General features: G+C 71.9%; 50 protein-coding genes, 2 pseudogenes and 1 riboswitch (2 of these 53 cut by a window edge). Of the genes and pseudogenes, 17 read left to right on the forward strand and 35 right to left on the reverse strand.

Annotation, left to right across the window (positions count from 1 at the left end):
• The 3 genes in view from D2L64_RS05020 to D2L64_RS05030 are tightly spaced (at most 8 nt apart) and all read left to right on the forward strand, a layout consistent with a single transcriptional unit that may run on beyond the window.
• Nucleotides 1-1147 carry the 3' portion of an ABC transporter substrate-binding protein gene (locus D2L64_RS05020; protein WP_119573516.1) on the forward strand. Its footprint begins 134 nt before the window's first position, so the window shows 1147 of its 1281 coding nt (coding positions 135-1281); the start codon falls outside the window, past its left edge; the stop codon is at nt 1145-1147.
• An 8-nt stretch (nt 1148-1155) separates the two neighbouring features.
• The gene (locus D2L64_RS05025; RefSeq protein WP_119573517.1) at nt 1156-2103 is read left to right on the forward strand and encodes a carbohydrate ABC transporter permease; all 948 of its coding nucleotides are present in this window, start codon (nt 1156-1158) and stop codon (nt 2101-2103) included.
• On the forward strand, nt 2093-2935 hold the full coding sequence (locus tag D2L64_RS05030; RefSeq protein WP_119573518.1) for a carbohydrate ABC transporter permease: 843 nt from the start codon (nt 2093-2095) through the stop codon (nt 2933-2935). Before D2L64_RS05025 ends, D2L64_RS05030 begins: the two co-directional genes overlap by 11 nt.
• On the opposite strand, the gene D2L64_RS05035 is transcribed toward D2L64_RS05030, so the two are convergent.
• The 5 genes from D2L64_RS05035 to D2L64_RS05055 all read right to left on the reverse strand — a co-directional run bounded on the left by D2L64_RS05035 (nt 2925) and on the right by D2L64_RS05055 (nt 8295).
• Nucleotides 2925-3245: an amidohydrolase family protein gene (locus D2L64_RS05035; RefSeq protein WP_119573519.1), complete on the reverse strand. Its 321-nt coding sequence runs from the start codon at nt 3243-3245 to the stop codon at nt 2925-2927. The genes D2L64_RS05030 and D2L64_RS05035 overlap by 11 nt on opposite strands.
• A 157-nt stretch (nt 3246-3402) precedes the next feature.
• Nucleotides 3403-4410, reverse strand: coding sequence for a glycoside hydrolase family protein (locus tag D2L64_RS05040; protein ID WP_119573520.1), 1008 nt, complete (start codon nt 4408-4410; stop codon nt 3403-3405).
• Between the two features lie 401 nt (nt 4411-4811).
• Nucleotides 4812-5873, reverse strand: a complete 1062-nt coding sequence (locus D2L64_RS05045; RefSeq protein WP_158603447.1) for a hypothetical protein — start codon at nt 5871-5873, stop codon at nt 4812-4814.
• 193 nt (nt 5874-6066) lie between these two features.
• A complete protein-coding gene (locus D2L64_RS05050; protein ID WP_119573522.1) occupies nt 6067-7131 on the reverse strand; it encodes a hypothetical protein in 1065 nt (354 codons plus the stop codon).
• 174 nt (nt 7132-7305) lie between these two features.
• Nucleotides 7306-8295, reverse strand: a complete 990-nt coding sequence (locus D2L64_RS05055; protein WP_119573523.1) for a glycoside hydrolase family 11 protein — start codon at nt 8293-8295, stop codon at nt 7306-7308.
• 549 nt (nt 8296-8844) lie between these two features.
• On the opposite strand from D2L64_RS05055, the gene D2L64_RS05060 reads away from it, so the two are divergent.
• From D2L64_RS05060 to D2L64_RS05075, 4 genes are all read left to right on the forward strand, one after another.
• Entirely contained in the window at nt 8845-10029 is a 1185-nt protein-coding gene (locus D2L64_RS05060) for an AbfB domain-containing protein (RefSeq protein WP_147376183.1), read from the forward strand.
• A gap of 175 nt (nt 10030-10204) precedes the next feature.
• A complete protein-coding gene (locus D2L64_RS05065) occupies nt 10205-10423 on the forward strand; it encodes a hypothetical protein (RefSeq protein ID WP_119573525.1) in 219 nt (72 codons plus the stop codon).
• A gap of 227 nt (nt 10424-10650) precedes the next feature.
• Nucleotides 10651-12123, forward strand: coding sequence for a DEAD/DEAH box helicase (locus D2L64_RS05070; protein ID WP_119573526.1), 1473 nt, complete (start codon nt 10651-10653; stop codon nt 12121-12123).
• 152 nt (nt 12124-12275) lie between these two features.
• The gene (locus D2L64_RS05075) at nt 12276-13679 is read left to right on the forward strand and encodes a serine hydrolase domain-containing protein (RefSeq protein WP_233558773.1); all 1404 of its coding nucleotides are present in this window, start codon (nt 12276-12278) and stop codon (nt 13677-13679) included.
• 8 nt (nt 13680-13687) lie between these two features.
• On the opposite strand, the gene D2L64_RS05080 is transcribed toward D2L64_RS05075, so the two are convergent.
• The 4 genes from D2L64_RS05080 to D2L64_RS05090 all read right to left on the reverse strand — a co-directional run bounded on the left by D2L64_RS05080 (nt 13688) and on the right by D2L64_RS05090 (nt 15989).
• Nucleotides 13688-14326 carry a class I SAM-dependent DNA methyltransferase gene (locus tag D2L64_RS05080; RefSeq protein ID WP_119573528.1) on the reverse strand — a complete coding sequence of 213 codons (639 nt, stop codon included), beginning with the start codon at nt 14324-14326 and terminating at the stop codon, nt 13688-13690.
• Between the two features lie 65 nt (nt 14327-14391).
• Nucleotides 14392-14817, reverse strand: coding sequence for an arsenate reductase ArsC (locus tag D2L64_RS27805; RefSeq protein WP_233558774.1), 426 nt, complete (start codon nt 14815-14817; stop codon nt 14392-14394).
• 51 nt (nt 14818-14868) lie between these two features.
• A complete protein-coding gene (locus D2L64_RS27810) occupies nt 14869-15618 on the reverse strand; it encodes an aquaporin (RefSeq protein WP_233558775.1) in 750 nt (249 codons plus the stop codon).
• Nucleotides 15615-15989, reverse strand: a complete 375-nt coding sequence (locus D2L64_RS05090) for an ArsR/SmtB family transcription factor (protein ID WP_119573529.1) — start codon at nt 15987-15989, stop codon at nt 15615-15617. The genes D2L64_RS27810 and D2L64_RS05090 overlap by 4 nt, the downstream gene beginning before the upstream one ends.
• Nucleotides 15990-16065: 76 nt before the next feature.
• Here D2L64_RS05090 and D2L64_RS05095 point away from each other — a divergent pair, with 76 nt between their 5' ends.
• Nucleotides 16066-16566 carry an ArsI/CadI family heavy metal resistance metalloenzyme gene (locus D2L64_RS05095; protein ID WP_119573530.1) on the forward strand — a complete coding sequence of 167 codons (501 nt, stop codon included), beginning with the start codon at nt 16066-16068 and terminating at the stop codon, nt 16564-16566.
• 109 nt (nt 16567-16675) lie between these two features.
• Here D2L64_RS05095 and D2L64_RS05100 read toward each other — a convergent pair whose 3' ends face one another.
• Entirely contained in the window at nt 16676-17038 is a 363-nt protein-coding gene (locus D2L64_RS05100) for a GntR family transcriptional regulator (RefSeq protein ID WP_119573531.1), read from the reverse strand.
• Nucleotides 17039-17332: 294 nt separating this feature from the next.
• The gene (locus D2L64_RS05110) at nt 17333-17701 is read right to left on the reverse strand and encodes a hypothetical protein (RefSeq protein ID WP_147376184.1); all 369 of its coding nucleotides are present in this window, start codon (nt 17699-17701) and stop codon (nt 17333-17335) included.
• A gap of 439 nt (nt 17702-18140) precedes the next feature.
• Here D2L64_RS05110 and D2L64_RS05115 point away from each other — a divergent pair, with 439 nt between their 5' ends.
• Complete coding sequence (locus tag D2L64_RS05115; protein WP_119573533.1) at nt 18141-18725, forward strand: hypothetical protein; 585 nt, start codon at nt 18141-18143, stop codon at nt 18723-18725.
• 71 nt (nt 18726-18796) lie between these two features.
• Here D2L64_RS05115 and metE read toward each other — a convergent pair whose 3' ends face one another.
• A complete protein-coding gene (gene metE, locus D2L64_RS05120; RefSeq protein ID WP_119573534.1) occupies nt 18797-21034 on the reverse strand; it encodes a 5-methyltetrahydropteroyltriglutamate--homocysteine S-methyltransferase in 2238 nt (745 codons plus the stop codon).
• Nucleotides 21035-21146: 112 nt separating this feature from the next.
• Nucleotides 21147-21357: riboswitch (cobalamin riboswitch) on the reverse strand.
• Between the two features lie 75 nt (nt 21358-21432).
• On the opposite strand from metE, the pseudogene D2L64_RS05125 reads away from it, so the two are divergent.
• A pseudogene (locus D2L64_RS05125) lies at nt 21433-21651 on the forward strand (VOC family protein); the annotation flags it as partial.
• A gap of 30 nt (nt 21652-21681) precedes the next feature.
• Here the strand turns inward: D2L64_RS05125 and D2L64_RS28455 are convergent.
• From D2L64_RS28455 to D2L64_RS05140, 3 genes and pseudogenes are all read right to left on the reverse strand, one after another.
• Nucleotides 21682-22401 carry a DinB family protein gene (locus D2L64_RS28455; protein WP_119573680.1) on the reverse strand — a complete coding sequence of 240 codons (720 nt, stop codon included), beginning with the start codon at nt 22399-22401 and terminating at the stop codon, nt 21682-21684.
• A gap of 141 nt (nt 22402-22542) precedes the next feature.
• Nucleotides 22543-23070, reverse strand: a pseudogene (locus D2L64_RS28460) (AAA family ATPase); the annotation flags it as partial.
• A gap of 9 nt (nt 23071-23079) precedes the next feature.
• Nucleotides 23080-25140: an ATP-binding cassette domain-containing protein gene (locus D2L64_RS05140; protein WP_119573535.1), complete on the reverse strand. Its 2061-nt coding sequence runs from the start codon at nt 25138-25140 to the stop codon at nt 23080-23082.
• Nucleotides 25141-25545: 405 nt separating this feature from the next.
• Here D2L64_RS05140 and D2L64_RS05145 point away from each other — a divergent pair, with 405 nt between their 5' ends.
• Together D2L64_RS05145 and D2L64_RS05150 are read left to right on the forward strand one after the other, a co-directional pair.
• A complete protein-coding gene (locus tag D2L64_RS05145) occupies nt 25546-26046 on the forward strand; it encodes a hypothetical protein (RefSeq protein WP_233558776.1) in 501 nt (166 codons plus the stop codon).
• Between the two features lie 202 nt (nt 26047-26248).
• Nucleotides 26249-26611 carry an ArsR/SmtB family transcription factor gene (locus D2L64_RS05150; protein WP_119573536.1) on the forward strand — a complete coding sequence of 121 codons (363 nt, stop codon included), beginning with the start codon at nt 26249-26251 and terminating at the stop codon, nt 26609-26611.
• A gap of 165 nt (nt 26612-26776) precedes the next feature.
• Here the strand turns inward: D2L64_RS05150 and D2L64_RS05155 are convergent, their stop codons facing one another.
• The 4 genes from D2L64_RS05155 to D2L64_RS27035 all read right to left on the reverse strand — a co-directional run bounded on the left by D2L64_RS05155 (nt 26777) and on the right by D2L64_RS27035 (nt 30550).
• The gene (locus D2L64_RS05155; RefSeq protein WP_119573537.1) at nt 26777-28930 is read right to left on the reverse strand and encodes an APC family permease; all 2154 of its coding nucleotides are present in this window, start codon (nt 28928-28930) and stop codon (nt 26777-26779) included.
• A 123-nt stretch (nt 28931-29053) separates the two neighbouring features.
• Entirely contained in the window at nt 29054-30067 is a 1014-nt protein-coding gene (locus tag D2L64_RS05160) for a cupin-like domain-containing protein (protein WP_199714417.1), read from the reverse strand.
• Complete coding sequence (locus D2L64_RS27205; RefSeq protein ID WP_158603448.1) at nt 30064-30222, reverse strand: hypothetical protein; 159 nt, start codon at nt 30220-30222, stop codon at nt 30064-30066. Before D2L64_RS27205 ends, D2L64_RS05160 begins: the two co-directional genes overlap by 4 nt.
• 118 nt (nt 30223-30340) lie before the next feature.
• Nucleotides 30341-30550: a hypothetical protein gene (locus D2L64_RS27035; protein ID WP_147376185.1), complete on the reverse strand. Its 210-nt coding sequence runs from the start codon at nt 30548-30550 to the stop codon at nt 30341-30343.
• A 217-nt stretch (nt 30551-30767) separates the two neighbouring features.
• Here D2L64_RS27035 and nhaA point away from each other — a divergent pair, with 217 nt between their 5' ends.
• Nucleotides 30768-32012 carry a Na+/H+ antiporter NhaA gene (nhaA, locus tag D2L64_RS05165; protein WP_199714418.1) on the forward strand — a complete coding sequence of 415 codons (1245 nt, stop codon included), beginning with the start codon at nt 30768-30770 and terminating at the stop codon, nt 32010-32012.
• A 36-nt stretch (nt 32013-32048) separates the two neighbouring features.
• Here the strand turns inward: nhaA and D2L64_RS05170 are convergent, their stop codons facing one another.
• Genes D2L64_RS05170 through D2L64_RS05195 form a run of 6 tightly spaced genes read right to left on the reverse strand, consistent with a single transcriptional unit; the run spans nt 32049 to nt 37740 of the window.
• Nucleotides 32049-32411, reverse strand: coding sequence for a cation:proton antiporter (locus D2L64_RS05170; RefSeq protein WP_119573538.1), 363 nt, complete (start codon nt 32409-32411; stop codon nt 32049-32051).
• Complete coding sequence (locus D2L64_RS05175) at nt 32408-32665, reverse strand: monovalent cation/H+ antiporter complex subunit F (RefSeq protein WP_119573539.1); 258 nt, start codon at nt 32663-32665, stop codon at nt 32408-32410. Before D2L64_RS05175 ends, D2L64_RS05170 begins: the two co-directional genes overlap by 4 nt.
• Nucleotides 32662-33021 carry a Na+/H+ antiporter subunit E gene (locus tag D2L64_RS05180; protein WP_119573540.1) on the reverse strand — a complete coding sequence of 120 codons (360 nt, stop codon included), beginning with the start codon at nt 33019-33021 and terminating at the stop codon, nt 32662-32664. The genes D2L64_RS05175 and D2L64_RS05180 overlap by 4 nt, the downstream gene beginning before the upstream one ends.
• A complete protein-coding gene (locus D2L64_RS05185) occupies nt 33018-34532 on the reverse strand; it encodes a monovalent cation/H+ antiporter subunit D family protein (RefSeq protein WP_119573541.1) in 1515 nt (504 codons plus the stop codon). The genes D2L64_RS05180 and D2L64_RS05185 overlap by 4 nt, the downstream gene beginning before the upstream one ends.
• Nucleotides 34529-34939, reverse strand: a complete 411-nt coding sequence (locus D2L64_RS05190) for a sodium:proton antiporter (RefSeq protein ID WP_119573542.1) — start codon at nt 34937-34939, stop codon at nt 34529-34531. The genes D2L64_RS05185 and D2L64_RS05190 overlap by 4 nt, the downstream gene beginning before the upstream one ends.
• Complete coding sequence (locus D2L64_RS05195) at nt 34936-37740, reverse strand: DUF4040 family protein (RefSeq protein ID WP_119573543.1); 2805 nt, start codon at nt 37738-37740, stop codon at nt 34936-34938. The genes D2L64_RS05190 and D2L64_RS05195 overlap by 4 nt, the downstream gene beginning before the upstream one ends.
• A 388-nt stretch (nt 37741-38128) precedes the next feature.
• Here D2L64_RS05195 and D2L64_RS05200 point away from each other — a divergent pair, with 388 nt between their 5' ends.
• Nucleotides 38129-38530 (forward strand): YciI family protein, encoded by a 402-nt coding sequence (locus tag D2L64_RS05200; RefSeq protein ID WP_119573544.1) that lies wholly within the window; start codon nt 38129-38131, stop codon nt 38528-38530.
• Nucleotides 38527-39768 (forward strand): RNA polymerase sigma factor, encoded by a 1242-nt coding sequence (locus tag D2L64_RS05205; protein ID WP_119573545.1) that lies wholly within the window; start codon nt 38527-38529, stop codon nt 39766-39768. Before D2L64_RS05200 ends, D2L64_RS05205 begins: the two co-directional genes overlap by 4 nt.
• Nucleotides 39769-39783: 15 nt before the next feature.
• Here the strand turns inward: D2L64_RS05205 and D2L64_RS05210 are convergent, their stop codons facing one another.
• Nucleotides 39784-40281, reverse strand: coding sequence for a YcxB family protein (locus tag D2L64_RS05210; RefSeq protein ID WP_119573546.1), 498 nt, complete (start codon nt 40279-40281; stop codon nt 39784-39786).
• A gap of 93 nt (nt 40282-40374) precedes the next feature.
• Here D2L64_RS05210 and D2L64_RS05215 point away from each other — a divergent pair, with 93 nt between their 5' ends.
• Nucleotides 40375-40914, forward strand: coding sequence for a hypothetical protein (locus D2L64_RS05215; RefSeq protein WP_147376186.1), 540 nt, complete (start codon nt 40375-40377; stop codon nt 40912-40914).
• A gap of 19 nt (nt 40915-40933) precedes the next feature.
• On the opposite strand, the gene D2L64_RS05220 is transcribed toward D2L64_RS05215, so the two are convergent.
• Both D2L64_RS05220 and D2L64_RS05225 read right to left on the reverse strand, forming a co-directional pair.
• Entirely contained in the window at nt 40934-41530 is a 597-nt protein-coding gene (locus D2L64_RS05220) for a YdeI/OmpD-associated family protein (protein ID WP_119573548.1), read from the reverse strand.
• A gap of 163 nt (nt 41531-41693) precedes the next feature.
• Nucleotides 41694-42497 (reverse strand): spermidine synthase, encoded by an 804-nt coding sequence (locus tag D2L64_RS05225; protein ID WP_233558777.1) that lies wholly within the window; start codon nt 42495-42497, stop codon nt 41694-41696.
• 223 nt (nt 42498-42720) lie between these two features.
• Here D2L64_RS05225 and D2L64_RS05230 point away from each other — a divergent pair, with 223 nt between their 5' ends.
• Nucleotides 42721-44607 carry an Ig-like domain repeat protein gene (locus tag D2L64_RS05230; protein WP_119573550.1) on the forward strand — a complete coding sequence of 629 codons (1887 nt, stop codon included), beginning with the start codon at nt 42721-42723 and terminating at the stop codon, nt 44605-44607.
• Nucleotides 44608-44847: 240 nt separating this feature from the next.
• Here D2L64_RS05230 and hemA read toward each other — a convergent pair whose 3' ends face one another.
• The 7 genes from hemA to D2L64_RS05265 all read right to left on the reverse strand — a co-directional run.
• A complete protein-coding gene (gene hemA / locus D2L64_RS05235; RefSeq protein ID WP_119573551.1) occupies nt 44848-46146 on the reverse strand; it encodes a glutamyl-tRNA reductase in 1299 nt (432 codons plus the stop codon).
• A 78-nt stretch (nt 46147-46224) separates the two neighbouring features.
• Nucleotides 46225-47274, reverse strand: coding sequence for an enediyne biosynthesis protein (locus tag D2L64_RS05240; RefSeq protein ID WP_119573552.1), 1050 nt, complete (start codon nt 47272-47274; stop codon nt 46225-46227).
• Complete coding sequence (locus D2L64_RS05245) at nt 47271-49175, reverse strand: CRTAC1 family protein (protein ID WP_233558793.1); 1905 nt, start codon at nt 49173-49175, stop codon at nt 47271-47273. Before D2L64_RS05245 ends, D2L64_RS05240 begins: the two co-directional genes overlap by 4 nt.
• A 404-nt stretch (nt 49176-49579) precedes the next feature.
• Nucleotides 49580-50929 (reverse strand): cytochrome P450, encoded by a 1350-nt coding sequence (locus D2L64_RS05250; RefSeq protein ID WP_119573553.1) that lies wholly within the window; start codon nt 50927-50929, stop codon nt 49580-49582.
• 2 nt (nt 50930-50931) lie between these two features.
• Nucleotides 50932-51465: a flavin reductase family protein gene (locus D2L64_RS05255; protein WP_119573554.1), complete on the reverse strand. Its 534-nt coding sequence runs from the start codon at nt 51463-51465 to the stop codon at nt 50932-50934.
• A 22-nt stretch (nt 51466-51487) separates the two neighbouring features.
• Nucleotides 51488-51928 (reverse strand): acyl-CoA thioesterase, encoded by a 441-nt coding sequence (locus tag D2L64_RS05260; protein ID WP_119573684.1) that lies wholly within the window; start codon nt 51926-51928, stop codon nt 51488-51490.
• A 5-nt stretch (nt 51929-51933) separates the two neighbouring features.
• Nucleotides 51934-57671 carry the 3' portion of a type I polyketide synthase gene (locus tag D2L64_RS05265; RefSeq protein ID WP_119573555.1) on the reverse strand. The gene runs 64 nt beyond the window's last position, so the window shows 5738 of its 5802 coding nt (coding positions 65-5802); its start codon lies beyond the right edge, outside the window; it ends in the stop codon at nt 51934-51936.

The following is a 57671-nucleotide window of genomic DNA, read 5'->3' on the forward strand; positions in this document are numbered from 1 at the left end:
GGCGCATCTCAAGCTGTTCAACGAGATCGCCGACGAGTACCGCCAGAACAACCCGGACGTCACGGCGATCACCTTCGACCCGTTGCCGTTCGAGAACTACACCACCACGTTGACCACCCAGATCGCCGGCGGCAACGCGCCCGACCTGGCCTGGGTGTTCGAGAGTTCCGCGCCGGACTTCGTCGCCTCGGGCGCGCTGGTGCCGCTGGACGAGACGCTGAAGAAGACCGAGGGTTACGAGTACGACGACCTCTCCCCCGCCACGCTCAAGCTCTGGCAGCACGACGGGCAGTTGTACGCCTACCCCTTCTCCACCTCGCCGTTCGGGGTCTTCGTCAACACCGACCTGCTCAAGCGGGCCGGGCAGAAGACGCCGGCCGAGCTGATCGACGCTGGCCAGTGGACCTGGGAGACCGTGTTCGCCGCCGCCGGGGCCACCCAGGCCGCGACCGGCAAGGCCGGCCTGGTGATCCGCGACTTCGACTACAAGGGCTGGGACTACCTGTCCACCTACTGGACCGGGTGGGGCGCCGAGGCGTGGAGCGAGGACGGCAAGACCTGCGGCTTCGCCAGCCCCGAGATGGTCGAGGCGATGACCACCCTGCACCGCGCCATCTTCACCGGCAAGGCGTTGCCCGGCCCGGGCACGACCGCGGACTTCTTCGCCGGTGACGCGGCGATGACGGTCACCCAGATCTCGCGGGCCTCGCTGCTGGAGGACGACGGCTTCGCCTGGGATCTGGTCCCCCTGCCGGTGGGGCCGAAGGGGCCGTACGCGGTGGTCGGGCAGGCCGGCATCGGGGTGCTCAAGAGCAGCCCGCACGCCGAGGCCGCCGCCGACTTCCTGGCGTTCCTCACCAACCCCACCAACTCCGCCAAGCTCGCCCAGTTCTTCCCGCCGCCGCGCCAGTCGCAGCTGACCGCGCAGACCCTGGCGAAGACGAACCCGAAGCTCAAGCCCGAGCAGCTGCAGAGGGTGGTGATCGACGGGATCGCCAGCGGCGTGGTCAAGCCCAGCCACACCGGGCAGGCGGAGATCAGCCAGCAGGTCCGCGCCGGGCTGGACCCGCTGTGGACGCCGAACGCGAACGTCAGGGGCGTCCTGGACGACGTCTGCGCCAAGATCCAGCCACTGCTGGCGAAGTAAGGCGACCCATGACCCGTACGGACACCAGGGTGGGCCCGGCCACGGCCCGGCCCACCCTGGGCCGGCGGCGGCCGTACTGGACCGGCCGCCGCCGCGACCAGCTGACCGGTTACCTGTTCATCGCACCGCAGCTAGTCGGCAGCGCCGTCTTCGTGATCCTGCCGCTGGCCCTCGTGGTCTGGTACAGCCTGCACGAGTGGAACGTGCTCGCCGGCACCTTCACCTTCGTCGGCGCCGACAACTACGCCACGCTCGCCGACGACCCGAACCTCGGGTCGGTGCTGCGGGCCACCGGCCTGTTCTCCGTCGGACTGGTGGTGCTCAACCTCGCCCTGGCGTTGCTGTTGGCCGTGCTGCTGAACCAGAAGCTGCGCGGCACCACCCTGTTCCGCACCCTGTTCTTCTCCCCCGTCGTGGTGTCGCTGGTGGCCTGGACCATCGTGTGGGGCTTCCTGCTCCAGGACAACGGGGGCATCAACGGGCTGTTGGACACCATCGGTGTGGCCGGCCCCAACTGGCTGCGCGGCGAGGGCACCGCCATGTTCTCGGTGGTCGTCGTGCAGGTGTTCAAGAACGTCGGCCTGAACATGGTGCTGTTCCTGGCCGCGTTGCAGGCCGTACCCGGCGAGTTGTACGAGGCCGCCGAGGTCGACGGGGCCAGCCGGATGCGCCAGTTCTGGCGGATCACCGTCCCGCTGATCAGCCCGACGATCCTGCTCACCTCGATCATCACGGTGGTCGGTTCGCTGCAGGTCTTCGCGCAGATCGCGGTGCTCACCCAGGGCGGCCCGGGCACCTCGACCACGGTGCTCGTCTACTACCTCTACCAACAGGCGTTCCAGTTCCATCACTTCGGCTACGGCGCCACCCTGTCGATCGTGTTGTTCGGCATCGTCCTCGCCCTGACCGTGCTGCAGTGGCAGCTGCGCAAGAGGTGGGTCTTCCATGAGTCGTGACCTGTCGCCGCGGACCAAGCTGGTGCTCTACGGGGTGCTGCTGGTGCTGTCGGTCCCGTTCGTCTTCCCGACCTGGTGGATGGTCACCTCGTCACTGAAGCCGGTGTCGGAGATCTTCTCCTTCCCGCCGCAACTGCTGCCGCTCAACCCGCGGTTCGGCGCCTACCAGCGGGTGTTCGACCTGCAACCGTTCGGCCAGCAGTACGTCAACAGCCTCTACATCGCGCTGCTGGTCACCGTCGGCACGTTGGCGGTGTCGGCGCTGGCTGGGTACGCCTTCGCGCGAATCCGGTTCCGCGGCCAGAACGTACTGTTCCTGGTCGTGCTGGCCGGCCTGCTCATCCCGAGCGAGGTGACGATCGTGCCGCTGTTCCAGATGTTCTTCAAGCTCGGCCTGATCGACACCCACTGGCCGTTGATCCTGGTGCCGATCCTCGGCGCACCGAGCGTGCTGGCGACGTTCATCATGCGCCAGTTCTTCCTCGGCCTGCCCGGGGAGTTGGAGGAGGCGGCCCGGGTCGACGGGCTGGGCCGGTTCGCCACCTTCTGGAAGATCGCCCTGCCGTTGTCCCGGCCCGCGCTCGGCGCGGTGGCCATCTTCACCTTCCTGCACAGCTGGAACCTCTACCTGGAGCCGATCGTGTTCCTCTCCTCGCCGGAGAAGTTCACCCTGCCCCAGGCGCTCACCCAGTTCGTCGACGCCTACGGCGGTCCGATGTGGGACGTCCAGCTGGCCGCCGCATCGATGACGGCGCTGCCGGTGCTGGTGGTCTTCGTCATCGCGCAGAAGCAGTTCGTCGAGGGCCTGGCCCACACCGGCCTCAAGGGGTGAGTGCGCGCCCGTTGCGGCGGTACGGCGGCGTCCGGCTGGGCAGGTAGCCCCCGTACCGCCGCGACGGTGGCCGGCAGAGTTCGACCAGGTCCGCGGCGGCACCGCCGCGCGGTACACCGGCCTGGTCGGCGACGCCCAACGCCTCGGCGGCGGTGCGGGTGTACGCCGCGAGGGCCGCCTCGACGGTCAGCGCCTCGTCGGGATGGACGATCGCACCGCCGGCAACCCGGAGGGTCACCGCGGCCTGGACCCCGACCACCCGTACGCCCGCGTCGACGAGTCGACGCGCGGTGGTGGCATCGGCGACCATGGCGTGCTCGACGCGAACGGGACGTGGGATCGCCGATCTCGGCGGCACCGACGCGGGGGCAAGCTCGGTCCTCGCCGACGGTCGGGACGGACGGCACCATGGCTACCGTCCGTCCCGACCCTGGAGCACCCGACGGCGTACGCCGGGAGGCCGGCGACTAGACCGCGCGGGCCACGCAGATCCGGGCGTTGAGGCGGGGGCCGGCCTCGTAGAGCATGTACGACACGCCGCCGTCGGTGCCGAACGTCGGCGACGCCACCCGGCCGTTGTCCGAGGCGATCGGCCGATGGAACACGCCGAGGTGGACCTCGCGGTCGAAGTTGTTGCCGACCTCGGTGAGGTACATGTTGCCGTTGTTGCCGTGGTAGGCCACGTAGGTGGTGCCGTTGCGCTTCAACAGGTGCGGTGCCGAGATGTCGGTGAGCCCGTCACCGGCGGGCGACACCAGCGGGTTCGGGGCGAACTGCCAGTCGCTCCAGCCGTTCGGCGACCAGCCCCAGAAGATCTTCCGGGTGCCCGGCCCGATGGTGTGCGCGCCCATGAACACCATCACGTAGCGGTTCCCCTTACCGGCCACCGAGTGCTCGAACACCCGGGCGTACGAGGTCTCGGTGGTGTTGGGCACCAGCCGCGTGGACAGGATCGGCGTCTCGTTGGTGAAGCGGACACCGTCGGTCGAGCGGGCCACCCGGGTGGTGTGGTTCTCGCCGTGGAAGTACAGGTAGAACTGCCGACTCGGGGCGTCCCAGACGACGTGCGGGGACGACACGTGGCTCACCGTGGTGGTCGGCAGCACCCGGTCGACGACCGGATTGCCGGTGTACTCGGTGTACGGCCCCTCCAACCGGTTGGCGTAGGCGAGGCAGATGCCGCCGGGCGCGTCGTGTGGCGCGTAGTACAGGTAGTAGCGGCCGAGGTAGCTGCCGATCTTGTCGTAGACGCCGCGGACACACGGGAAGATGAACTCGCCGGTCGGGTTGTAGCGCAGCGGTCCGGCGAGCGCGTCGCGGACGTACCGGTAGTTGGGGAAGCCGGCCGGGGCGGCGAGGGCCGGAGCCCCCGCGGCGGTCAGGCCGGCGCCGGTGGTCGCGGTCGCCAGGCCGGCGGCCGCCGCGCCACGGAGCAGGGCGCGTCGGGAGAAGGGACTTTCCGGGGTACGACTCATCGTGTTCCCTCCGTTCGGGGACGGTCGACGGGGAGGGCAGGCGTGACCGGGCTCGCCGGACCATCGGAGGCGGCGCCTCCTCCGAGTTGGACACCGGACGCGGACCGGTTCGTTGATCGATGAGTCTGGGTGCGCCGCGAGGTCGGCGTCAAGACGCTAATACGGATTATCAAGGAGTTTCGCGCTGGGCGACCGACCCGGCACACGCCAGGTCGACCTGGCGTATGCCGGGTCGGTCCACCCGGGGCCGGGGCCGGGCGGGGGTCTGGGCATGGGCAGCACCCCGTCCAGCGGCTGGATGTAGTCCTTGGTCTGCGTCACGAGCAATCCACCCGGCAACGCCGTGCAGAGGCAGCGGTGGGTCCGGTATCAGGGGCTGGCCCTGATACCGGACCTGCCACCTACTTGCGCTTGGGGCTCTGACCGGACCGTCGCGAACTCTCACCGGCGGTCCGCCGCGAACTCTCACCGGCGGTCCGCCGCGAACTCTCACCGGCGGCTCGCCGCGAACTCTCACCGGCGGTCCGCCGCGAACTCTCACCGGCGGTCCGCCGCGAACTCTCACCGGCGGCTCGCCGCGAACTCTCGCCAGCGGCTCGCCGGGAACCCTCGCCGGTGGATCGCCGGGAAGTGGAGCCGCCGGTGCGCTGACGCAATTCCGAGTCACGACGAGACTGACCCGATGCGCTACTAGTTCGCCGGGCCTCCTGGGCGAGCGAAAGGTTGGACACTGCGGCTTCCAGGTCTCGCTCGCCACCAGCCGTCCTCGACGGCTGCGACCGACCCGCCGACGGCAGCAGGCTACTTGTGAACTGAGCGATGCCCGCGGCTGCGGCACCGTACCCGGAGGCCTGCGGGTTCGAGGGCGTCAGGCCGCCGTACGCGGCCTGGGCGGCCATGTTGGCCAGCGCGACCACGGCCTGCGGATAGTCCGGAAGGGCATGGGACCGCGACGGATCCCGCTGTACCTGCCAACGGTTCCAGGCCGCGGTCAAGACGGTGTTCAGCGCCTGGGCCCCACCGAAACCGACACCGGCAGCGTAGGCATTCGTACTGCCCGCCAGCAGCCCGCCCGCCTGCATGATGAAGGAGGTGCCGCTGAGAATCTGGCCACGCCTCTGCTCATCGAGAACGCTGGCACGCGCGTTGTCGCGCAACCAGAGCAGGTCGAAGCCCCGCCGCCCACCGGTTCGGTCAGCAAGCGCCAGCGTCATCCGCTCGCCCGTCCGGGCAAGCTGGATGTCCCAGGTGCCGCCTTCGAAGACCTCCGCCAACCGCTGAAGATTCGGGTCGTCCATCAGCTCGCTTACCGTGTTCTCGTACGCCTGCTCTTCCTCGCTGCCACTGCCGTTGCCGCTGTCACCGCCGGAGCCGCCGCCGGAGCCGCCGCCGGAGCCGCCGCCGCTGAAGCGGCTGCGTGCGCTCTCCCACTCACTGCTGTTGGGGCTGTCTGATGAAGACATCTCCGCTCCTGTCCACTCGACGAGATGCCCGCTCTACGGCATATACCGGCCGTTGGTTCGACCGTTCCCGCGAAAACTTTCGCGACGGTGCGCGACGGTTCACCGAGCAACCTCCCGCACGCTGCCCCGTTGGCCGCCCGACGCGTCGGGCGCATTGCCCGGTGGCCCGGTCCGCCGACCCACGCGGCCCTGCTCAGCGCCGGCCGCGGCGGGGGCTCGGGCTGCCCGAACGCGTGGATTCGGGCCGATCGACCGACGGCGACCTCGGGCTGGCCGGCGACGGCGAGCGGGTATCGCCGTCGCGTACCGAGGCCACCCGGCGCGAGCTGGTCAGCCCGGCGGCCGTCGTCCGATTCGACGTGGTCGACGAAGCCACCGACGGCGATGGGCTCACACTCCGCTCCCGCGGATCCGGCCGCGACGACTCGCGCGTACTTCCGGTCGTCGCCCGCGACGGCTCCAGATAATACGTGGACACCCGTTGGAGGTCGCCGCGTTGCCACAGTCGTCGCAGGTCCGGGTCGCTCGTCAGTACCTCACGCAGCCGCTCGGCCACCAGGCTGCGCTGGATGGCCGTCATCACCTCCGGCGACACGTCCGACTGCGGTCGGTCGACCTGCGGCTGCCGGCCCGCGCCGAAGTCGTACCCGCCCTGCGCCGCCCGGTAGCCACCGGGAGCCTGACCGAACCCGCCCTGGCCCATGTTCTGTCCGACCGAAGTCGGGGCGTACCCACCGGGGGCCGCGCCGTACCCCCGGTCGTGGTTCACGTCGGCGGCGCCGGCGGTGGGTTCGGGGTCGATCCGGCGGAGCGCCTGGCGGAGCATCCACGCCGTCAGACGGGTCGCAGTGCTCCGTCGCGCCCCGTCCGCCTGGCCCGGTGCCGCGCCGTACCCCCGGTCGTGGTTCACGTCGACGGCGCCGGCGGTGGGTTCGGGGTCGATCCGGCGGAGCGCCCGGCGGAGCAGCCACGCCGTCAGGCGGCTGACGATGCTCCGTTGCGCCCCGTCCGCCCGGCCCGGCGCCTCCTGCTGCGGCGCCACCCACCGAGTGGCGTCCGGCTGAGGTGCCCGATGCAGCTCGCGGAGGTGCGAGTCGACGTACCGGGTCGCCCGCTCTCGCTCGATACGCATCGGGTCGCCGTTGCGGCTGGCGTTGCGATCGAGTTGGGCCAGGTCCTGCCGGAGGATCTGATAGACCAGCCGGTCCAGATCGCGTTCCGCCGCACCGGAATTGCCGGGTGCAACCAACTCGGGCACGACACACCTCCGAAAGAGAAACCTCGGTCACCCGCTGTCCGTGGCTCTACGGCGGCCACCACCCCGCGGTTCACCCGAATCTCAACCCCGGCAGATCTCGTGCACGAACCGCCCCGGGCGGTTTCGCGGTGGGGTGCCGACGGTCGCCGGCACCCCACTGGTGGCTCTCGGGGGTCAGCCCGTCGAGCAGGTCGCGGTCGGTGTGGTGTTGTTGCCGTTCTTGTAGAGCGTGATACCGAAGTTGTTGCCGTTGCCGTTCGGGCGTGCCGTGAGCGTGCCACTGGTACCGCTGATGGAGGCGTTCCAGCTGTTCTGCAGGCTCTGGCCGCCGTTGGTACGGATGCTGACGACCCAGTTGTTGGTGCCGCTGACCGAGAAGTTCACGTTGAAGCGGTCGCTCCAGTCCTCGGCCCGACTGACGCTGACCGAGCAGTTGCCACCGGTGGGCGGCGGGTTGCTGGTGCCGCCGCTGTTGACCGTGATGTTGGAGCTGCCACTGCTCTGGTACCCCTCGGTGGCCATGATCTGGTAGTAGTGGTTGCCGAGGTTCATCCCCCGGCTGGCCCACGCGTCGAAGTGGTTGCCCGTGGTGATGGTGCCGCCGACCCGCTTCGAGGTCCGGACGCTCCAGTACTGGTAGAAGGTCGCGGTCCCGTCGATGGAGGGCTGGTTGACCCGCTGGGTGCGGTAGATGTCGTAGGTGCCGCCGTCGGTGTTGACGGTGCCCATGGAGTTCGCGCCCGGCGGCCGCCAACTGCCCCAGCTGTCCACGATGTAGTACTCGACGAGCGGGCTCCTGGTCCACCCGTAGAGGGTCAGGTACGAGTTGCCGTTCGGGTTGTAGGTGCCGGAGTAGCTGACCGTCCGGCGAGTACCCGGGTTCCAGCCCTTACCGGCGACGAAGTTGTTGACGTTGCTCCACTGGGTGCTGTACTGGCCGCCGTTCCCCATGGTCATGGAGACGTTGCCGCTGTCCTTCCAGAACGAGAAGAAGAACCCGTTGTGGTTGCCCTCCTGGTTGGACGTCACGGTCTGGGCGTGGGCGGGGCTGGCCAGGATCGCCGTGGTGCCGGTCGTCGCCAGTGCCACGGCGCAGGCGGCCCCGATGAGCGACCTGAGGCGTACGCGCCCGCGTCGTCTCAGCTGGACGAGTCCCTGGTTCATACTTCCTCCTCATGACGGCTGGCCGGGGCCAGCGGCGCTACGAGCCGGCGAGGTCACGGTGGCCGGGCGACCGCCGTCGACAGTCGGCGTCGTACCGCGGGTGGTGGGATGGCCGATCGATGTCTGTGGTGACCGGCGGTGTGGGTCGCGTTGGTCGACAATCGAGCTACGTCGATGGGCACAGTATTGGCCTGTCACGGTCGGGCCGTCAACAACTTCCGGAAATACTCCCGAAACCTTTGAGGGGACAGGGCCAGCAGGCGGCAGAGCGTTGCTGCTGCTCAACATCTGCGACTGGGCGGCGGGTTCGGGCTGGCGTCATGCCGATTGCCGCCGGGCGACCATTGCTCGATGGGTTGACGAGCGGAAGTTTCCAGGACTCTTTCCGGTGGATTCCGTCGACCGTCCCCCGGCGACGCCGAAGCCGAGAAATGTTCGCCACGTGGCGTGGGTACTGGCGCCGGAGGAACGGAGGTGGGAACGTATGCGCCGCAATCTTTGATCATCTGTCCGGGCGGGCGCGTGCGCTGGAAGCAGCAGGAGACCACCATGTCCCAAGGCAACGACCAGTCTCGCCTGCGGGTCGGAGGCTGGATCTCCGAGTCCGGCAGGCTCGGTTCGGACGCCGCCGCCCCGGCGACCGACCAGCCGGAGAACGGCACCCTGCGCCGCCGTCCCGCCGGCCTCCTCCGGCGGACCGCGTCGTCGACACCGCTGACCACGGTCGCCCCGCCGTCGCCCGCACGTCACCCGGGCGGATCCATCGAGGCGGGCCGTACCATCGCCCCCGACGCCGCGAGCGACCCTGCCACCTTCGGCCGGCCCTACCGGCACACCACCCCGCACCGTACTCCGGACGACCTCGGCGAGCCGACCGACCGGCCGGGCCCCCGACGCGCGTTGCTGCTCGGCGGCGTGGCCCTGGTCACCGTCACCGCCCTCGGCGGGGTGCTGGCACTACGCGGCGGCACCGCGCAGGAGACGATCCACGGCGAGTTCGTGGCCGCGGTGCCACGCCCCGGTTACCCGGCGGACGGCCCCGGCGACACCGACGTGCCGCCCTTGGTGGACGGCACCGGGTCGGCGGCCGCCCCCAACGGCGGTGTCGCGCCGCCGGCCCAGCGCGGCAACCCGGTCGCCCTACCCGGTCTCAACCCCCGCGCCGAGGGCGCCGGCGGCTCCGGTACCGCCCCGCCCGCCAGCACCCCGACCGGTGGCGGTGGCAACGCTCCAGCACCGACCGGCGCCACCCCGACGACGCCCGGTTCCGTGCCGCAAACCCCCGCCGGCACAGCGTTGGTTCCCGGCGCCCGGATCGGTCTGGAGGTCGCGGGCCGACCCGGTCATCGGGTCCGACACTTCGACTTCCAGGCCCAGGTGGCACCGGTGAACGCCGCAAGCGGTAGCGACACGAAGGCGGACGCGGCGTTCACCGTCCGTCCCGGGTTGACGGGTACCGGCTGCGTGGCCTTCGAGTCGGTCAACTTCCCCGGCCACTACCTGCGCCACTCCGGCTTCCGGGTGTTCCTGCACCGGGCCGAGAGCGACGCCCTGTTCCGCGCCGACGCCACGTTCTGTCCGGTCACCGGCCTCACCGGTGCGCACACCTCGCTGCGTTCGTACAACTACCCGGACCACTACCTTCGACACGACGGGCCCAGACAGATGCAACTCTCCCCGGTCGGTGACGTCGTCCCCGCGTCGGCCACCTTCGTCGTCCGCCCCGCACTGTGACCGCCTGTTGCCGGGCGGCACGAGTCGACATTCCTCGCGTTGGTGGACGACGGACAACGTAACGGGCATCGGCGCGGGGCCTCGACGACGACGTACCCAGGCCACAGCTGCCCGGGTCGCGACGATCAAGATCGTCGACGTTTCCCACAGCGAGCTGGTGCTATACGGTCGGGGGGTGAAAACCGAGCGCCACTGGTGGAACGGCAACCGCACCGTACGAGGCCGCCGCGACGTATACATCCGCACCGACGGCGAGTCGTGGGAGGTGGAGGCCCGAGCCGGCGGCGACGCCGGCCGGTCGAAGATCTACCCGTGCCCCGGCCGCCAGTCGGCGGAGATCCTGGCCCGGGCATGGATGGACGGGCAGAGCCGTTGGCAGGTCATGACACCGTGACCGACAGGTCATGACACCCGGACCGGCCGCTGCCCGGCACCGTCCGGTCCACCGCCCTGCCGCGCGCAGCGGGATCCGGCGGCGGGTTGGAGTAGACTGACAACACGGTCCGCCCCTAATGGCGGCCCGGTTCGATGTCCACGTCACGCGCCGCGGGCCCTACGCCACGCGCCGCGACCGAAGCGGTCAGCGCCGGGCGAGACATCCCTTCGACGTTCGGAGCCTTCATGGCGGCACGCCGCCCAAGCCAGACCATCTCGTCAGACTCTCTCACCTTCGCCGACCTCGGCGTGCCCGACACGCTGAACCGCGCGCTGGCCGCGGCCGGGGTGGACCGGCCGTTCCCCATCCAGGCCGCGACCCTGCCCGACGCACTCGCCGGACGCGACGTGCTGGGCCGGGGCCGTACCGGCTCGGGCAAGACCTACGCCTTCGTGTTGGCGGTGCTGACCCGGTTGGCCGCCAGCCGCACGTCACGGCGGGCCGGTCGTCCCCGGGCGCTGATCCTCGCCCCCACCCGCGAACTGGCCACCCAGATCGACAGTGTGATGGCGCCGCTGGCGCAGGCGCTGTCGCTGCGGACGATGACCGTCTTCGGTGGTGTCGCCGCCCGGCCACAGATCGCCGGGTTGCGGGCCGGGGTCGACATCCTGGTGGCCTGCCCGGGTCGGCTCGCCGACCACGTCGAGACCGGCCACGCCCACCTGGACGCCGTCGAGATCACCGTGCTCGACGAGGCCGACCACATGGCCGACCTCGGCTTCCTGCCCACCGTGCGGCGACTGCTGGACCAGACCCCTCGCGGCGGGCAACGGCTGCTCTTCTCCGCCACCCTGGACGCCGGGGTCGACGTGCTGGTGCGGCGCTTCCTCACCGACCCGGTCGTGCACAGCGTCGACTCGACACTGTCGCCGGTCGCCGCGATGGCGCACCACGTCCTGCACGTGAACGCCGACGAACGGTTCGCCGTGCTGGTCGAGCTGACCGCGGCGCCGGGCCGGACGGTGGTGTTCACGCGTACCAAGCGGGGGGCGAAGACGCTCACCCGCCGCCTGGTCGCGGCCGGCGTGACCGCCGTCGAACTGCACGGCAACCTGGCCCAGGCCGCCCGCACCCGGAACCTACAGGCGTTCTCCGACGGTGCGGCGCAGACCCTGGTCGCCACCGACATCGCCGCCCGGGGCATCCACGTCGACGACGTGACCCTGGTCGTGCACGCCGACCCACCCGTGGAGCACAAGGCCTACCTGCACCGCTCGGGTCGTACCGCTCGGGCCGGGGCGGCCGGAACCGTGGTCACGTTGATGACCGACGGGCAGGTGCCCGAGGTTCGGGAACTCACCCGCAAGGCGGGCATCAAGGCCACCACCACTCGGCTGCGTCCGGGTGACGCGCTGCTGCGCGAACTCGCACCGGGCGAACGGACCCTGGTCCCCCAGCCCGTGCCACGCGCGGCCGGGACCCGGCGCGAAACCCAGCCCACCGGGACGCGACGCGAGGCGCAGCCCACCGGGACGCGACGCGAGGCGCAGCCCACCGGCACGAGGCACGAGGCGCAGCCCACGCAGGGCGGCCGAGGCCGCCGCGGCGGCGGGAAGTCCACGCCGGCGGCTTCGACGACACGATCCGCACCAGCCCGATCCGGGGCGGCTGCCTTCTCCGCCCGGGCCCGGCCCGGCGCCCGGCGCGGCGGGCGCTGACCGCTCCCCGGACGCGCGGGTGGCCGGCGGCGACGGCTTCGGCCGGTTCGTGTCCGATCAGGCGTTTCCGGTAACCCGCGAGCCGCGCTGTCGAGGAATCGGCCGGGGTGCCGAGCTGTGCCCGGCGGGGTTGGCCTGTCATGATGCGGCCCATGTCACTGCACCGTCGTACCGTGCTCGGCGCCGGCCTGGCAGCCGCTGCCGCGGTCGTCACCGGCTGTCAGGCCCCGCCGCCGGTGGTGGGCGCCGACGGTACCGGCGCGCCGACGACCGGACCGGTGCCATCGGGTGGGGCGGGTGCCGGGCCGTCGGCCAGTGCTCCGGCGGTCTCCCCGTCCGCCGTCGAGGCGTTCGGTGCCGCACCGGGCACCTCGGCCAGCGCGTCGGCCGGCGGCGCCACCAGGCCGACCGGTGCCGAAGGGTCGCCGCTGGGCCGGGCGCTCACCGCCGAACTCACCCGCCATCTCAAACCCACACCGCAGAACCCGAAGCACCCCGGATACGCCGGCGCGGTGGCGTACTGCCAGGTCGACGGCGAGCTGTCCGCCCGCGCCACGGTCGGCAAGGCCCTGCGCTACGGCGCCGGCCCGGTCCTGCTGCCCGAATCCAGGCAGGTCGCGATGCGGGCCGACTCGATCTTCGACACCGCCTCGCTGACCAAGGTCTTCACCGCGATCCTCACGCTGCAACAGGTCGACAGAGGGCGGATCGCCCTCGACACCCCGGTGGTGGAGCACCTGCCCGGCTTCGCCGGTCCCGGCAAGGACAAGATCACGGTTGCCATGCTGTTGGCCCACACCAGCGGCCTACCCGTCGGCGCCAAGGTCACCGGGCTGCCCGACGACGCCGCCCGCCGGGCCGCCGTCCTCGCCACCCCACTGGTCAAGGGCGCCACCCCGGGCACCGTCTTTCGGTACTCCAGCGTGGGACTCATGGTCGCCGCCCAACTCGTCGAGAAACTCACCGGCCAGCGTCTCGACAAGGCCCTCAAGAACGGCATCACCGGTCCGCTCGGCCTGCGCGACACCGGCTTCAACCCGAAGACCTGGCTCGCCAACGCCGACCAGGCCCGCCGGCTCGTCGCCACCGACGCCCGATCCTCCCGCGGGCTGCTGCGCGGCACCGTCCACGACGACGTCGCCAACCACCTCGGCGGCATCGCCGGACACGCCGGCATCTTCTCCACCGCCGCCGACCTCACCGTCATCGGTCAACTGCTGTTGAACGGCGGTACCTACCGGGGCACACGGGTGCTCTCCGAGACCATCACCAAGCGGATGCTCACCAACGTCAACCGGGGTCTGCCCGCGGTCGACGCCGAACGTCCCAACCGGACCTCCGATCACGGCCTCGGCGTCGTACTCAACCAGCCGTGGTTCATGGGCCGGCTCGCCACCGGCAAGACCTTCGGCCACACCGGTTTCTCGGGCACGTCCCTGCTGGTGCACCCCGGACGCAGGATGGTCGTGGTGCTGCTCACCAACCGGGCCCACCCCAACTGGAGCTGGGCCAACCCCGACCCGGTCCGGGTCGCCGTCGCCAACCTCTGCGCCTGAGACACCGCTCACCGGTGGGCGAAGACGAAACCGCCTGTCACGTCCGGTGCCGGATGGTGCGCCAGTTCGGCCTCGACGGTGAAGCCGGCGGCGCGCAGCCCGGCGGCGACCCGACCCGTCGGACGGTGGTGCACATGGACGTTCATGGGATGGCCGCCGTAGCCCTGCGTCTTGAGCCGGCTGCCGTCGCCGCCGTGGAACGCGAGCAACACGACCCCACCCGGCCGCAGCACCCGGTGGAACTCGGCGAACACCACGGGTACCTCCTCGTCGGGGACGTGGATCAGGGAGAACCAGGCGAGCAGGCCGGTCAGCTCGCCGTCGGTCAGGTCGAGGCGCGTCATCGTGCCGACCTCGAAGCGCAGGCCCGGGTGATCCCGTCGGGCCACCTCGACCATGGCGGGTGACAGGTCGATGCCGAACGCGTCCAGGCCGATGTGGTGCAGGTGAGCGGTGATCCGGCCAGGGCCACAGCCGACGTCGGCCACCGGCCCGGCGCCCCGGGCGCGGACCAGCTCGGCGAAGAGTGCGAGGACGCCCCGCTGGAACGGCTCACCGGCGAGGGCGTCGCGCAGCAGGTCGGCGTAGCTGGCCGCCACCGTGTCGTACGAGGTCCGGATGTCGTCGAGCCAACCGGGAACACGCATGCGCTGCACGATAGTCCGCATCGCGGGTCGACGGTGTCGCCAGCCGTTCGCCGGCCCTGTCGACGTCAGTGCCCGCGGACCGGATGGTCGCCGGTCAGGTCGGCGACGAGTTGGACGACGCGGTCGCGGATCTGGTCGCGGACCTCACGCACCACGGGCAGGGGTTGACCGGCCGGATCGGTGAGCGTCCAGTCCTCATAGCGCTTGCCCGGGAAGACGGGGCAGGCGTCGCCGCACCCCATGGTAATGATGACGTCGCTGCTCCGGGCGGCGTTCCAGTCGAGGATCGTGGGCCGTTCGGTGGCGATGTCGATGCCGACCTCGTGCATCGCCACGATCGCGACGGGGTTGACCTCCTCGACGGGTTCGGAGCCGGCGGAGCGGACCTCGATCGCGTCACCGGCGAGGTGCCGCAGCCAGCCGGCGGCCATCTGGGAGCGACCGGCGTTGTGTACGCAGACGAACAGGACTGCGGGTACGGGGCTGTTCATGGTTATCAGTCCTCGGTCGGGTGGATGAGTCAGGGGCGATCCTCGTACCGATCACGCCGGCACCCGCTGCGCGCCGGTCGGCGTGGGATCGACGGGGGCGACAGCCCGGGGCCGGGTCGGGTACCACCATCGGATCGCGGCGAGTGTGCCCACGGTGGCGACCAGTTGGGCTACGACGAAGCCCATCGCGGAAAGGGGGGTGATGCCGGTGACGGTATCGGTGAACATCCGGCCGACGGTCACCGCGGGGTTGGCGAACCCGGTGGAGGCGGTGAACCAGTACGCGGCGCCGATCCACGCGCCGATTGCGACCGGCGCCAGCGCCTCACGACGGGCGTGGCGCAGGGCGGCGATCAGCAGAAGCAGGCCACCGGTCGCGATGATCTCGGCGAGCCACAGCCGGCCGCCGTCGCGGTGCCGGGTGGCGACGGCGGCGGCCGGTAGCCCGAACATCAGGTGGGCCAGCACGGTTCCGCCGGCCGCGCCGAGCAGCTGCGCGCCCAGGTAGGCAATCAGATCCCGGGTCGACAGGCCGGTCCGGGTACGGCGACCGAGCCACCAGTCGGCCAGCGACACCGCCGGGTTGAGGTGGGCGCCGGAGACCGGGCCGAAGATGACGATCAGCGTGCCGAGGGCCAACGCGGTGGCGATGCTGTTCGCCAGCAGTTGCAGCCCCGGGTCGTCGGGTGCGAGCCGGGCCGCGGCAATGCCGGAGCCGACGACGGCGGTGACGAGCAGGCCGGTGCCGACGAGTTCCGCGGACGCCCGCCGCAGGGTCGTCCAGTCGTCCCGCGGTGTCACGGTCGCGCAGTCGCGGTCGCACCGGAAACGTCGAGCAGCTGGGACAGCGCGGCGAGACGGGCCGGGACGATCCAGTAGTAGACCCAGGTGCCCCGTCGCTGGCAGTCGATCAGCCCGGCCTCCCGAAGCACCTTGAGGTGGTGGGAGATCGTCGGCCCGGTCAGGGTGAACGCGTCGGTCAGCTCGCAGACGCACACCTCGTCGCCGGCCCGGGAGGCGATCAGGGACAGCAGCCGCAGTCGCACCGGGTCACCGAGGGCCTTGAAGCCCCGGGCCAGGGTCGCCGCCGTCTCGTCGGTCAACGCCTCGTCGACCAGTGGGGGGCAGCACGGGGACGTGTCCGGGATCGCCGGCACCTCTTGTCTCGACACCCGTCTAGTTTGACAACTGTCTAAACAGAGTGCAACTCTCTGGCTAGACGGTTGTCTAAACAACGGGAGGTACGGGATGTCCCGCGTCCAACTCGCCCTGCGCGTGGCCGACCTGGAGGCGTCGGTCGCGTTCTACTCGAAGCTGTTCGGCGCCGAGCCGGCCAAGCGGCGACCCGGCTACGCCAACTTCGCCATCGACCAGCCACCGTTGAAGCTGGTCCTGCTCGAAGGCGCACCCGACCAGCCCACCGCGCTGGATCACCTCGGGGTCGAGGTGTTCGACGGCACGGAGGTCACCGCCGCCACCGACCGGCTCACCGCGGCCGGTCTGATCACCCTGACCGAGAACGACACCTCCTGCTGCTACGCGCTACAGGACAAGGTGTGGGTGCGCGGCCCGGGTGACGAGCGGTGGGAGGTGTACGTGGTCAAGGGCGACTCCGACCAGTACGGCAAGTCCGCCCAGACCGAGCCGGGCGCCCACGACGCCTGCGCCTGCGGCGAGGTCACCGCCCCCACTCACGCCGAGCCCGACCGGGTGCGCCCGGTCGGACTCGGCGGCGGATGCTGCTCGTAGCCCCACAGGTACGCGTCGGTCGGTGCGGGCTACGAGGGCGCGCCGGCCGACGCGTCGCGGGGGACGGCCCGCGGCGGGGATGGCCCGCGGCGGGGATGCGCCGAACCGCTCACGACGCTGACCGGCCCAGTGCCGCCCGGACGATCCGAATCGCCTCGGTGGGGTCGATACCGAGGCTGGAGACCACCGCGGCGTAGTCGCGGGCGGCCCGGTGGGCCTGTTCGAGGGCCTGCTCGCCGGCCGCCGAGACGAACGATCCGGCCCGCCCCCGGGTCTCGATCAGACCGGCCTCCTCCAGTTCCCGGTACGCCCGAGCGACGGTGTTCACGGCCAGGCCGAGGTCGGCCGCGAGGCGGCGGATCGGCGGCAGTCTGGTGCCGACGGCGAGCGAGCGATCCTGGATCTGCCTCGCGAACTGGGCGCGCAGCTGCGCGTACGGCGGCGTCGACGAGGCCGCGTCGATGACGATCATCGGGCCGGCCGCGGCTGATCCGGCTGGCGCATGGCACCACCTCCAACTGCCTCATGACAATGGTCACCGGATCCGACGACGTCAACACGCCACGTCAGGCGTCGCTTGGTCCGGGCGTCCAACCGGTCTGCTATGCCCACCCGTCAGCCCGCCGAATGATGTTCCAGACGAACGGGCCCTTCGCCTCGACGTAGGCCCGGCGGTCGTGGCGGAACTGTTCCGCACATCGGCGCTTGAACTGAGGCGTACGCACTCCGGCAGCCGACCGCCGACGTCCCGTCGCCGCTGGCGCGGCTACGGGTTCTGTAGCAGGTCCAGCAGTCGGATGACCAGGGGAATCAGCGCGATGCCCAGCAGCCCGACCGCCGCCGCGACGGTTCCGGAACGGATCGGGCCGGCCGTCCAGGTGGCGCTACGCATCCGGATCGCCATGAGCACGATGCCGATCGTGCTGCCCAACACGAAGCCGAGCGCCCCGTAGGCGATGGCGGCGAACACGATCAGGTCTTCCCAGCCGTCGACGCCCGTCCTGGCCTGCCAGGCGACCCAGCCGACGAAGGCGAGGAACAACAGCGCGTACCAGGCGGGAACAGTGACGATAGCGGCGACCCGGTCACGGGTACTGCGGTGCGCGGCGGGAACCGGAGCCTCGGGTGCGGTCATGCCGTAACTGTGGACGCCGACGGCCAGTCGACGCATGAGTAGCGCTACCCAACTTCGCCCCGCGTCCGGATGGCGACAGCGACGGGCGTGCGTCAACGGCCCCGGGTCAGCCGGCCCCGGCAGCCAGCGCCAGGCTGAGGACCGTCGATGTTGCCGGAGCGGGTCCCGGCGTGCTGGAATGACACACATCGCCGCAGCGCGGGGGCAAACGCGCTGAGACACGGCCAGCACGGGAGCATCGCAGTGCCGGCAGCGCGCGCTCGGCAGGCCCTCGCGCGCCGCATCGCCGGGCCATCGCCACGGCGGCGGGAACATGTCCGCGCCGTCCACACCCTCCGGTACGTGTCCCCGCGACGCCTGAACGGCGCCACGTGGATACGCCGGAGCGTCCGATGCGGTCTGCCAGCGCACCAGAACCGGCGACGAGGTGAAAGCGATCATGGTTTCCCGAGCAGATCTCGCGGGATGGCTCCGCCACCGCTACCTGTGGGCGGCGGTGACCCTGCTGGCGGTGTCGATCACCGCGGTGGCACTGGTCAGGTCGGCCGACTCGAAGGCGCAGCCGGCGGACCTGCGGGCCCAGGTCACCACCTGGATGCGGACGACGCTCGAACAGGCGGACCCGGAGCAACACCAGCATGCCGGGCACGACGTCCCGCAGACCGGCACCGAGGAACAGACGGAGCCGGCGGTGATCTGCGGGGTGCACGTCTACGGCTACGAACCGGCCGCCGCCGACACGCTCGCCGACGTACGAACCGTGTACGGCTTCCACCTGTGCGGGATCGCCGAGCAGAAGCGCCCCTGGGACTGGGCGGTCAAACTCGCCGGTCCGGTGATCATGGACCCGTCCACCGATCCGCCGGGCATCCAGGTGGTCGAGGCGACCGAGGACGTCATCTTCGTCGACCGGCTGCGGGAGATGTTCCCAACCCAGTACGCCGAGCCGGCGCTCAAGGAGGCCCTGGATCCGTCGGAGATGGCCGAGCTGCGCCGCCGATACGAGGCCGCAGCCGGGCTCTGAGCTGCGCCAGGCGGGAGACCGCCTGGCGTCGCGCCGGGTGGTCGCGTGCGGGACCACCCGGCGCGCTCGGGTCAGCTCTCGCGGACGGTCACGGCGGCCGCGACCAGGTGCCGCAGGGACGCCTCGACCTCGGGGTAGGACCGGGTCTTCAGGCCGCAGTCCGGGTTCACCCACAACCGTCGGGCCGGTACGGCCGCGACGGCCCGGCGCAGCGCCTCGACCACCTCGTCGCGGGGCGGCACCCGGGGCGAGTGGATGTCCCACACCCCCGGTCCGACGCCCCGGGCGTACCCGATCCCGGCGAGGTCGTCGAGCACCTCCATCTTGGAGCGGGACGCCTCGATGCTGGTGACGTCGGCGTCGAGCGCGTCGATGGCGGTGATCACCTCGCCGAACTCGGAGTAGCACAGGTGGGTGTGGATCTGGGTGTCGTCGGCGACGCCGCTGGTGGCCAGCCGGAACGCGCCGACCGCCCAGTCGAGGTACGCCTGCTGATCGGCCCGACGCAGCGGCAGTGTCTCGCGCAGCGCCGGTTCGTCGACCTGGATGACCCGGATCCCGGCGGCCTCCAGATCCCGGCACTCGTCGCGCAGGGCCAGCGCGACCTGGTCGGCGGTGTCGGCGAGCGGCTGGTCGGCACGGACGAACGACCACGCCAGGATGGTGACCGGGCCGGTGAGCATGCCCTTGACCGGCTTGCTGGTCAACGACTGCGCGTAGGTGGACCACTCGACCGTCATCGGCGCGCGGCGCGCCACGTCCCCGTAGATGATCGGCGGGCGTACGCAGCGGGAGCCGTACGACTGCACCCAGCCCTGTGCGGTGGCGGCGAAACCGTCGAGCTGCTCCCCGAAGTACTGCACCATGTCGTTGCGTTCCGGTTCACCGTGCACCAGCACATCCAGGCCCAGCCGCTCCTGGAGCCGGACGACGTGCTCGACCTCGGCGCGCATCCGCCGGACGTATCCGGCCTCGTCGAGGTCGCCCGCGCGATGCGCGGCACGTGCCCGGCGCAGCTCGCTGGTCTGCGGGAACGACCCGATCGTGGTGGTCGGCAGCTCCGGCAGGCCCAACCGTTCCTGCTGCCGGACCGCCCGGCTCGGGTAGTCACCGCGGCGCCGGTCGGTGGGGCGCAGCGCGGCGAGTCGCCCACGGACGTCGTCGTGGCGCCACGCGGCCGGGGCGGGCGGCAGCGGTGCGGGTAGCGCGGTGGTGCCGTCGCGCAGGGCGCGGCCGAGCAGGACGACCTCGTCGACCTTCTGCCGGGCGAACGCGAGCCGCTCGGCCAGCCGGGGATCGAGGCCGGTCTCGGCGGCCAGGTCGACCGGCACGTGCAGCAGCGAACAGGAGGTGGCGACGACGACGTGGTCGGCCAGGCCGGCGACCGTCGCGCCGGCCGCGACGGCGGCCCGCAGGTCGGTACGCCAGATGTTGCGCCCGTCGACCAGCCCGGCGACGACCGTCCGGCCACCCAGCGGGCCGGCGGCGGCGAGCCGGTGCAGGTTGCCCGGCCCGGCGACCAGGTCCAGCCCGACGGCCTCGACCGGGGTGTCCAGCAGGGCCGGCAGCGCGTCACCGAGTTCACCGAAGTAGGTGGCGACGAAGATGCGGGGCCGGTCCGCGAGCGCACCGAGCCGGGTGTAGGCCCGCCGCAACGCGTCGATCTCGGCCGGGCTGCGGTCGGCGACGTAGGCCGGCTCGTCCAGCTGCACCCAGGCCACCCCCGCCCCGGCCAGCGCGGTGAGAATCTCGGCGTACGTCTCGACCAGGTCGTCGAGGCGGGCGAACGGGTCGTCGCCCTTGGCCAGCAACAGGAACGTGGCCGGGCCGACGAGTACCGGTCGGGTGGTGATGCCCAGCTCGCGCGCCTCGGCGTACTCCCTGAGCGCCTTCGCCGGGTCGGCGGTGAAGACGGTGCCGGCGTCGATCTCCGGCACCAGGTAGTGGTAGTTGGTGTCGAACCACTTGGTCAGCTCCAGCGCCGGCTCGGCGTCGACGCCGCGGGCCATCGCGAAGTAGGTGTCCAGCGCGGACAGGCCCAGTCGGGTGAACCGGGAGGGGACCGCCCCGACGGCGACGGCGGTGTCGAGCACCTGGTCGTAGTAGGAGAAGGTGTTCGACGGGATCGCGTCGAGGCGGGCGTCGCGCAGCGTCCGCCAGACCTCGGCTCGTAGCCGCGCGGCGGTGCTCTCCAGGGTGTCCGCGTCGACGGTTCCGGCCCAGTACGCCTCGACGGCCTTCTTCAGCTCACGGTCGCCGCCGATGCGCGGATAGCCGAGCACGGTGCTCTGCCCGAATGCGGTGTGCAACAGGGGGTCCTTCCCTCGAAGTGCCCGGCGGGCACGGGCAGGGGAAGGCGGGTACGCCACGGTACCGGCTTCCGCCCTGGCCCTCCCGAGAGGCCGCCGGCGGCGCACACCGGCGGTGTGCGCAGTGCCGGCAGGTCTTCGGACTCGTGGGCATGACACCAGGTCGCCTACTGGCCGTCGCTTCCCAGACCTCGCGGTCCAGTGCTCTGTTGACGGCGGTCGTTCCCACTCACCGCTGCGGGGCAGTCCCGGTCTCGCACCGGGTTCCCTCTTACGACGTCCCGCCCTCACGGACGGGACGAACCAGCACCACCGGCCATGGTACGGCCGCCCGACGGCGTCCGGGTCCAGGTGTCCGCCGTACGGGACAGTGTCGGGATGCCCGACGTCACCGCGGGCGCGTTGCCGAAGGGAAGGTCGTCAAGAACCGGCTGCACCTCGATGTACGGGTCGGCACCGGGCTGGTGGGTGAAGAGCGGCTGGCCGCGCTCGAGGCCGACTGCGCACGGCTGATCCCGCTCGGTGCGCAACGCGTACGGCTCCTGCGCGCCGATGGCGAGAACGAGTCGTGTCTCGTGATGCGGGACGTCGAGGGCAACGAGTTCTGTCTCGACTGAGCGGCACCGGTCGGACGGCGTGTGGTGAGGCTACTGCTGGGCGGCGAGGTCGCGCAGGGCGAAGCGGAGGTGCTCCCACTCCTCCCCCATGATCACGTGGAGGCACCGCAGGACCGACACGTCGTGCTCGGTCGACCAGGGGTGCTGCCGAAGCTCGGCGAGCAGCCGCGGCGTGACACCGGCGAGGAAGTCACGCATCATGGCCTGCCGGTCGGCGCGCAGTTCGAGCACCTCGGCGAAGGTCGGCCGGGTCACGGCGAAGATCGACATGTCGAATCCGTCCGTCTCGTACTCCGCGTGGGGCTGCCCGAGCGGATGGACGGGCTGCGGCAGCCGCAAGACCGTCCTGCCGAGCCAGATGTCGGTGGCGAACGCGAGGTGGCGCAGGGTCTGCGCGAACGACCACTCGTCGTCGACCGAGACGTCCACGGCACCCGCGGGCATGGTCCCGACCTGGTCGACCGCAGCCGCCCAGGCCCGCTCGATCGCAGCCCAGGCCGACCGCAGGGCGTCCGGATGCTCGGCGCGCCTCAGCTCACGGCCGGGGAAGCGTCGGTCGAGTTCGGCCTCGACGAGCGGCACCACGTCGACACCGTTGACCAGTAGCGCGCCGTCGGCGAGCCACGGCGCGTCGATATCGAGGTCCCGAACCTCGACGCCGCGCAGTACCGCCCCGGCGAGCGTCGAGTTCCTGAACCGGGCACCACGCAGGTCCCGGTCGGTGAAGGTGGTGCCGTCGTCCTGGGTCACGCGTGGCTCCTCCGGTGAGCGATTCGCGACGATGGTAGGTGTCGGGTGTGACGCCGGGCAGCGGCCGGCCGGAGCAGCGTCGGCATCGCGGGCGCACCGCCGGCAGCGCCGGGGACACGGGGTCAGCGGTGTCGCGACGGTGAGGCCGCTGAGGTGCAGGATCGTGCTGACCGTCTGTTCGAAGGTGCTGGTCTCGGGGATGACCGTCTCGTCGGCAGCGCCGAGCAGGTCGTGACGGGTGTACCAGGTGCGCATCTCGTCGGGGGTGACCGGGATCGGCTCGACGCGGCGGAGGTGACGGCGCACGGTCTCGTCGAAGGACACGTCCAGATAGAAGATCGCCGTCGGCCCGGGATGGCTCTCGATGAGCTGGTGCAGCACGGTGGCGTAGCGCTCGGTGTGCAGGATACCTTCGAGGACGACGTGGTAGCCCAGGTCGAGGGCGGTACGGGCGGTCGCGGCGATGAAGGCGGGAGCGACCGGGTCGATGTGGACGCTGTCGTGTTCGCGGAGCACGGTTCGGCGTAGGTGGTCCTGTTCCAGCAGCGCGGCTCCGCGTCCGAAGCGTCGGCGCACCTCGCGGGCCGTCGTCGTCTTCCCGCTGCCGGAGTTGCCGCGGATGATCACCAGTGTCGGCGCGGTGGTCGCCGCGGGGTCCACAGCTGACATCGTCGGCCTTCAGGCGGAGGCGGGTTGGCGGGGTAGCGTCGCGGCGGCCCCGGGGGTGGTGTCGTAGCCGGCGGCCTGGAGGGTGAACAGGTCGGCGTACCGGCCGCCGGTGCTCATCAGGTGGTCGTGGGTGCCGGCTTCGACGAGTCGGCCATGGTGCAGGACGTAGATGCGGTCGGCGTGCCGGACGTTGGCCAGGCGGTGGGTGATGAGGATGGTGATGCCCCGTCCCTGCCGGTCCCGGATGGCCTGGAACAGGGCGTCCTCGGCCCGGGGGTCGAGGGCGGAGGATGGCTCGTCCATGATGAGCACGTCGGCGTCGCGCAGGAAGCCGCGCGCGGCGGTGATCCGCTGCCACTGCCCGCCGGAGAGGTCCTGACCACCGGCGAAGGTACGGTCGAGCAGGGTCTCGTAGCCGTGGGGCAGTTCGCGGATCATGTCGTGGGCGACCGCGCGGGCGGCGGCGGCCTCGATGCGGTCCGGGCCGGGCGTGGTGGTGATGTCGCCGATCGCGATGTTCGTTGCGGCGGTGAACGGCCACTTGTGGTACTCCTGCGTCACGACGGCGATCCTGGCCCGTAGCGTGTCGGTGCCCCAGGCGTGGGCGGGCCGGTGGTTGTAGCGCACGGTGCCGGCGGTGGGGGTACGCAGGGTGGCGATCATCGCGGCGAGGGTCGACTTGCCGGAGCCGTTCTCCCCGACGAACGCCACCGTCTGCCCCGCCTCGATGGACAGGCTCACCTCGTCGACGGCGGCCGTGTCGCGGTCGGGATAGCGCAGGCTGACCGCGTCCACGCTGATCTCCCGCAGTCGCTCCGGCATCGGGGGCGGCGCCACCGGATCGGCGGGCGGCGAGTCGGCGGGATCAGCGGTCGAGGCCAGGTCGGCGCGCTCGGTGGCCGGCGGCAGGTCGGCGGAGTCTGCCAGGTCGGCAGCCGGCGGCAGGTGGTCGATGGCGCGGGTCATGAAGCCGGTGTAGTCGCGGAAGTGTTGCCCCTCGGTGTAGACGCGGTCGACCTGGAACGTGACCACGGCGAGGGAGCGTTGCGCGGCCTGCACGGCGATGACGCACGTCGCGGCGGCGGCGAGTGGGATCTGCCCGTCGATCAGCAGCAGTCCCAGCAGTACGTAGACCACGGCGGTGGCGATCCCGCCGATCATCGCGCCGACCGTGGTGGTCGTGGTGACCCGCCGGGCCAGTGCGAGTTGGATGCCGGTCTCGACGCTCATGACCCGGTCGTACTGGTCGAGCAGGAAACTTCGCAGCCCGTAGGAACGCAGCTCCGGGGCCGAGTCCCGTTCGGCCATCAGCCGGTGCAGCAGCCACAACCGGCGGCGTCGGACCGACCCGGCGGCGTAGGTCTGGTAGCGCAGGTGCCCGGCGCGCAGCGACGCCCAACCGTTCGGCACGGTGGCCACCAGCAGGGCGAGCAGCAGCAGCGGATGGACCACCACGACGGCCACCGCGACGGCGAGGACACCGGCCAGACCGGCGAGCAGGTTCATCGAGGCCTGCACCAGGCCGGTGGTGGAGTTCGCGCCGCGCGAGGCGCGTTCCATGTCGTCGGCGAACGCGTCGGCGTCGAACGCCTCCAACCGCACCGCCGTGGTCACCTCGAACAGGCCGCGCTCGACCTCCCGGTCGACCTTCGGGGAGAGGCCGTTCTGGGCGTACCCCATCGCGGCGGCGAGTCCGGCGCGCAGCGCGGTCACCGCGGCCAACGCCACCAGGGCGGGCAGTGCGGCGAGTACCTTGTCCGCGGTCGGGCCACCGGCGAACAGTTCCACCAGCACCCGTTGCGCGGCCAACAGCCCGAAGGCCGACATGACCCCGGCACCGATCGTGGCGGCCGCGACGATCGACGTCCGGACCCGGTCGGCACGCCAGCTGACCACGAGCGCGGACCAGACCAGGCGCGGCAGTTCGGAGAAGACGGCGAACAGGCCGGCCTGGGCCCGCGCCCGTACGCCGGTCTCCCACCACATCTCGCGCAGCTCCGGCAGGGCCGATTTCCACTGGGGCGGGGGTGCGGCGACGGGTTCCTGCTCCGAGCGGGCCGGATCGGGCATGGTGGTTCCTCCCAGCGGGTGCGGGCATGGAGGTGTTCGGTGGGCGGCGCGGGCGCCATCGCCCCGCCGGTGCGGTCGGCCGGTGTCGCCGGGTAGCTGGTGCCGGAAGAGAAACCGCCCGATCACGTGCGGTGTTCGGAGGGCATGCAGGGACGGTAGGACGCGACCGGGTCGACACGCCCGTAACGCCGTGCGCCGACATTGTCGGCAACTGCCGACACCGCTGCGACACGCCACCGGCACGGCCGGACGTCGCTACCCCGCTCTGCCGCCCGTGGGCGCCATGGCCTGGGCGTTCATCGGCTCGCCCGGGCAGCCGGGCGGGTGGCGGCGGCTCGGAAAGTGTCGGTGGGGGTCGCTATCGTGCCGGCCAATCGTGACCGCGTCGACCGGGGGGTGGCAGCGATGGGCGACCACGACGAGGTCATCGCCGCACCTATTGACTGGGCAACTGAGGGATCCCTAGCGCTACCGGCCGAAGGCCTTCCGTGGCGCTGGGGCGTCGCGACCCTGCCGGGTCTGCCGGAGCTGCCGTCGGCGCCCAAGGCACCGATCATGCCCGACACCGCGGCGCTGAGCGTCGACTCGCCGCAGACCCTCCTGCAGTCCGTCTCCGACGGGGTCGCGCCGGGCGGCTACGCGGCGCTGCCGAAGAACACGGTCAAGATCAAGAAGGTCAGTCGGAACTCCTCGAAGGTCTCGGTGGAACTGCAGGTGAAGCAGGCCGGCACCGCCCGGGTCTTCATCTGGGACGGCGAGCGGGTCGTGGCACAGACCACGGCCGACCTGACCAAGAAGCACACCCTGACCCTGCCGCTGAACGGTCCCCTGCCGGCCGGCACGTCGCTGCTCGTCTCCTACGAGCGCGGCGACGCCACCACCGGCCTCGCTCACCGGCTGAGCTGACGGCAACGGGCACCACACCGATCTGACGCACCACCCCGATGGGCCGGACCGCGAGGTCCGGCCCATCGGCGTCCGCCGGGGTCCGATCAGTGCCGGCGACAGGGCCACAGCTGCTCGCGGTGGCGCGGGTGCGGCAATCCGACGGCGGTGGTGTCCTCGTTTCTCCCAACCAATCGATGGTGTTGGTGGAACGATGTAGGACGTGGGAACTGCGAAAACAACTGGGCCAGCCGTCTCGCCACTGACCGGTGAGCCGATCAAGCGTGCCGACGCCGAACGGCTCGCGGGAGTTCTGAAGGCGTTCGCCGACCCGGCCCGACTACGGCTACTCAGCCTGATCCAGGCTGCTCCGGACGGCGAGGCGTCGGTGAGTGACCTCACCGCACCGTTGGGGCTGTCTCAGCCGACGGTGAGCCATCACCTTCGGATCCTCACCGAGGCCGGCCTGCTCGAGCGCGACAAGCGGGGGGTCTGGGCGTACTACCGCCTGGTGCCGTCGGCGATCGCGGCGATCGCGGAGCTGTTGACGCCGCCCCGCAAGCGGGCGGCGAAGAAAACCCGCTGACCGGTACGGTCGGCGCGGTTCGGCGCTCGACCTTGGGCGGGCATCCGCCTCGCGGCGGTCCGTCCGGCATCGGTCGCAGATCCGGCCGGGCCGCCACCCGGGGCTCGACCCGGTGGCGGTGGCCCCGGACCGCCGTCGGGGTCCCGGTCTGCGGGCGCGAGGCGCTCAGCGGGTCAGGTGGGTGGGCATGCTGCTGACGACGATGCCCGGGTGCCGGCGCAGGGCCCGGCGCAGCCGCTGTTCGGTGCGGTAGTGCAGCAACCGCTGCCAGGGATGGTCGACCACCACGTCGGGGACGACCACGGTGAGGGTCAGGTCGGGGTGGTGCAGGCGCAGCGCGCTGGCGTACCCGGCGAGCGGTTGGATGACCACCCGGTGCGGTGACAGGATCGTCTCCAGCGGGATGTGGTCGCCCCAGGTGGTCCACTGCGCGCGGAACCGATCGGCCTCCTCCTGCTCGGGGCTGATGTGCAGCGCCAGCGCCGGCTGGCCGAGCGAGCCGACGTAGGCGAGGGTCCGCAGCGCCGCCTGGTTGAGGCGGGCCACCGGGACGAGGAAGAGATGCCGGACCTGCTGCGGGACGACCGCGGGCGGCTCGTCCGCGGCCGGCTCCGGTCCGCCGCGGCCGGTGGTCACCGGATGCAGGCCGAGGGTCTGCTCGACGTGGTCGTAGTGGCGGCGTACCCGGCGGAACAGGTAGATCAGCAGGGGTACGGCCAGCACCACCACCCAGGCTCCGGCGGTGAACTTCGTGATCGCGGCGGTCACCAGCACGACGGCCGACAGCGCGGCGCCGACAGCGTTGACGGTGGCGCGGCGCCGCCAGCCGGGTTGCCGGCGGTGTCGCCAGTGGTTGACCATGCCGGTCTGGGAGAGCGTGAAGGCGAGGAAGACGCCGACCGCGTAGAGCGGGATCAGGGAGTGCGTACGGCCGCCGAAGGCGACCAGGATCACCCCGGCGGCGACCGCGAGCGCAAGCAGCCCGTTGCTCAGCGCCAACCGGTCGCCCAGATGGAGGAAGCGGCGCGGTACGTAGCCGTCCCGGGCCATGAAGTACAGCAGGCGTGGTAGGTCGTTGAAGGCGGTGTTCGCCGCGAAGAGCAGCACCAGCGCGGTGGCGGCCTGGATGATCGCGTACCAGGGGCCGGTGGGGAACGTCAGCCGGGCGAGTTGGGACAGCAGGGTCTGGTCGGCACGGGGCACCAGTCCGTTGAGGTGGATCAGCAGGGTCAGGCCGGCGAAGAGCACGATCAGGATGCCGACCATCCAGGTGAGCACGGTGCGGGCGTTGCGCCACTCGGTCGGACGGAAGACCGGCACCGCGTTGGAGACCGCCTCGATGCCGGTCATCGAGGTCGCGCCGGAGGCGAAGGCCCGCAGCACCACCAGCAGACCGAGCCCTTCCACCGCGGGCGTCGGCGGGGCGGCGACGACGGTGAAACCACCGGCCGCGGAACGCGCGACCCCGACGGCGATCAGCCCGAGGACGGCGGCGAGGAAGAGATAGGTGGGTGCGGCGAAGACATGGCCGGCGGCCCGGATGCCGCGCAGGTTACCGGTCAGCAACACCCCGATCACCGCCAGCGCGAGCGGCACCCGGTACGGTCCGAGCCCCGGCAGCGCGGAGGTGACCGCGGCGACGCCGGCCGACACCGAGACCGACACCGTGAGCACGTAGTCGAGGACCAGCCCGGCCGCGGCGGCCAGACCCGCGCGCGGCCCGAGACTGTCGCTGGCCACCAGGTACGACCCGGCCCCGTGCGGGTAGGCGTACACGGTCTGCCGGTACGACGTACCGACGGCGATCATCAGCAGCACCAGGGCCGCCGCGATCGGCAACGACAGCCCGAGGGCGCCACTGCCGGCGAGGACCAGCACGGTCAGCATCGCCTCCGGCCCGTACGCCACCGAGGACAGCAGGTCGGAGGCGAGGACCGGTAACGCGACGAGTTTCGGCATCCGCTCGCGCAGGATCGACGCGCTGGCCAGCGGTCGACCGAGCAACACCCGGCGCAGTACGCCGACGGCCCGTCCCTCGGCGGTGTCCTGCCGTTCGGCGATCGGGGTGGCGGTCAGCCGGCCGGGCCCGTCGGGCAGGAACAGCATCCCGGCCCGATCCGCCGTGCCGGCCGGCCCGGAGCGAACCTCCCCCGACTGCGGGTCGACTGGCAGCGCGCGTACCGCGTCACCGACCTGCCAGCGGGCGCCGACCCGACGCAGCGCGCGCAGGTCGTCCGGGGGCAGCGGCGGCAGCTCGGCGGACGGGCTGAAGGTCGGCGACCCCGCGTCCCGTTCCGGGTCGTGCCCCGACGTGCCCACCGTGCCTCCGCCTCGCCCACGCTGCCAGCACCACCGACGATTCCAAAAACGCGGTGGCGGCAACGCCGATCGGCGGAACCCGCACGGTGGGCGGTCGAGGCTCGCTTGTGGGGAGCCGGGCTGTCACTCGTCGGCGCGCGCCGCCGGTGGGGTGGCCATCCGGTGGTTCTGGCCGGGTACCCGGAAGTGGTGGAAGGTGACCGTGGCGCTGAGGTCCAGCGCCTGCACCCAGTGCCACCAGCCGACCGGGATGAGCAGCATCTGCCCCGGTTCGAGCGTGGTCTCCAGCACCGTGGCCTCGGCGTAGCGGGGATACCGGTCGAGGTCCGGCCGGGCCGCGTCCACCGCGCTGAAGGTGCCGCCGCGCGGGTAGACCAGGTGCCGTTGGTACGACGGGACGAGCCGTACGTGCTTGCGGCCGAGTACCTGGCAGAGCAGCACCGAGCTGTTGTCGACGTGCAGCGGCGTCACCGTACCGGCCGGGCCGAGCAGCAGGTGCCCGCCGCCGGTGGGGTCGACCAGGTGCAGCGGTGGGCGGACGTCCTCGGCGAGGGGGCGCAGCGGGCCCGTCCAGTTCTCGTTACGCGGCACCATGTAGTAGTCGTTGGTGCGGGTGTGGGAGCCGAGCATCGCCAGGTACTCCCGGAACGGCATGGTGGTCCGGTGCCGGTCGTACTGCCAGGCGTGGTCGGGGTTGGCCTCCCGTCCGGTCATCACCTCGACCACCGCGTCCGGGCAGCGTTGCGCCATCCGGTCGAGGGTCCAGTCCCGTGCCGGCCAGTCGGCCATCAGGCCGTCGAGCACCACCGGACGGTTGCCGTAGTAGTACCGGGCGAAGAACTCCTCCGCGCCGAGGTCGGCACGGCGTTCCAGCTCCTGCCCGCCGTCGTCGTCGCGGAGCACCCGGTAGGTGTCGAGCAGCGACTCCATCCAGTCGTAGCGCAGCGCGAGCCGCCGGCAGACGGCGAAGTACGGGTGCGTGTCCAGCGCGGCCAGTTCGGCGTCGACGGCGGCGGCGTCCGCGCCCGCGGCGACGGCCGCCGCGCGGGCCTGCTCGGTGGGGACCCCCATCGCCAGGTTCTCGGCGAGCCACTCCCGCGCGGTGGTGAGCAGGCCCGGCGCGGCGGCCACGGTCACCGGGTCGCTCCGGTGGCCGGCGTGACGGTGCCGGTGCTGTCCGCGAAGGCGCCGGCCGGCGGCGGGGTGAGCTGGGGAGCCCGGGTGTACGCGGAGCAGTTGACGTAGGTGTTCTTGACGTGGGCCGGGATGTGCTCCGGCGAGTTGTCGGTCATGCCGGTAGTCAACCGGCGTGGCGTCCCCGCCGGCCAGGGACACCCGTCCCGGCCCGCCCGGGATCCGGTCCCACCGGGCCGGGCTGCCTGCACGGCCCTGCTCGACGTGGCGGGGCGGTCAGCGGTCGAGTTGCAGCCGGGCCCACGCGGTCATGGTCAACATGGCGAAGCCGGCCGGCACGACTGCAACGAGGGCGAGTTGTGCCATGCTCACGGTGTCGGGTTGCATCGCCCACAGGGCGGGTGCGGCGACCGGGAACCAGGCTCCGGTGCCGACGATCGCCATGAACTGTGCGATGACGATCAGGCCGATGGTGGCGACCAGCACCGCCCACAGCCGCCAACAATTCTCCGGTCGAGGAGACTCCGTCGCCCTTTCGCAGGAGACCGGCGCGGGCTGGAGTGATCGCGGATGGGCGGGGAAGCCTGCTGGGCCGTGTCGCCGCCGACCGGCACCCGACCGGCGTCGACCCGCGACGGAGGCCCCTGTGTCCGATACACGTCAGGCGTCCCGTTCAACGCGGCATGGGCGATTCGGCCGGTGGGTGTCGCTGGAGACGACGAGCGGTGCGCTGCTCCTCGGCGCGGCGGTGACCGCGCTGGTGGTGGCCAACTCCCCGTGGCGCGACCACTACCGCGCCCTGTCGAGGACGGTCGTCGGGCCCGCCGCGCTGCATCTGAACCTCTCCGTGTCGGCGTGGGCCGCGGACGGGCTGCTGGCGATCTTCTTCTTCGTGGTGGGCGTGGAGCTGAAACAGGAGATCGTCGCCGGGAGTCTGCGTCGGGTCGGCGAGGCCGCCGTCCCGGTGCTCGCGGCGGTCGGCGGCATGCTCGTACCCGCTGTCCTGTTCGTGGTCCTGGTGGTGGCGCTGGGTGACCCGTCGGCGCTGCGCGGATGGGCGATCCCCACCGCCACCGACATCGCGTTCGCCCTGGCGGTGCTGGCGATCTTCGGCCGGGGCCTGCCGGTCGCGCTGCGGACGTTCCTGCTGACCCTGGCGGTGGTCGACGACCTGTTGGCGATCATCGTGATCGCCGTGTTCTACACCGGCAGCCTCGACTGGGGTGCCCTTGCGCTCGCCGGTGCGGCGATAGCGGTGTTCGGGGTGGCCGCGCGTGCGGCGCGCCCCAGGTGGTGGCTGCTGCTGCCGATCGCGGTGCTGGCGTGGGGGTTCGTGCACGCCTCCGGAGTGCACGCGACGATCGCCGGGGTGCTGCTCGGGCTCTGCGTGGCCGCGGTTCCGGTGCACGGCGAACGCACCGCCCGCACGCAGCGGTTCGAACATGCCGTGCGGCCGGTGTCGTCGGGCTTCGCGCTGCCGGTGTTCGCGTTCTTCGCCGCCGGGGTCACCCTCGTCGACGGCGACGGCATCGGCGCGGTGTTCGCCCAGCCGGTGCTCCTCGCGATCGTCCTCGCCCTGGTGGGCGGCAAGCTCGTCGGTGTACTCGGGGTCACGGCGCTGGTCACGCGGTTCACCCGGCTCCGGCTGCCGGACGCGATCGGCGTCCGCGACCTGTTGCCGATCGGCTTCCTGACCGGCATCGGGTTCACCGTCGCGTTGCTCATCGCCGAACTGTCGTTCGCCGACTCGCTGCACACCGACGGCGCGAGGATCGGTGTGCTCACCGGTACGCTGCTGGCCGCGATCCTCGCTGCGGCGACCCTGCGCTGGGACGCGCGCAAGGCCCGGGACCGGGACATGAACCGCGACGGTGTCGTCGACCGCGACACCCGTCCGATCCGTGATCCCGCCGAGGAGGAGTCGGATCCGGGGTTCGGGGGCCGCTGAGCGAGGGCGCCGCGCCCGGTGGGGGCGGTCCCGGGTTCAGCCCGTCCGCTGCGGCTGGTCGGCGAACTCGCCGCGATCGGTGTCGGTGAGCTCGCCGGTGTCGGTGTCGGCGCTGAACCGGTGACCGGAGAGCACCGCGGAGCGGGCGATGACCATACCGCCGACCGCCGAGGTGGCCAGTTGCAGGGCGATGGCGATGACCGCCTTGACCGTGGTGGACAGGTGCGGATCGATGAGGGCGGCCCCGGCGACGATGAAGGTGACGCCCAGTCCGGCGGCGGTGGCCACCGCCGAAGTCCGGGTGTAGGGATCGGGGAGGCGGTGCAGGCCCACCGCCGCGGCGACGAAGATGGCCGCGCCGACGAGGGCGAGGATCTGTCCCACTGTCTGCAGGATCATCGGCGTCCGTTCGCTATCGCTCGGGCCAGGGAGACAGCGGCCAGGAACGCCACCAGGGTGGCGACCAGGACCAGGTCGAACGTCCCCTGGCGGTGGGATCTGACCCCGATCAGCGCGATCAGGCCGACGACGGCGAAGGTGAGCAGGTCGGCGGCGATGGCGCGATCGGCGGGGGTCGGCCCCCGGGCGATCCGGTACGCCGACACGAGGAAGGCGAAGCCGCAGCCGACGATGGCGATGTCCAGAGCGATCATGGGGTGTCTCCGAGGCTCACGGCGAGGAGCATGCGTCGTTCCATGTCGTGCAGGTCGGCCAGGGCGCTCTCGGCGTCCCGGTGGTACATCGAGTGGACGAGCAGCGCCTGGCCGTCCTGGTCGTGTGCGACCACCCCCAGGGTGAGGGTTCCAGGGGTGAGGGTGATCAGCACACCGATGAGCGCGGTGTGCAGGTCGGTGCGGGATTCCAGCGGCATCCGGACCACGCGAGGGGTGCCGGCCATGCCCGGGGTGAGGATGTCGGCCAGGACCGCCCAGGAGGACCGGAGCACCTGGCCGGCGAACCAGCACGTGAAGAGTGTGAGCCGGATCGGCAGGGTGAGCAGGCGGGTCATCGTCGCACCGCCTCGAGGTAGGAGGTCGGGTCGAGCAGGCCGTCGGCGGCGGCGGACGCCAGGCCGAGCAGGACCTCGCCGCCGACGCCGAGGCCGACGGTGACGACGGCGAGGACCGCGGCGGGGACGGCCAGGCTGGTCCGCACCGCGGTCCGCCGCGCGGTGAGCAGCTGCCCGCCGCCGGCGACCGGGTCACCGGGACCGTCCGCGCGCGATGGCGCGGCGAAGACCGCGTTCCAGATCTTCAGCATCGACAGCAGGGTGACGAGGCTGACGACGAGCGCGATCGCGACCACCACCGGTTGGCCCGCGTCGGCGGCGGCCATGATGAGGGTCAGCTTGGCCACGAACCCCGACAACGGGGGCAGTCCGGCCAGCGACAGCGCGGCGAGGCCGAAGCTGATCGCCAGCACCGGTTCCCGGCGTACGGCTCCGCGGAGCGCGTCGAGCCGGCCGGTGCCGTAGTGGGTCTCGACGGCCCCGGTGGACAGGAACAACGACGCCTTGACGATCATGTGATGCAGCAGGTAGAAGATTCCGGCGGTCAGTCCCGCCGGGGTGAACAGGGCCACCCCGAGCAGGATGTAGCCGATCTGGCTGACCATGTGGAACGCAAGGATCGAGCGCATGGTGTCCGCGCCGACCGCCGCCATGACGCCGACGAGCATGGTCGCGCTGAACACGACGACGCCGATCCACAGGTAGCGCTGGTCGCCGTCGAACACGACGGCGTAGATCCGGTAGATCGCGTAGATCGCGACCTTGGTGTGCAGGCCGGAGAAGAGCGCCGTCACCGCCGGTGAGGTGGCCGGATAGGTGCGGCCCAGCCAGCCGTGGGTCGGTATGACGGCGGCCTTCATCGCCAGCGCGAACAGGCAGAGCGCGGTGGCGGCCGCGACCAGGGGCGAGTCGGTGGCGGCACCGGCGAGCTCGGCCAGGTTGACGGTGCCGGCCGTGCCGTAGACCAGCGCCACCCCGGCGAGGAAGACGGTGGAGACGAAGAGGTTGAAGGTGACGTACAGCCGGGAGCCGGTCACCGCGGCCGGGTCACCCTGCCGCTGCCGGGCGAGGATGTACAGCCCGTACGAGGGCAGCAGCATGACCTCGATGAAGACGAAGAGGTTGAACACGTCGGCGGTCAGCAGCGCACCGTTGACGCCCGCGGTGAGGGCCAGCACCAGCGGCGCGAACAGCCGTAGCCGGCCGGTGCCGCTGGCCAGCGCGAACAGCACACACACCAGGGTCAGCAGGCCGGTGACGGTCACCATGAGGGCCGCGAGGGTGTCGGCGACGAACGGGATCGCGATGCCGGGCACCCAACCGCCGACGCCGTGGGCGAGGACGGTGCCGTCTCGGGTCTCGGTCACCAGCGCGACTCCGGCCAGCAGGTTCGCGGCCAGTACCGCCACGAGCAGCCGGATCGGCCAGCGGGTGCCAGGACGGGCGAAGGCGGTGACCCCGGTGCCGGCGAGCGGAGCCGCGACGAGCAGCGGCAGCAGCGTACTGGTCACCGGGTCACCTCCTGCGGTTCGGTGGGCTCGCCGGTCCGGTCGGTTCCGGTGGTCGTGGTGCCGGTTTCGGCTGCTGGTTGCTCGGGCGGTGCCGGCTCGGGCGGCCGGTCCTGCGGGGTGCGGGGCCTGCCGGTCACCGCCAGGGCGAGCAGATAGATCGTGATCGCGAAGGCGATCACGATGGCGGTCAGCACGAACGCCTGCGGCAGCGGGTCCGCCGTGTCGGTGGAGGGTGGCCCCCCACCGAGCGGCTCGGTGCGCCGGTTGATCCCCCCGGAGCTGAACAGCAGCAGGTTGATCGCGTGACTGAGCAACACGAAGCCCAGCACGACCCGCAGGAAGTCACGTTGCAGCAGCAGGTAGACCGCTCCGGTAACGAGCACCCCGATGGTCAGCGCGAGAATCACGACACGGCCCCCTCGGCCTCACGTACCTCGGCCCGCTGCGCGGTGCGGGGTTGGCGTGGATGGTTCCGTGCCGGCCCGCCCGGCAGGTCGGCGGACGGGGTGCCGAGCAGGCGCAGTGCCGCAAGGATCACCCCGAAGACGGCCAGGTACACACCGACATCGAAGATCAGGGCGGTGGTGAGTTTCACCCCGAGCAGCTCGGCGTGCAGTGGCCGCAGGAACGAGGCGTCGAACAGACCCAGCAGGCCGGTGCCGACCGCCACGACGATGCCGCTGCCGGCGATCGCCAGGTAGGGCCGGTGGAGCAGCCCGCTCCGGTTGGCGGCGGCCGACAGATAGGCCAACGCCAGCGCACACGCCCCGACGAGCGCGGCGATGAAACCGCCACCGGGTGCGGTGTGCCCGCGCAGGAGCGCGTAGAGCGAACCGAGCAGCATCAACGGTACGAGGAGGCGGTCGAGCACCGTCAGGAACACGGCGTTGCGCAGCGGGTCGGACAACGGGTTACGTGCCGCGGTCAACGGATTGTCCGCGGCCGGCGGGTTGGCGGTGAGCAGGGCGGTCACCGCCAGCGCTCCGACGGCGAGGACGACCAGCTCACCGAGGGTGTCCAACGCACGGAAGTCCACCAGGATGGTGTTGACGATGTTGGTGCCGCCGGTCAGGCCCGGCGCCTCGCGCAGGAAGTACTCCCCCGCCGGAGACAGTGGCCGGTGGCCGGTGAACGCCAGCGTCGTCAGGGTCGCCGTGGTCCCGGCGGCGAGCGCGACCCCCGCCGCCAGGATCGTGCGACGCGCCCGTACCGGGGCGAAGTGCGGGCGCATCCGGCGAAGCACCAACACCATGATCACAACGGTGAGGATCTCGACCAGCAGCTGCGTCAACGCCACGTCGGAGGCACCGAGGACGAAGAACCACACGGCGACGGAGAACCCCACGACACCGGCGGCGATCACCGCCGTCAGCCGTACCCGGGCGCGGACGACCGTGACGACCCCGACCACCAGGACCACCAACAGCCCGACGTCGATCGCGTGGGGACGCATGGTCGTCGGCCAGCCGGGCCAGATGGCGAGCACGCCGAGGCCGGCCGACCCGAGCAGGGCCACCGGCACGGCGAGGTGGGCCGCGGGAGCATCGGTACGGGTCGCCGCACCCACCCGGCGACCGACGGCGATGGTGCCGTCGTGCAGGGCCTGGACGGCCCGCACCCCCGAGCCCGGGAACAACCTGCGGTCCAGCAGGCGGTCGGCCGGGCCGCGCCACACGGTCAGAAGTACGCCCGCCGTGATCGCCGCGACCGACAGGAGCAACGGCACGCTGAACCCGTGCCACAGGTACAGGCTGCCGACCTGGTCGACGGTGGTGCCCGCGGTGCCCGCCGCCGCGGCGGCGACGAGGTCGGTGAGCAGCCAGGCGGCGATCCCGAAGCCGGCACCGGCGAGCGCCGTGAGGCTGATCGCCGCGGACATCGACGCCGTCTCGCGCCACGGCCGGGCCGCCGGTGCCGGGCCGGGAAGGATCGTGAGGATCAGCCGGGCGCTGTAGGCCATCGTCAGCACCGCGCCGACGGTGGCGACCAGTGCGGCCAGCCAACCGATCGCCGCCGCGGCGGGCGCGCCGAGCAGGGCTTCGAAGATCAGCTCCTTGCTGATGAACCCGAGGGTCGGCAGGATGCCGGCCATGCTGGCCGCGGCGAGCGCGATCATCGTCGCCGCCCAGGGCATCGACCGGCCGAGTCCGCGCAGTCGGCGCAGGTCGCGGGTGCCGATCCGGCGTTCCATGAGCCCGACGTGCATGAACGCGGCCGACTTGAACAGCGCGTGCGCGACGACGTGGACGCTGGCCGCCAGCATCGCCTCGGTGGTGCCGATGCCGATCACCGCCACCAACAACCCGAGCTGGCTGACGGTCGAGTAGGCCAGCAACTCCTTCATGTCGTGCCGTTGCAGCGCGAACAACCCGCCCAGCAGCGCGGTGAGCAGTCCGACGGAGACCAGCAGTACCGGCCAGAGTGGCGAGTGCGACGCCGCGCCGGCGAACACCATCAGCAGGTAGATCCCCGCCTTGACCATCGCGGCGGCATGCAGGTAGGCGCTCACCGGTGCGGGCGCGACCATCGCGTCGGCCAACCACGAGTGGAACGGGAACTGCGCCGCCTTGGTCATCGCCGCCACCGCGACCAGCGCTGCCACCGTACCGGCGAACAGCGGGTCGCCGGACCACGACGGGTGGGCCAGGGCGGCGGTGAGATCGGTGGTCCCGGTCTTGGCCGCGACCACCGCCACGGCGCCCAGTAGGGAGAGCCCACCGGCCACCGTCACCAGCAGGGTACGGGTGGCCGGTCCGCCGGCGTTGGGGCCCGATCGCGCGATCAGCAGGTACGAGCAGACGGTGGTCAGTTCCCAGGCCACCCAGAGCACCACGAGGTCGTCGGCGAGCACCAGCAGCAGCATCGCCGCGGCGAACCCGGTCATCAGGGCGTAGAAGCCGGTCGGCCGCCGCCCGGTCAGGTAGGACGTCGAGTACACCATGATCACCGCGCCGATCCCGAGGACCAGCAGCGCGAACAACATCGACAGACCGTCGAGGCGCAGCCGCAGCGACACGTCGACCGTGGGCATCCAGGCCACCGACTCGGAGATCGTCCCCGAGCCCGGACCGACCCGCGTCAGCAGTACCGCGGCCAGCAGCAGCCCAGCGCCCAGCAACCAGCCAGCTTGTCGCCCGACCAGGCGGGTGAGCACGGGAACCAGCGGCACCAGGCCCGCGACGAGGAGGAGGACCAGGATCAAGGACATGGCAGGACCCTGTTCCGGGCGACGGGTATGCGTGATCTCAACGCGAAGGTGGCAGGGTGCACGGAGTCTCTTTCGGGGTCGGCTCGACATACCGCCGACCAGGCTTCCCGGCACACCTGGCGATCAGGGTAGTACACATCCGGTCTACTGGGCGAACACCAACTGGCGCCGGGCCCGCCGACACGCCCGCGGGCCGGCCGGGGTGGGCCGTGAGGTCTTGTACGTTCGGGACGCGAGGATGGCCCGTGCCGCATCCTGCTTCAGGATTCTCCGCCCGGCAGTGTCGTATCGAGGCAGGGCCGTTCGTGGAACTGGTGTGCGGCCGCCCGGCCGCGCACCCCCTGCCGAGTCGGTAGCACCCCGTACCCGGGGCTGAGAGGAGACGACCATGACGGAGTACCTGATCGCCTTCAACGACGAGTGGGTGCCCCCGCACACCGCCGACGAGATACGTGAGAAGAGCCGGACCAGCCGGGCCGTGATCGCGGAGATGCGGGCGGAGGGAGTGCTGGTCTTCTCCAACGGCGGGCTCGACCGGTCCACCGCGGTGTGCAACGTCGAGTTGGTCGACGGCGAGCCCGTCTTCACCGACGGCCCGTACGCGGAGACCAAGGAGCACCTCGGTGGCTTCGCCGTGGTGGACGTGCCCGACGACGCGGCGGCCCGCTACTGGGCCGGCCGGCTCGCGACGGCCCTGGACTGGCCACAGGAGGTGCACCGGTTCGGGGGGCCCGGTGAGGCCCGGGGCGGCGGCCCCGGCGAGCCGGCCGGCACACCCGGGCAGCCGTGACCGCTGGCACCGTCGCGCAGGCGATCACCCGCGCCCACCGGAACGAGTGGGCGCGGGTGGTGGCCGGCCTCGCACGCCGCTTCGACGACCTCGACGTCGCCGAGGAGGCCGCGGCCGAGGCGTTCGCGGCGGCCGCGGAGCGGTGGCCGCGCGAGGGCGTACCGGCCAATCCCGGTGGTTGGCTCGTCACCACCGCGACCCGGAAGGCGATCGACCGGCTGCGTCGGGAGTCGCAGCGCGACGCCCGGCACCAGGCGGCCCGGTTCGGGTACGACGCCTCCCCCGCCGAGCCGACCGGGCCGGTCGAGGACGACCGACTCAGACTGATCTTCATCTGCTGTCACCCGGTACTCGCGTCGCAGGCGCGGGTGGCGCTCACCCTGCGTCTGCTCGGCGGGCTCACCGTCGCCGAGATCGCCCGCGCCTTCCTGGTGTCGGAGACCACGATGGCGCGCCGGATCACCCGCGCCAAGGCGAAGATCAAGGCGGCGGGTGTCCCCTTCCGGATACCGGGGCCCGACGACGTCCGGGAGCGGCTCGCGGGCGTGCTCGCGGTCGTCTACCTCGTCTTCAACGAGGGCTATCTCGCCAGCGCGGGCGACGACCCGGTGCGCAGCGACCGCACCGACGAGGCGATCCGGCTGGGCCGCCTGCTGCGGACCCTCCTACCGGACGACGGCGAGGTGACCGGCCTGCTCGCCCTGATGCTGCTCACCGAGGCCCGCCGGTCGGCGCGGGTGTCCCGCACCGGCGAGCTGGTGACCCTCGACGAGCAGGACCGCGGCGCGTGGGACCGCGCCCTGATCGCCGAGGGCAACGCCCTGGTCCAGGAGCGGATCGAGGCGGTGGCCGCCGGCGCCGCACCCGGGCGCTACCAGTTGCAGGCCGCGATCGGCGTGGTCCACACGGCTGCCCCCTCGGCCCGGGACACCGACTGGTCCACGATCGTCGCCCTCTACGGACGCCTGGTGCTGCTCGATCCCTCGCCGATCGTGCGGCTCAACCGGGCGGTGGCGGTCGCCGAGGTCGACGGCCCGTCGGTCGGGCTCGCGGAGGTCGACCGGCTCGGCGCGGGCCTCGACGGCTACCACGCCTTCCACGCCGCCCGCGCCGACCTGCTGCGGCGGCTGGGGCGCAGCGGCGAGTCGCGCACGGCGTACGACCGGGCCGTCGAACTCGCCGGCAACCCCGCCGAGCGGGCCTACCTCACCCGACGGCGCGACCAGTTGGCCGGCTGACGGACCGGTGGCGGGTCACCGGGCGGCGAGCAGCCCCCGCGCGGCCATGAAGGCACGCAACGTCTCGGCGTCCTGGGCGGACATCAAGCAGCGTGGGATCACGGTGGCCGGCATCGCGCCGACGTACACGATCCAGAAGTCGGCGGTGTCCTCGACCCGGGTGACCCCGTCCCAGGCGATGCCGCCGGACTCCAGTCCGCTGCGCATCATGATGTTCTCGTCGGTGATCTCGTAGCCGCCCTCGACCGCGTAGCCACCGGAGCGACGCCGCGCGCGGAACCGCAGCCACGGCCAGTACAGCATCGCCAGCAGACCGCCCAGCACCATCGTCACCCACAGCGGTGCGAGGGACGCACCCCAATCGAGCGTCCGCGCGGCCACGAAGCCGGCCGCCCCGACCGCCACCAGCGCGGCGCCGACGAAGCGGTACTTGCGCAGCTGGGCGCCGCTGAGCGCGGCGGCCACTCGGCCCGGGTAGGCGGGGTCGGCGGGAACGTCGAAACGGATCTGCACGCCAGAACCATAGTGCCCGGCCCGCTGCGCGGCACCGCCACCGGTCGCGTCCCACCGGCGACAGGGTGGTACCGGTACGGGTACGGTCGGCGGATGGCGTACGACGTGCTGGCCGAGAGCCTGCGCCTGATCACCTCGGGGTTGCCGGACCGCCCGGTGCGGTTGAGCCGGCGTCGTCGGTTCGCGCCGGTCGCGGTCGACGTGGACGGTGACGTGGCCGCCACCCGGTTCCTGCGTCGGGGCGTCGGCGGTTACCACGACGAGATCCACCTGCTGGCCGTCGACCAGCGTGGCGCCTGGCAGTTGCTCGGCGGGGGCGGGTCGGGCGGCGAGGACGTAACCGCGGCGCGGTTCGAGCGGCTGCGGGAGGGTCTCGGAGCGGACGAGATGACGCTGGACGGGAGTGCCGGGGGGGCGCGGGACGACCGGCTGCTGCCGTGGGGCACGAGGTGGGTACGCGCGTCGACGGTGCTGGTCGGCCACGGGATCGCCGAACTGCGCGTCGGCGTCCGTCGCCTGCCGGTGCCGAACCATGGTCACCTGGTCGTGGTGTGGGGTTCCCGCCGCCCGCCGACGGTGACCGCGGCCGACGGCGCCGGGCGTGCGGTGGCGTCCGCGGTCCTGCGCCTCTGAACGCGGGTCGGCGGCCGGGTCACTGTGCCGGCTTGGCCTTCTGCGGGTAGATCGTCTGGTGGCGGGCGAGCATCGCGACGAACTCGGCGATCTTCCGTTCCCGGGTCTCGGCCCGTTTGACGCCGTTGACCCGGTGGATGAGGGCGAACCGGTTGGTCTTGGTCAGGACGTCGAACATGGCCTGGGCGGCCGGGTCGGCGGCGATGGCGGCGAGCAGGTCGGCCGGCACCTCGGCCTCCGACGGTGGGGCGTAAGCGGCGGCCCATCGCCCGTCCGCCTGCGCGGCCGCCACGGCGGCGCGGCCAGCCGGCTGCATCCGGCCCTGCTCCTCCAGCCGGGCGACGTGTGCGACGTTGCGTTGTGACCAGGAGCTGCGGGCCCGTCGAGGAGTGAACCGGATCCAGGATGCCTCCTCGTCCCGTTTGCGGGCCTGCCCGTCGATCCAGCCGAAGCACAGCGCCTCGTCGACCGCCTGCTGCCAGGTCAGGGTGGTGACGGTGCCGCCGCGTTTGGTCAGGGCGAGCCAGACGCCGGGCGAGGTGGCATGGTGGGCCGTCAACCATTCGCGCAGCGCCTCGGCGTCGGCGACGATCAACTCATCAAGTTCGGCGCTCACCGGTGCAGGCTAACCGTCGGGTACGACTCGTTTCGGAGTCGTCCGGCCCGTGGAGGCACTGTCGCGGGCCGGCTGGCGCGGGCCCGGGGGCGGGGGCGCGGGCCGGGGCGCGGGCCCGGGGGTGGCAGCCCGGACCATACCGACCACGGCGGCGGCGATCGGGTCAGGGCTCGGTGCGGGGGCGGGCACCGACGATGAAGGTGTCGAGCGCCGGCCCGTGCAGCACGCCGCCGGGCTGCGGGTCGCGCCGCGCCCGCGCGTGCAGGCGCGCCACGGGTAGCCGGTCGGGGTGGTGCGCCGCGGCGAGCACCAGGTTGCCGTAGCGCCGGCCACGCAGCATCCGCCGGTCGGCGACGACGCAGACGTCGGCGAAGACCGCCCGCAGGGTGGCCGCCTGCACCCGGGTGAAGACCAGCGGCGGCAGGTCGGTCACGTTGACCAGGTAGATGCCCCGTGGTCGCAGCACCCGGGCGACCTCGGTGGCGAAAGCGAGCGTGGCGACGTGCGGCGGCATCCGGGCCGCCCGGTAGATGTCGGCGAGCACCAGGTCGTACGCGCCGGTGGGGGCGCTGGCGATCGCGTCCCGCGCGTCGGCGACCTGGACCTCGACGCCGGCCGGTCGGGGCGGTAGCTCGCGGTCCACCAGTTCGACCACGGCCGGGTCCCGCTCGACGACCAGCTGCGCCGAGCCGGGTCGGGCAGCGGCGAGGTAGCGCGGCAGCGTCAGGGCGCCCCCGCCGAGGTGCAGCACGTCCAGGGGTACGCCGGCCGGCGCGGCGAGATCGGCCACGGCGGCCATCCGGCGGACGTACTCGAAGTGCAGGTACGTGAGGTCGGCGAGGTCCACGTACGACTGTTCGACGCCGCCGGCCAGGAGCGTACGCCCGGTGGGGCGGGCCGGGTCGACGACCAGTTCGAGCCGGTCGGCGCCGTCCTGGGCCGGTTGGTGGGCCGGTGTTGCCGCCATGACCCGGCACGCTAGCCCACCCCGGGAGGCGGCGGTCCGCCCGGCTCTCATCGGCGCCGTAAGCAGGGGAACTCCGCGCCGTAACAGCCCTGGAACACCCTTGACATCGAAAGGTGCTCCCCGCGACACTACCCCTGCTAATTCGATTTAGCTCAACGTCAGGTCCAACGACTGCCGGAACGGGTCGGATCCGAGAAAAAGACCAAAGAGGAGTAGGTTCCAGATGAGGAAGACGATCGGAAGACGCAGGCTCAGCCGGGCCATCTCGTTGCTCGCGTTGATGTCCCTCGCCACAGGTGCCGTGGTCTCCGCGCCGGCCGCCGCCGCGGGCAAGCACGAGCCGGCGGTCGTGAAGGGCGCGACGGTCACGGCGGATCGCAACTCGCCGACCGGCTACACCGTCAAGTTCGTCTACCACAACCCCAACGCCACCCAGGTCCGCCTCGCCGGTGACCTGACGCTGCTCGACGTCAACACCGGTAACACCCGGTACCAGCCGGAGCAGTGGCAGCCGGGGCGCTACCACGCCGGAGGTACCGAGTTCCTCAGGGACATGACCAGGGACTCGAAGGGCAACTGGTCGGTCTCGCTCCCGCTGCACGCCGGCGGCCTCAGCTACTGGTACCGGGTCTGGGATCCGACCCAGGGCTGGGAGAACAAGCGCATCTGGGATCCCGCCTCGACGAACCCCCGGCCGGCCGGCGACTCGTTCCGGGTCCGCAACAACGACGTGCTCGACGCCGTGTACGTGCCGTACGCCGAGAAGCAGAACGACCCGGTGCTCAAGGAGCGCGCACAGTACGAGCTGCCGATCAAGGACCGCTCGAAGCGGGGCAAGGTCAGTTACATCCCGTACACCACGATCCTCGGCGACAGCGGCCACTACCTCGGCGTCTACCTGCCGGCCGGCTACGACCCGAACCGGGCGCAGCCGTACAAGGTGGCGTACCTGGCGCACGGCATCTTCGGTGACGAGACCGACTTCATGGTCCCGGCGAACGTACCGAACATCCTGGACAACATGACGGCGAAGGGCGAGATCGAGCCCACGGTGGTGGTCACCATGGGTAACCACTTCACCGGTACCAGCCTCGGCTTCGCCTCCTACAACCAGACCAACGCCGCGAACAACCTGGTCCAGACGATCCTCCCGCTCATCGAGGCGCGGTACAACGTCTCGACCGAGCGTGCGGGTCGCGCCTACGCCGGGTTCTCCTACGGCGGCATGACGGGCGCCCACGTGATCCGGGGCTACCCGACCACGTTCGCCTTCTACGGCCACTTCTCCGGCAACCCGGCCCTGACCACGCAGGACTACGACAACGTGGCGGCGGCCGTCGGGAACGACGATCTCTTCGTGTTCCTCGGCAACGGGGTGTTCGAGGGCAACCTCAACGTCCAGAACGGCATCGCGGACAACTTCCGGGCCCGGGGCTACTCCGCCGCGACGACCCAGGTCCCCGGTGCGCACGACGGCATGACCGCCAGCCAGCTGTTCACCATCTTCGCCCGGGACCACCTGTGGACCGGCGTCGACTCGGTGTCGGTGACGCCGGCCTCGGTGAACCTGACGAAGGGCTGGAACTGGGTCCGGCAGTTCACGGCCGAGGTGACGACCAACGACGGTGTCAGCCCGGCCGTGACGTGGTCGGTCAACGGTGCCACCTCGGCGGACACCACCATCTCCACGGACGGCCTGCTCTCCGTGGCCGCGAAGGAGAAGGCGTCGTCGCTGACCGTCGTGGCGACGTCGGTGGTCGACCCGACCAAGTCCGCCTCGGCCAAGGTGACCCTGAAGCCGGCCGGTACGGCGAAGACCGTGGTGAAGGCGAAGGCCGCACCCGCCTCGGTCGCCCGGGGAGGTACCTTCACGCTGAACGTCGACGTGCGGGCACAGCACCAGCACAAGAAGGCGCCCAAGGCGACCGGCGAGATCGCGGTGACCTTCGGCGGCACCACGAAGGTGGTGGCACTGAAGGGCGGTTCGGCCGTCGTCACCCTGCCGACCGCCGGTCTGCCCGCCGGGCAGTACGAGGTACGCGTCGCCTACTCCGGTGACCCGACCTACGCTCCCGCCGCCGCGGCGCACCAGAAGCTGCGGGTTCGGTAGCAGATAGCCACGGTGGGCCGGCGACCTCGCGTCGCCGGCCCACCGTGCGTTCCAGGTCTCGCGGAGTCGACCGGGCCGCCGGCCCAGCGCCGGTTAACGGTGATGGCGAGCCCGGACCGGCGAGGACGATCGGACAGTTTCCGGAAGCAGGCGGCAGCGCGCGATCCCGGCTCCGGTGGGTTGCAGCATCCAGAGCCCAGCATTGGTGGGGCCGCCGGCAGTGAGATCGAAGAAACGGAGTCAGGCCACCCGGGGTACCTCGGCGACGGTGGCGCTGTGCGGCACGTCCAGATCGATCAGCTGGCGAGGCATTACCGGGTCCGGTTCGCCGGTGAGCTGAGCGAGGCGTGACGGTGGGTGCAACAGCTGCTGGACCACCCGGTGCACGGTCCGGGCGACCTCGGCACGTTGCCCCTCGCTCAGGTCGGGCCGGCGCTGGGCCAGGCGGCGCAGCTCGGCGGAGACGGTCCGGTCGGCCCGGGCACGCAAGGCGGCCACGACGGGCCCGGCGTCGACGCCGCGCAGCCGGGCGACCAGTGCGTCAAGCTCGTCGGTCACGATCCGCTGCGCCGCCGCGCGGTCCCGCTCCTCGGCGGTGCCACGTGCCGGCACGCCGAACCGGTCGACGTGGACGATCACCACGCCGGGGAGCCGGCCGACCGTCGGTTCGACGTCCCGGGGCAGCGCCAGGTCCAGGATGAACAGCGGCGTGTCCGGGCGACGGGCCAGTCGACGGGTCAACGCCGGTGCCGCCAGCGCCGCGGTCAGCACCGGGCCGGCGGCGTTGGTCGCGCTGACCAGCACATCGACCGCGACCAGGGCCGCCGGCAGGTCCTCGACGGGCACGGGCGTGACGCCGTACGCCTCGGCGAGCCGACCGGTTCGTTCCACGTCGCGTCCGATCAGGCCGATCGGGCCGGCACCGGCGCGGACGAGTGCCGCGACCGCCAGGCCGCCCATCGCGCCCGCGCCGAGCACCAGGGCCGGACGGCCGGCCAACCCACCCGGCAGCTGTCCCGCCGGCACACCGAGAGCCGCGGTGACCGTGCTGGCTCCGGGCCGGCCGATGTCGGTCTCGGACCGGACCCGCTCGCCGATGCGCAGCACGTGCGGCATCAGCTCGTGCAGCAGCCGGCCGGCGCTGCCGTGGTTCTCGGCGGCCCGGTAGGCCGTGCGCAGCTGGCCGAGGAGCTGTAGTTCGCCGGCCACCACCGAGTCCAGGCCCGCGGCGACCGCGACGACGTGTTCCACGGCCGCCTCGTCGTAGTGCACGTACAGGTGCGCGGCCAGCCGGTCGGTCGGCATCCCGGTCCGGGCGGCGAGGACCGCACAGACGTCGTCCAGGCCGGTGTGGAAGCCGGTGGCCGCCGCGTACACCTCCACCCGGTCGTCGGTGGAGAGCACGACGGCCTCACCGATGGCCGGCCGGGCGAGCAGCGCCCGCAGCACGAACGGCACCTCGCCGGATCCGATCGCGAGCCGTTCCAACACGTCGACCGGGGTACGTCGGAACGACGCCCCGACGACGAGCAGCTTCATGGGTCCACCTCCGGAATCGGCTGCGCCGGTCACCGGCGGCCCTGGTCGTCGGGCCGCCGGTGACCGGTGCGTGGGTGGTCAGCGGGCGACGGGCAGCGCCACCGCGGCGGGCGGTGGTACCGGGGCCAGATTGTTCGTGGTCCGCCGGTTGCGATCCATCAGCCACTTGCCCCACCAGAACAGGCCACGGGCGAGACAGACGATGGTGACCGCGAAGAACAGCGTGTAGACCACGTTGAACACCATCAGCACGCCGTAGACCATGCCGACGCTGGCGCCGAACATGAACTGCATGCGCGGAGCGGACGGGGTGGTGCCCGGATCGGTGATCATGTAGTTGGTGAACAGGACGAAGGCCACCCCGGACATCGGCACCAGCGCGGCGAGCAGCGACACGTCCCAGACGAAGTGCCGGATCAGCGCCTGGATCACGAACGCCCCCAGCCAGCCGACGATCAGGGCCACCTTCTTGGTCAGCATGGCGTTGAGCACCGTACCGGCGGTGATGATGACGACCGGGATGAGGATGCTGATGACGCCCGGCACGTTCTCCGTGAAGTGGTACGGCGGCGCGATGTTGACCCAGGAGAAGGAGAGCAGGGCGATCGTGATGCCGAAGTTGGACGGGTTCATGAAGTGCCGCATCCGGCCCATGATGGGGGCCTGGAGCACCGCCTTCTGACCGATCGCCACGACCACAGCGAAGGCGATGGGCCAGAAGTTGTGGTTGGCGTACAACAACATGTTCACCGCGAGGGCGGTGATGTGCGCGGGCAGCAGGAACGTGTACATGCCCCAGATGCCGTGGCCGCTGAAGGCGGTGGGGCGGTTGTGTGCCCGGGCGGACACCATCTCGATGATGATCTCGGCACCGTAGCCGACCGCCAGGGCCAGGATCGGCCACAGCCAGGGCTGCTCGAAGCCGAGCACCGTGTAGCCGAGGATGTTGAAGATCGACATCGAGATGGCGAAGTTGCGCAGCGCCAGGTATCGCGGGTCCTTGGCGTCCACCCGAGGTACGAGGGGTCGGGTCGTCCCGGGCCCCGGCGGGGTGGTGGTCGCCGGCGGGCCGACGGTGCCGGTGACGGACCCGTTCCCGCCCACCTCCGGTCGTTTGACGTCCGTCATCGCTTCGTCAACTCCTCGGCTTGACTGGTCAGCTTGATGTCATGCCACCCGGCGGTCAGGTCGAGCGTCTGCCGGTGGCTGGCGCCGGAGAGGTCGCGCCAGCTCAGCTCCGCCCGCACCGGCCGGTCACCCTGGGATCCGAGTCCGAAGAACACGTCGAAGCTGCGCTTGCCGGAGTGGCCTCCGCCGCCGTCGAGCTGTCCCAGTTGGGTACGACCGTCGGCGGTGGTGATCCGCACCTTCGCCCCGTACGCCGGAGCGTTGCCGTCACCGGACAGCGCCGGCCGGACGAGCCGCAGGCCCAGGAAGTTGCCGTCGCCGGGCTTGTCGTTGCGGTAGAACACCGGCGGTCCCCACTGCCGGGCGACCGCGAAGTCCTGCGCGCCGTCGCCGGTGGTGTCGCCGACCGCCACACCGCGGGTGGGTACGGGTACGGCCATGCCGAGTTCCGGACCGATGTCGGCGTACCGGCCGTTGTCCTCCCGGGCCCAGAAGGCGAGCGTGTTGCCGCCGGCGATGTCGTCACCGGGCTCCGCCTTCGGCCACATGTCCGGGTCGGAGAGCAGCAGGTCGTTGCTGATGGCCAGCTCCTGCAGCCAGTTGAACCGGTTGATGGTGCCCTTCACGAAGCCGGTGGCCTGGACGACCACCAGTTGGCCGCTGTTGTCGAAGTCGGCCATCTTGGTGTCCCAGCCCCAGCCGACCCAGGCGATGTTCTTGGCCGCCGCCTGGTTGCGGAACGGCGCCTCGCCCTTGAGCATCAGCTGCCGGGCCTCCTGCGGCGTCGCGGCGATGTTCTGCCAGAGGAAGTTGCTCTCCTCCAGACCCCACGACTCGGTGATGTTGCTGACGAACGCGTCGAACCGACCCCGGCCCTCCAGGTCGGCGAAGTCGATGGACATGCCCTTGAAGGAGTCGTGGCCGAGCACCATCGACTTCGGGGTGATCGGGTCGCGGCGCCCTTCCACCAGCTCGAACCAGATCCGTCCCGGGGTGGACCGGTTGTGGAAGAGGCGGTCCTGACCGAAGTCGTTGGCCAGGTACAGCTCGGGCAGCAGGTCGTCGTCGAGGTCGGCCGAGGCGGCGGCGAGCGTCCAGCCGGTGAAGTACGCGGGATCGCCGGCCACCTGCTCCTCGTAACTCACCGAGGGCGTCTCCCCGCTCGTCGCTCCGGTCCAGCGCAGGATGTGCGCGCCGCCGGCGTTGTGCGCGTGCGACATCGAGTGGTTCATCTGCACGTGCGGCAGGCCGTTCGGGTCGAGCACCTGGCTGTCCGGGAAGTAGTTGAACACGCCGATGTCGGGCCGGCCGTCACCGTCGAAGTCGGCGACCGCGACGGCGTTGGTGTTCCACAGCGGACCGCGGTAGACGTCGCCGGTGGTCTGCTGCGGAATCAGCTCGGTCGCGTGGTACGCCGCCCGGCTCAGCGCCGTCACGCCGGGGAGCTGGAGGAAGAGCACCGGCGTGCGGCCCCAGTAGTAGACCAGCAGGTCCATCCGGCCGTCGAGGTTGAAGTCGCCGGGGACGCAGCCCATCGGTGCGATGGCCGGGCCGGTGGCCAGCGGAGCCGGGTCCAGCACGAACGGCGCATAGTCGGCGTCGCTGGCCGGGGCCGGAGTGACGATGACCGAGTCGCTGCGCGGGTCGACCAGGCACAGGTCGTTGGCGACGCCCTCGCCGTCCAGGTCGTTGAGCGCGATTCCGGCCCCGACGGACGAGATCCACGAGCGGATGTGCTCGTACCTGGGGTTCACCTCGCGTATGGTGCGCTCCGGCAGGCCGGGGGGTAGCGCGATGGGCAGCTCGGTGAAGGCGTACCGGGACGCCAGGGCGCTTCGCGTCTCGGCCGAGGCCGAGGGCAGCCGGGCGACACCGAACATGCCGGCGAGCAACACGAGCACGAACACGGGCGGGATGAGTCGGCGCAGGATGCCTACGGATTGCGGTGGCAACAGTCCCCCTCAGGTAAACGGCGCCGGGACGTCCTGATCGGTCCCGGCAGTGGGCGGTCGTGGCGCCCTACGGGCGGGTCGGCGTCGGCTCGCCGCCGGGCATTCGGGAGCCGGACGGTCGGGTATCGGCCGGACTCGGCGTCGCCGGTACGAGCCACCGTCATGCTTCCGTCCGGCCGGTCCCGACGTCTTCTCAGGAATTGCTCTCGAAACACGTTCCGGCCGGTCGAGCACGAATCGATAAGCGTTTGGAGATTGGCGCTTATCACTCTTCCCGGCATTCGCGAGCGCGTTCGGACGTGCCGATGCCGCCCCACCGGACAGGGTCGCGGCGGGGCGGCGTCGGGGTCGGGTCAGCCCGGTGTGCCCACCCGCATGGCCAGGCCGCCGCGCACGCGCAGCGACAGCATCGGCTCGGGCACCACCTGGTGCCCGGGTGGACGGGTCAGCCGCAGGTCGCGCACCAGCAGGGCGGTGGCGAAGGTAGCCTCCATCAGGCCAAGGTGGTTGCCCACGCAGAAGCGTGGTCCCGCACCGAACGGGATGTAGGCGTACCGGGGTCGGTCGACCGCGCGGTCCGGGTGGAAACGGTCCGGATCGAAGCGGTCCGGGTCGGGCCAGAACCGTGGGTGCCGGTGCAGGGTGTACGTGCAGATGAGCACGTCCGCACCGGCCGGTACGTGGTAGCCACCGACCTCGTCGTCGGCCAGGGCCTTGCGGGGCAGCAGCCACACCGGTGGATAGAGGCGCATCACCTCCTCCAAGACCATGGTGGTGTAGCGCAGCCGGCCGAGGTCCTCCATGGTCGGCAGCCGGTCGCCGAGCACCGACACCACCTCGGCGCGCAGCCGCTCACGCACCTCGGGATGCTCGTCGAGCAGGTACAGCGTCCAACTCAGGGTGCTGGCGGTGGTCTCGTGACCGGCGAGCAGCAGGGTGACCAGTTCGTCACGGAGCCGGATGCGTCCGATCCGGGGGTCCGGCTCCCGGCCCGCGGACGCGATCAGGCGGGACAGCACGTCCTCCCGGCCGTCGTCGTCGGTGCCGCGTTCGGCCACCAGTTGGTCGACGACTCGTTCCAGGCGCCGCCGGGCCTGGCGGAACCGCAGTTGCCGGGGCAACGGCAGCACCGGAGGCACCGCGCTGAGCGTCTCCAGCTCGAACATCGCCTGGTCCTGCACGGCGGCGAAGTCGCCGCCGACGGACGGGAACCGGCCCAGATCGGTGTCGAGCAGGGTGCGGCCCAGCACGCCGAGAGTCAGCGCGGTCATCTCGTGTGACACGTCGACGGTCTGCCCGGTCCGTTCGCGCAGCCGGTCGACAAGTGCGGCCGCTTCTTCGGCGACCGCGCCGGCCTGGGCGGCGATCCGTCGGCTCTGGAACGCCGGCTGGATCACCTTGCGCTGTTTGCGCCACAGCTCGCCCTCGCTGGTGAGCAGCCCGTCGCCGAGGGCCCGCCGAGCGTGTACGAGCCCGATGCCCTTGTGGTAGTTGGCCGCGTTGTCGGCCAGTACGTGCTTGGCGTGGTCGGGGTGGTTGAAGAAGTAGAGGCTCTTCGGGCCGACCGGCAGTCGCGCGGCGTCGCCGTAACGGTCCGCGGCCGAGGTCATCATGCCCAGCCGGTCGCGGGTCATCACCAGCAGCATGCGCAGGGCCGCGTGCCGGGCCGGACCGGGGGGAACCCGGCGCCCTCCCCGCACCATGGTCACGTCGTCGCTCCGGTGCGCTCGTGCTCGGGCCGACGGAACCCGCCGTCGACGAAGAGCAGGGCGTCCTCGCTGGTGCGGTCCATCGTCACCAGCCGGCCGACGAAGATACGATGGTCCCCGCCGTCGTACGACCGCCACCGCTGGCACTCGAAGTGCGCAACGGCGCCGACGAGCAGTGGCACGCCGGTACGGGCACCGGCCCGCCACTGCGCGAACTCGAACTGTTCGCGGCCCAGTGGCCGGCGCCGGTCGGCGAAGTAGCGGGCCACCGGTTCCTGACCGGCGGCCAGCACCGACACGCCGAAGTGCTCGGCCTCGGCCAGCGCGTCGTGCATCACCGCCTCCCGACCCACGCAGACCAGGACCAGCGGCGGGTCCAGGGAGACCGCGGTGAACGAGTTGGCCGTCATGCCGTGCGGGGTCGGCCCGCCCACGGTGACCACGGTGACACCGGTGGGGAAGGCGGCGAACGTACGTCGCAACGTCTGCGGATCGGTCACCACCCCGGTCGGGTGGGGATGGACAGTCACAGTGACCTCCTGCTGGTCAGCGTCAGGCCCGCACGCCCGTGGCGTACGGCTTGAGCGCGGCCTCCAACGCGGCCGGCACACGGCTGGGCACGGTGCGGGTGTTGGGGCCGCGCATACACGCCACGCGCTGCGCGCCGCGGGCGACGAGGACCTCGCCGCCGTCGGCGTCCAGCCGGACGTAGTCGAAGCCGAACTCGATCTGGGTCTGCGCCAGTTCCCGCAGGTGCATCCGGATGGCCAACTCGTCGAAGGCGGTGATCTCGGCGAAGAACTCGCAGTCGACCCGCAGCGTGAACAGCTTCAGGTCGGCCTGAAGGTCGGCCAGGACCTCCGGCGCCCGCTCCTTGAGGAACATCTCCCGACAGCGGCCCTGCCAACGCAGGTAGTTGACGTAGTAGACGTTGCCGACGATGTTGGTCTCTTCGAAACCGACGGTGTGGCGGTACTCGAACCAGCGCTCCACGCCGCTCACCGCCCCTCGGTGAGGACTGCGAACACCACCGGGTCGGTGGTGCCGCGCACCGTGGTGACGAAGGTCGCCACCGTCAGCTCCCCCGCTTTCAGCAGCATCCAGCCGGGTCGTGGCGAGGAGAGCAACGTCAGCGGGCCGCTGGGTTGGCCGCCGGCCTTCTGCACGCACTCCATTGCCGTCCAGGTGCGCGTCGCGGCGGTGTCGGCGTCCTCACCGGTCTCGGCGACCAGCAGGCGGGCCAGTGCGGCGTGCCCGCCGAGCAGGTCGTCCCAGACGGCCTGCGGCCGGTTCGTCACCGTCTCGACGTCGCAGCCGAGCGGCCCGGTCCCGGTCCCGGTCACCGCCAGGGTCAGTCCGGCGCCGTGCGCGATGGACAGCGTCCGTCCGCCGGGGATCTCCGGGCGGCCGTCGGGCCGGTAGCTCACCTCGACCGGTTCACCGGTCGCCCGCTGGGCGGCGAGTCGGGTGGCGGCCCGCCGTCGGGCCACGTGGCCACCCGTGGTGCCGGCCGGCACCCGCGGGTCGTCCGGCTCGACCGCCACGGCGACCCGGGCGTCGAGGATGTCGCCGAGCGCCCGTTCCAGGTACGGCCCGAGCAGCGGCGCGGCCCAGGGGCCGCGACCGTCCTGCTTGCGTACCGCCCGCAGGCGCAGGCCCTCCCACCGCTCCACGGTCTCGCCGGCGGCGGTGCGCAGCGCGATGTCGTAGACGTAGGTGTCGCCGTCGCGGCTGCGCTCGGTGGCGCAGTAGCGCAGGTCGCCCTGGCCGGTCAGCTTCTCCCCCGCCGGGTGGATGCGCTCCACACCGGCCGGCAGCAGCGTGGCGTCCGGTACGCAGACCTGGTTGCCGTGCATCAGCGCGTCCCGTACGCCGGGGTCGCCGAGCAGCAGGGTGTCGGGCACGAACGGGGCGAACCACTCGACGTCGGTGAGCGCCTGCACCTCCACGTCCACGTGCCGGGCGGCGGCCTGTCGGTAGCGGCGCAACCGCTGGAACCGGTCGCCCTGGAAGAGCACGTCGCCGTAGAGTTCGTCGGCCGGCGCGAGCCGCACCGCGGCGATCTCGTCGGAGACCTGCGCGGGCGGGCCGTCGGGCGCCGCCTCGTCGGTGAAGCGCAGGGTGGCGGTGAAGTGGTCGGCGGCGAAGGCCGTCTCCTCGCTGCGGATGACCACCCGGACGGTGTCCTCGTCGGTCACGGTGGCGGCCACCCGGATCCGGCTGCGCCCGTACGGCGGGACGATGATCGGCCGGAGGAACTCGGCGCCCTCGATGACCGGCACCCGTCCGTCCCCGCTGACCGCGCCGGCCACCTGGGCCATCGCCTCCATGCCGAACACCGCCGGGAAGAGCAGGTTGCCGTCGAGGAGGTGGTCGGCGAGGTAGCGGTCGGTGCCGACGTTGAGGTCCACCTCGGCGACCAGTTCGACCCCGTGGTAGCGGATCAGGGGGCGTTCCACGAACCGCAGCAGCGGCAGCTCGGGCAGGTCGTACCGGACGGTGTCGATGCCCTCGGTGCGTCCGCTGATGACCACCACGTCCGGTGAGTCCGGGTCGGCCAGCAGTCGGCGCAGGATGGCGATGCCCTGGTCGGGGGTGACCGGGGTGACCCCGTCGCGGGCCAGGGACTCGACGACCGACAGCCGCTCACCCATCCCGACGCCGGACCAGACCGACCATTCCAGGCAGATCGCCCGGCACTGCGGGTGCTCGCGGCCGAACTCCTCGGTGGCCTCGGCCAGCCAGTCGTTGGCGGTCGCGTAGTGCGCCTCGCCGCGCAGTCCGGCCCGGCCGATGATGCTGCCCAGGGTGACCAGCAGCTTCAGCCGTTGCGGGTCGACCGCGTCCAGGGTCGCCCGCAGCCCGTCGAGCTTCGGGGCCAGGGTGGCCCGGAAGGCCGCCAGGTCCAGGGTGGTCAACGCGGCCGGCTCGTTGCGGCCGGCGCCGTGCAGCACCGCGGTCACCGGGCCGAGCTGCGCGGTCAGCTCCGCGACGGCGGCCCGTACCGCGGCGGCGTCGGTGACGTCGGCGCGGGCGTAGCGGACCCGTACCCCCGCCGCCGCGATCCGGGCCAGGTTGGCGGCCAGTTCACTGTCCTGCGCCGGATCCGAACGGCCGAGCAGGGCCAGGCCCGCTCCGCTGTCGGTGGCCATGGCCAGCGCGCACTCGGCGGTGATGCCCTTACCGCCGCCGGTGACCAGCAGCACGTCGTCGGCGCCGAGCACGGAACGGGTCCGGGCGGCGCGCACGGGCAGCACCCGCAGGGTGGGTATCCGCCGCACGCCGGCGGTGTCGTAGCGCACCTCCCGGTAGTCGGCGGTGCCGGCCACCTCGGTCACCACCCGGTCCACCACGGCGTTGTCGTCGGGCAGCCGCACGATGGTCACCCGGGCCTGGGGTGCTTCCAGACGGAGGGTCTTGGCCAGCCCGGCCGCACCCCGGCCGTGCTGGACCAGGACGTACCGCGTGCCGGGCGCACCGCCGACGACCTCGCGGGCGCCGGTCAGCGCCAGGTCGAGCGCCTCCTCCGGGCAGGGGTCCGGCAGGCAGACCAGCACGCCGTCGCCGAGGCGTGCCTGCTCCAGCGCGGCGGCCAGCCGGTCGGCCCAGGGATGCCCGGACGGGGCGTGTACCCGCCACCGGCCGGTCTCCGCCGGGGCCACCCGGGCCGGGGCCGGCACCTCGTCCAGGTCGAGCCGCCAGGGGCGCGCCCAGGCCGCGGCGCCGACCACCACCGGGTCCGCGGCCGACTCGACCGATCCTGCCGTGCCGGCCAGTTCGTCGATCGCCTCGGCGAGCTGGCGGACGGTGGCCGTGGCGAAGTTGGTGGGCAGCGCGGCGGTCGGCACGTTCATCCGCTGGGCGACGTGGTTGACCACCTGACCGACGGTGATCGAGCTGAGGTGCAGGTCGTCCAGGAGCCGGCTGTCGGGCTGCACCGTCTCCAGCGGCAGTTCCGCCCGCTCGGCGGCCAGCCGGCGCAGCAGTTCCTCGGTGGGTTCGCCGGCCACCGCGTCGGGCGTGGCCTCGGCCTGCGGGGTGACCGGAACCGCCGGCACCGAGGTGCTCTCCGGCAGGCGCAGCGGCGGGGCCTGCTCGCAGGGGCTGGCCAGGAACGAGAACTGCTGGCCGACCTCGATCGGCCGGACCAGTCGGCCGTGGAACAGCGCGCTGTCCACCGGCGCGGCACCGGTCACGTACGCCGCGCCGACCACCTTGAGCAGGCTGGCGATCGACTCGTCGTCGGTGTCCAGGGCGACCACCGGCACCTCGGTGGCCCGGTCCGCCAGCCCGGTCAGCACCCGGCCGGGGCCCACCTCGACGAACAGGTCGATGTCCTTGGCGGCCATGGTGACCGCCTGGGTGAACAGCACCGGGTCGGTGATCTGGCGACGCAGCAGCGCGGGTACGTCCGTGTCGGCGGGCAGCACGTCGCCGGTGACCGTGGAGATCAGCCGCCGGTCCAACGGCCGGAACGGTTCCTCGGCCAGCGCCGCGCCGAACGCCTCGGCGGCCGGCGCCACCAGCGGCGAGTGGAAGGCGTGCGAGACGGACAGGACGGTGGCGCTCAGTCCCCCGTCGCCGGCTCGCCGGCAGACCTCCTCGACCGCGTCCACCGCACCGGCGACCACGGTGTGGTCGGGTCCGTTGTAGCCGGCGATCACCACCGGCAGGTCGGTCAGCAGGGTGGCGGTGGTCTCCGGTCCGGCGCCGATGCTGGCCATGGTGCCCGAGGCGCTGTGCTGGGCCATGGTCCGGCCGCGTACGCCGGCCACCCGCAGCAGGCCGACCTCGTCGATCGCACCGGCCCAGTGCAGGCCGGCGATCTCGCCCAGGCTGTGCCCGACCGCGACGGCCGCCTCGATGCCCAGCGCGGTCAGCGTCCGCAGACCGGCGGCGACACCGGTGACGATGCGCGGCTGGGCCACCTCGGTGGCCACCACGTCGGTCCCGGTGGGCAGGTTCGCCCGCAGGTACACCTCCTCCGCCTCGGCGAAGCGGCGGCGCAGCGCACCGCCGCTGACCCCGCGGCCGGAGCCCTGCCCGGGGAAGAGGAAGCCGATACGGCCGGGGCCGCTGACCCGGCCGAGCAGGCACCGACCGTCGCTGGAGGACATCGTGGTCTCGCCGGCCCGTACCGCGTCGCGTACCTTGCGCAGCCGCCGCTCGGCGTCCTCGGGCGAGGACACCACCACCGCCGCCCGGAAGGGCAGTTCCCGCAGTTCGCCGTGCAGGGTGGCGGCCAGGTCGGAGAGCTGGGCGTACGACAGCGCCGGCACGAACTCGACGAGCTGGTCGAGCCGGTCGCCCAGGTCCTGCGCGGTCGGCGCGTCCACCACCAGCAGCTCGGCGTCCTGGAGCCCGGTGCTGATGGCGCGGGCGCGGGTGTCCAGGTTGGCCCGTCGGCGCGGGCGGGAGTTGTCCAGGACGATGTGGGTGTTGATGCCACCGAAGCCCATCGCGGTGATTCCGGCGCGGACCGGGCGGTCACCCGGCCAAGCCTCGGCCCGGCGCAGGGCCCGCAGCCGCGGGGTGCCCTCGCGGAGCAGGTCGTGCGGGTCGACGCAGCCGATGGCCGGCGGCAGCACCTCCTGGTGCACCGCCATCGCCGCCTTGATCAGGCCGGCCACCCCGGCGGCGGCCTTGGTGTGGCCGATCATGCCCTTCACCGAGCCGATGGCGGCCGGCGGCACCGTCGGGTCCGAGTCGGCCCGGGCCTGGGAGAGCGCCGCCAACTCGGTCGCGTCGCCGACCTTGGTGCCGGTGCCGTGGCCCTCGAACAGCCCGACGGTCTCGATACCGAAGCCGGTGCGCTCGTAGGCGCGGCGCAGCGCGAGCCGGTAGCCGTTGATCTCGGGCCGGGTGATGCCGCCCTTGCCGTCGGAGGAGATGCCCCAGCCGGCGATCGTGGCGTAGATGCGGTGTCCGGCGGCGCGGGCCTCGTCCTCCCGCATCAGCACCACCATGCCGCAGCCCTCGCCGGGCCAGAATCCGTTGGAGGAACGGTCGTAGACCCGCATCTCGCCGGTGGCCAGCGCCCCCGTCTTGGCGAAACCGATGATCTCGAACGGGTCGATGGAGAGGTCGACGCCACCGGCGACCGCCACGTCCACGTCCCCGTCGATCAGGGTCTTGCATGCCGTGGCGACCGACAGCAGCGACGAGGAGCAGGCCCCGTCGACCGTGTAGCCGCCGCCCTTGAAGTCGAAGTGGTTGCAGATCCGCCCGGCGATGGTGTTGGACAGGGCGCCGGCCAGCGTGTCCTCGTCGACGTCGGGGAACGGGCTCTTGAAGGTGGCCTCGAAGCCGTCCAGGAAGCCGGCCAGTTGGTCGTCGTTCCAGTCCTGCTCCTTCAGCGCCGCCGCGACCATCCGCCGCACGTACGGCCAGCGCAGGCGCAGCTGGTTGGCGCGGGTGAACTCGCCGGTGAGGCTGTTGCCGACGACCACACCGGTCCGCTCCCTGGGCAGGCCCTCGGCCATCGGGAAGCCGGCGTCGGCCAGCGCGGAAGCGGCGACATCGAGTGCCAGCCAGTGGGTGAGGTCGGTGGAGCGGAAGGTGCTTCCGGCAATCTTGTAGGCCACCCGGTCGAACTCGTAGCCCTCGATGACTGCCGCGTTGCGCGCGTAGAACCGGTCCGGGGTCTTCGGGTCCGGGTCCCAGTAGTCGTCCAGCTTCATCCGTACGTCGGGCAGCCGGCGGAAGGCCCGCCGTCCGGCCAGCGCGTTCTCCCACA

Source organism: Micromonospora radicis, from assembly GCF_003583405.1.
Taxonomy (GTDB): Bacteria; Actinomycetota; Actinomycetes; order Mycobacteriales; family Micromonosporaceae; genus Micromonospora; species Micromonospora radicis.

Coding starts and splice junctions, on each gene's coding strand:
- D2L64_RS05025 (WP_119573517.1), top strand. CDS start 1,156: ATGACCCGTACGGACACCAGGGTGGGCCCGGCCACGGCCCGGCCCACC.
- D2L64_RS05030 (WP_119573518.1), top strand. CDS start 2,093: ATGAGTCGTGACCTGTCGCCGCGGACCAAGCTGGTGCTCTACGGGGTG.
- D2L64_RS05035 (WP_119573519.1), bottom strand. CDS start 3,245: ATGGTCGCCGATGCCACCACCGCGCGTCGACTCGTCGACGCGGGCGTA.
- D2L64_RS05040 (WP_119573520.1), bottom strand. CDS start 4,410: ATGAGTCGTACCCCGGAAAGTCCCTTCTCCCGACGCGCCCTGCTCCGT.
- D2L64_RS05045 (WP_158603447.1), bottom strand. CDS start 5,873: ATGTCTTCATCAGACAGCCCCAACAGCAGTGAGTGGGAGAGCGCACGC.
- D2L64_RS05055 (WP_119573523.1), bottom strand. CDS start 8,295: ATGAACCAGGGACTCGTCCAGCTGAGACGACGCGGGCGCGTACGCCTC.
- D2L64_RS05060 (WP_147376183.1), top strand. CDS start 8,845: ATGTCCCAAGGCAACGACCAGTCTCGCCTGCGGGTCGGAGGCTGGATC.
- D2L64_RS05070 (WP_119573526.1), top strand. CDS start 10,651: ATGGCGGCACGCCGCCCAAGCCAGACCATCTCGTCAGACTCTCTCACC.
- D2L64_RS05075 (WP_233558773.1), top strand. CDS start 12,276: ATGTCACTGCACCGTCGTACCGTGCTCGGCGCCGGCCTGGCAGCCGCT.
- D2L64_RS05080 (WP_119573528.1), bottom strand. CDS start 14,326: ATGCGTGTTCCCGGTTGGCTCGACGACATCCGGACCTCGTACGACACG.
- D2L64_RS27805 (WP_233558774.1), bottom strand. CDS start 14,817: ATGAACAGCCCCGTACCCGCAGTCCTGTTCGTCTGCGTACACAACGCC.
- D2L64_RS05095 (WP_119573530.1), top strand. CDS start 16,066: ATGTCCCGCGTCCAACTCGCCCTGCGCGTGGCCGACCTGGAGGCGTCG.
- D2L64_RS05100 (WP_119573531.1), bottom strand. CDS start 17,038: ATGATCGTCATCGACGCGGCCTCGTCGACGCCGCCGTACGCGCAGCTG.
- D2L64_RS05110 (WP_147376184.1), bottom strand. CDS start 17,701: ATGACCGCACCCGAGGCTCCGGTTCCCGCCGCGCACCGCAGTACCCGT.
- D2L64_RS05115 (WP_119573533.1), top strand. CDS start 18,141: ATGGTTTCCCGAGCAGATCTCGCGGGATGGCTCCGCCACCGCTACCTG.
- D2L64_RS05140 (WP_119573535.1), bottom strand. CDS start 25,140: ATGCCCGATCCGGCCCGCTCGGAGCAGGAACCCGTCGCCGCACCCCCG.
- D2L64_RS05145 (WP_233558776.1), top strand. CDS start 25,546: ATGGGCGACCACGACGAGGTCATCGCCGCACCTATTGACTGGGCAACT.
- D2L64_RS27205 (WP_158603448.1), bottom strand. CDS start 30,222: ATGACCGACAACTCGCCGGAGCACATCCCGGCCCACGTCAAGAACACC.
- D2L64_RS05170 (WP_119573538.1), bottom strand. CDS start 32,411: ATGATCCTGCAGACAGTGGGACAGATCCTCGCCCTCGTCGGCGCGGCC.
- D2L64_RS05175 (WP_119573539.1), bottom strand. CDS start 32,665: ATGATCGCTCTGGACATCGCCATCGTCGGCTGCGGCTTCGCCTTCCTC.
- D2L64_RS05180 (WP_119573540.1), bottom strand. CDS start 33,021: ATGACCCGCCTGCTCACCCTGCCGATCCGGCTCACACTCTTCACGTGC.
- D2L64_RS05195 (WP_119573543.1), bottom strand. CDS start 37,740: ATGTCCTTGATCCTGGTCCTCCTCCTCGTCGCGGGCCTGGTGCCGCTG.
- D2L64_RS05200 (WP_119573544.1), top strand. CDS start 38,129: ATGACGGAGTACCTGATCGCCTTCAACGACGAGTGGGTGCCCCCGCAC.
- D2L64_RS05215 (WP_147376186.1), top strand. CDS start 40,375: ATGGCGTACGACGTGCTGGCCGAGAGCCTGCGCCTGATCACCTCGGGG.
- D2L64_RS05225 (WP_233558777.1), bottom strand. CDS start 42,497: ATGGCGGCAACACCGGCCCACCAACCGGCCCAGGACGGCGCCGACCGG.
- D2L64_RS05230 (WP_119573550.1), top strand. CDS start 42,721: ATGAGGAAGACGATCGGAAGACGCAGGCTCAGCCGGGCCATCTCGTTG.
- hemA (WP_119573551.1), bottom strand. CDS start 46,146: ATGAAGCTGCTCGTCGTCGGGGCGTCGTTCCGACGTACCCCGGTCGAC.
- D2L64_RS05240 (WP_119573552.1), bottom strand. CDS start 47,274: ATGACGGACGTCAAACGACCGGAGGTGGGCGGGAACGGGTCCGTCACC.
- D2L64_RS05250 (WP_119573553.1), bottom strand. CDS start 50,929: ATGGTGCGGGGAGGGCGCCGGGTTCCCCCCGGTCCGGCCCGGCACGCG.